This is a genomic window from Christiangramia lutea (assembly GCF_022489035.1).
GTDB lineage: Bacteria > Bacteroidota > Bacteroidia > Flavobacteriales > Flavobacteriaceae > Christiangramia > Christiangramia lutea.
On sequence record NZ_JAKVTV010000002.1, the window covers coordinates 576,715 to 634,385 of the forward strand.

53 protein-coding genes and 1 other RNA gene (2 of these 54 only partly in view) are annotated in these 57,671 nt (G+C 38.7%); 27 read left to right on the plus strand and 27 right to left on the minus strand.

Features of this window, described 5'->3' with window-relative positions; all coding sequences use genetic code 11:
- Positions 1 to 371: the 5' portion of a pyridoxamine 5'-phosphate oxidase gene (gene pdxH, locus ML462_RS08990; RefSeq protein WP_240713471.1), read on the minus strand. Its footprint begins 274 nt before the window's first position; 371 of the gene's 645 nt are visible here — the first part of the coding sequence; it begins with the start codon at positions 369 to 371; its stop codon lies beyond the left edge, outside the window.
- A 611-nt stretch (positions 372 to 982) separates the two neighbouring features.
- Between pdxH and ML462_RS08995 the strand changes: the two genes are divergently transcribed.
- From ML462_RS08995 to ML462_RS09010, 4 genes are all read left to right on the plus strand, one after another.
- Complete coding sequence (locus ML462_RS08995) at positions 983 to 9,607, plus strand: HYR domain-containing protein (RefSeq protein WP_240713472.1); 8,625 nt, start codon at positions 983 to 985, stop codon at positions 9,605 to 9,607.
- A 12-nt stretch (positions 9,608 to 9,619) separates the two neighbouring features.
- Complete coding sequence (locus tag ML462_RS09000; protein WP_240713473.1) at positions 9,620 to 10,531, plus strand: PorP/SprF family type IX secretion system membrane protein; 912 nt, start codon at positions 9,620 to 9,622, stop codon at positions 10,529 to 10,531.
- Positions 10,532 to 10,549: 18 nt separating this feature from the next.
- Positions 10,550 to 12,409, plus strand: a complete 1,860-nt coding sequence (locus ML462_RS09005; RefSeq protein WP_240713474.1) for an OmpA family protein — start codon at positions 10,550 to 10,552, stop codon at positions 12,407 to 12,409.
- Between the two features lie 319 nt (positions 12,410 to 12,728).
- Positions 12,729 to 14,180 (plus strand): S41 family peptidase, encoded by a 1,452-nt coding sequence (locus ML462_RS09010; protein ID WP_240713475.1) that lies wholly within the window; start codon positions 12,729 to 12,731, stop codon positions 14,178 to 14,180.
- A 127-nt stretch (positions 14,181 to 14,307) separates the two neighbouring features.
- On the opposite strand, the gene ML462_RS09015 is transcribed toward ML462_RS09010, so the two are convergent.
- The 5 genes from ML462_RS09015 to pyrR form a co-directional block, all read right to left on the minus strand.
- Positions 14,308 to 14,814, minus strand: coding sequence for a CAP domain-containing protein (locus ML462_RS09015; protein WP_240713476.1), 507 nt, complete (start codon positions 14,812 to 14,814; stop codon positions 14,308 to 14,310).
- Between the two features lie 176 nt (positions 14,815 to 14,990).
- Positions 14,991 to 15,899, minus strand: a complete 909-nt coding sequence (locus ML462_RS09020) for a ribonuclease Z (protein WP_240713477.1) — start codon at positions 15,897 to 15,899, stop codon at positions 14,991 to 14,993.
- A gap of 39 nt (positions 15,900 to 15,938) precedes the next feature.
- Complete coding sequence (locus ML462_RS09025) at positions 15,939 to 16,268, minus strand: ribonuclease Z (protein ID WP_240713478.1); 330 nt, start codon at positions 16,266 to 16,268, stop codon at positions 15,939 to 15,941.
- 56 nt (positions 16,269 to 16,324) lie between these two features.
- Entirely contained in the window at positions 16,325 to 17,257 is a 933-nt protein-coding gene (locus ML462_RS09030) for an aspartate carbamoyltransferase catalytic subunit (RefSeq protein ID WP_240713479.1), read from the minus strand.
- 7 nt (positions 17,258 to 17,264) lie between these two features.
- A complete protein-coding gene (gene pyrR, locus ML462_RS09035; RefSeq protein WP_240713480.1) occupies positions 17,265 to 17,804 on the minus strand; it encodes a bifunctional pyr operon transcriptional regulator/uracil phosphoribosyltransferase PyrR in 540 nt (179 codons plus the stop codon).
- A 159-nt stretch (positions 17,805 to 17,963) separates the two neighbouring features.
- Here pyrR and ML462_RS09040 point away from each other — a divergent pair, with 159 nt between their 5' ends.
- Positions 17,964 to 18,566, plus strand: a complete 603-nt coding sequence (locus ML462_RS09040; RefSeq protein ID WP_240713481.1) for a hypothetical protein — start codon at positions 17,964 to 17,966, stop codon at positions 18,564 to 18,566.
- A 10-nt stretch (positions 18,567 to 18,576) separates the two neighbouring features.
- On the opposite strand, the gene ML462_RS09045 is transcribed toward ML462_RS09040, so the two are convergent.
- On the minus strand, positions 18,577 to 19,572 hold the full coding sequence (locus ML462_RS09045) for an alpha/beta hydrolase (protein ID WP_240713482.1): 996 nt from the start codon (positions 19,570 to 19,572) through the stop codon (positions 18,577 to 18,579).
- 167 nt (positions 19,573 to 19,739) lie between these two features.
- Here ML462_RS09045 and ML462_RS09050 point away from each other — a divergent pair, with 167 nt between their 5' ends.
- Positions 19,740 to 20,633 carry a hypothetical protein gene (locus ML462_RS09050; RefSeq protein ID WP_240713483.1) on the plus strand — a complete coding sequence of 298 codons (894 nt, stop codon included), beginning with the start codon at positions 19,740 to 19,742 and terminating at the stop codon, positions 20,631 to 20,633.
- Between the two features lie 105 nt (positions 20,634 to 20,738).
- Here the strand turns inward: ML462_RS09050 and rpsA are convergent, their stop codons facing one another.
- From rpsA to lon, 3 genes are all read right to left on the minus strand, one after another.
- A complete protein-coding gene (rpsA, locus tag ML462_RS09055; protein WP_240713484.1) occupies positions 20,739 to 22,589 on the minus strand; it encodes a 30S ribosomal protein S1 in 1,851 nt (616 codons plus the stop codon).
- 204 nt (positions 22,590 to 22,793) lie between these two features.
- Positions 22,794 to 23,495 carry a (d)CMP kinase gene (cmk, locus tag ML462_RS09060; protein WP_240713485.1) on the minus strand — a complete coding sequence of 234 codons (702 nt, stop codon included), beginning with the start codon at positions 23,493 to 23,495 and terminating at the stop codon, positions 22,794 to 22,796.
- Positions 23,496 to 23,586: 91 nt separating this feature from the next.
- Positions 23,587 to 26,037, minus strand: coding sequence for an endopeptidase La (gene lon, locus ML462_RS09065; RefSeq protein WP_240713486.1), 2,451 nt, complete (start codon positions 26,035 to 26,037; stop codon positions 23,587 to 23,589).
- A gap of 209 nt (positions 26,038 to 26,246) precedes the next feature.
- On the opposite strand from lon, the gene ML462_RS09070 reads away from it, so the two are divergent.
- The 4 genes from ML462_RS09070 to ML462_RS09085 are packed head-to-tail and all read left to right on the plus strand — an operon-like array spanning position 26,247 to position 29,199.
- Positions 26,247 to 26,807 (plus strand): RNA polymerase sigma factor, encoded by a 561-nt coding sequence (locus ML462_RS09070; RefSeq protein WP_240713487.1) that lies wholly within the window; start codon positions 26,247 to 26,249, stop codon positions 26,805 to 26,807.
- Positions 26,797 to 27,357, plus strand: coding sequence for a DUF4179 domain-containing protein (locus ML462_RS09075; protein WP_240713488.1), 561 nt, complete (start codon positions 26,797 to 26,799; stop codon positions 27,355 to 27,357). Before ML462_RS09070 ends, ML462_RS09075 begins: the two co-directional genes overlap by 11 nt.
- Positions 27,338 to 28,456, plus strand: a complete 1,119-nt coding sequence (locus tag ML462_RS09080; RefSeq protein ID WP_240713489.1) for a DUF4097 family beta strand repeat-containing protein — start codon at positions 27,338 to 27,340, stop codon at positions 28,454 to 28,456. The genes ML462_RS09075 and ML462_RS09080 overlap by 20 nt, the downstream gene beginning before the upstream one ends.
- Before the next feature lie 20 nt (positions 28,457 to 28,476).
- Positions 28,477 to 29,199, plus strand: a complete 723-nt coding sequence (locus ML462_RS09085; RefSeq protein ID WP_240713490.1) for a head GIN domain-containing protein — start codon at positions 28,477 to 28,479, stop codon at positions 29,197 to 29,199.
- A gap of 42 nt (positions 29,200 to 29,241) precedes the next feature.
- Here the strand turns inward: ML462_RS09085 and ML462_RS09090 are convergent, their stop codons facing one another.
- Together ML462_RS09090 and ML462_RS09095 are read right to left on the minus strand one after the other, a co-directional pair.
- A complete protein-coding gene (locus ML462_RS09090) occupies positions 29,242 to 30,567 on the minus strand; it encodes an MFS transporter (RefSeq protein WP_240713491.1) in 1,326 nt (441 codons plus the stop codon).
- A gap of 61 nt (positions 30,568 to 30,628) precedes the next feature.
- Positions 30,629 to 31,450, minus strand: coding sequence for a M48 family metallopeptidase (locus tag ML462_RS09095; RefSeq protein WP_240713492.1), 822 nt, complete (start codon positions 31,448 to 31,450; stop codon positions 30,629 to 30,631).
- 190 nt (positions 31,451 to 31,640) lie between these two features.
- Between ML462_RS09095 and ML462_RS09100 the strand changes: the two genes are divergently transcribed.
- The 5 genes from ML462_RS09100 to lpdA all read left to right on the plus strand — a co-directional run bounded on the left by ML462_RS09100 (position 31,641) and on the right by lpdA (position 35,512).
- Entirely contained in the window at positions 31,641 to 32,519 is an 879-nt protein-coding gene (locus tag ML462_RS09100) for an alpha/beta fold hydrolase (RefSeq protein WP_240713493.1), read from the plus strand.
- A 19-nt stretch (positions 32,520 to 32,538) separates the two neighbouring features.
- Positions 32,539 to 33,030 carry a peptide-methionine (R)-S-oxide reductase MsrB gene (gene msrB, locus ML462_RS09105; RefSeq protein ID WP_240713494.1) on the plus strand — a complete coding sequence of 164 codons (492 nt, stop codon included), beginning with the start codon at positions 32,539 to 32,541 and terminating at the stop codon, positions 33,028 to 33,030.
- Between the two features lie 2 nt (positions 33,031 to 33,032).
- The gene (msrB, locus tag ML462_RS09110; RefSeq protein ID WP_240713495.1) at positions 33,033 to 33,425 is read left to right on the plus strand and encodes a peptide-methionine (R)-S-oxide reductase MsrB; all 393 of its coding nucleotides are present in this window, start codon (positions 33,033 to 33,035) and stop codon (positions 33,423 to 33,425) included.
- Positions 33,426 to 33,441: 16 nt separating this feature from the next.
- A complete protein-coding gene (locus tag ML462_RS09115; protein WP_240713496.1) occupies positions 33,442 to 33,978 on the plus strand; it encodes a hypothetical protein in 537 nt (178 codons plus the stop codon).
- Between the two features lie 142 nt (positions 33,979 to 34,120).
- Entirely contained in the window at positions 34,121 to 35,512 is a 1,392-nt protein-coding gene (gene lpdA / locus ML462_RS09120) for a dihydrolipoyl dehydrogenase (RefSeq protein WP_240713497.1), read from the plus strand.
- A gap of 90 nt (positions 35,513 to 35,602) precedes the next feature.
- Here the strand turns inward: lpdA and ML462_RS09125 are convergent, their stop codons facing one another.
- The 6 genes from ML462_RS09125 to ML462_RS09150 form a co-directional block, all read right to left on the minus strand.
- On the minus strand, positions 35,603 to 36,067 hold the full coding sequence (locus ML462_RS09125; protein WP_240713498.1) for a hypothetical protein: 465 nt from the start codon (positions 36,065 to 36,067) through the stop codon (positions 35,603 to 35,605).
- Positions 36,068 to 36,153: 86 nt separating this feature from the next.
- Positions 36,154 to 36,897, minus strand: a complete 744-nt coding sequence (locus ML462_RS09130; protein WP_240713546.1) for a Dph6-related ATP pyrophosphatase — start codon at positions 36,895 to 36,897, stop codon at positions 36,154 to 36,156.
- Entirely contained in the window at positions 36,890 to 37,327 is a 438-nt protein-coding gene (gene aroQ / locus ML462_RS09135) for a type II 3-dehydroquinate dehydratase (RefSeq protein ID WP_240713499.1), read from the minus strand. The genes ML462_RS09130 and aroQ overlap by 8 nt, the downstream gene beginning before the upstream one ends.
- A 116-nt stretch (positions 37,328 to 37,443) precedes the next feature.
- The gene (locus ML462_RS09140) at positions 37,444 to 37,851 is read right to left on the minus strand and encodes a hypothetical protein (protein ID WP_240713500.1); all 408 of its coding nucleotides are present in this window, start codon (positions 37,849 to 37,851) and stop codon (positions 37,444 to 37,446) included.
- Between the two features lie 130 nt (positions 37,852 to 37,981).
- Positions 37,982 to 38,476: a hypothetical protein gene (locus ML462_RS09145; protein WP_240713501.1), complete on the minus strand. Its 495-nt coding sequence runs from the start codon at positions 38,474 to 38,476 to the stop codon at positions 37,982 to 37,984.
- A 118-nt stretch (positions 38,477 to 38,594) separates the two neighbouring features.
- Entirely contained in the window at positions 38,595 to 39,203 is a 609-nt protein-coding gene (locus tag ML462_RS09150; protein ID WP_240713502.1) for a porin family protein, read from the minus strand.
- 107 nt (positions 39,204 to 39,310) lie between these two features.
- Between ML462_RS09150 and xerD the strand changes: the two genes are divergently transcribed.
- Both xerD and ML462_RS09160 read left to right on the plus strand, forming a co-directional pair.
- Positions 39,311 to 40,207, plus strand: coding sequence for a site-specific tyrosine recombinase XerD (gene xerD / locus ML462_RS09155; protein WP_240713503.1), 897 nt, complete (start codon positions 39,311 to 39,313; stop codon positions 40,205 to 40,207).
- Between the two features lie 78 nt (positions 40,208 to 40,285).
- Positions 40,286 to 41,233, plus strand: a complete 948-nt coding sequence (locus ML462_RS09160) for an aldo/keto reductase (RefSeq protein WP_240713504.1) — start codon at positions 40,286 to 40,288, stop codon at positions 41,231 to 41,233.
- Between the two features lie 130 nt (positions 41,234 to 41,363).
- Here ML462_RS09160 and rny read toward each other — a convergent pair whose 3' ends face one another.
- The 4 genes from rny to ML462_RS09180 form a co-directional block, all read right to left on the minus strand.
- Entirely contained in the window at positions 41,364 to 42,926 is a 1,563-nt protein-coding gene (rny, locus tag ML462_RS09165; RefSeq protein WP_240713505.1) for a ribonuclease Y, read from the minus strand.
- A gap of 55 nt (positions 42,927 to 42,981) precedes the next feature.
- Positions 42,982 to 43,112: non-coding RNA, 6S RNA (gene ssrS, locus ML462_RS09170), on the minus strand.
- A gap of 49 nt (positions 43,113 to 43,161) precedes the next feature.
- The gene (locus tag ML462_RS09175) at positions 43,162 to 43,455 is read right to left on the minus strand and encodes a cell division protein ZapA (RefSeq protein ID WP_240713506.1); all 294 of its coding nucleotides are present in this window, start codon (positions 43,453 to 43,455) and stop codon (positions 43,162 to 43,164) included.
- Positions 43,456 to 43,465: 10 nt separating this feature from the next.
- Positions 43,466 to 43,756 carry a hypothetical protein gene (locus ML462_RS09180; protein ID WP_240713507.1) on the minus strand — a complete coding sequence of 97 codons (291 nt, stop codon included), beginning with the start codon at positions 43,754 to 43,756 and terminating at the stop codon, positions 43,466 to 43,468.
- Between the two features lie 183 nt (positions 43,757 to 43,939).
- Between ML462_RS09180 and ML462_RS09185 the strand changes: the two genes are divergently transcribed.
- Positions 43,940 to 45,628: a M23 family metallopeptidase gene (locus ML462_RS09185; protein WP_240713508.1), complete on the plus strand. Its 1,689-nt coding sequence runs from the start codon at positions 43,940 to 43,942 to the stop codon at positions 45,626 to 45,628.
- A gap of 180 nt (positions 45,629 to 45,808) precedes the next feature.
- On the opposite strand, the gene ML462_RS09190 is transcribed toward ML462_RS09185, so the two are convergent.
- Positions 45,809 to 46,957 (minus strand): cysteine desulfurase family protein, encoded by a 1,149-nt coding sequence (locus ML462_RS09190; RefSeq protein WP_240713509.1) that lies wholly within the window; start codon positions 46,955 to 46,957, stop codon positions 45,809 to 45,811.
- Between the two features lie 89 nt (positions 46,958 to 47,046).
- On the opposite strand from ML462_RS09190, the gene ML462_RS09195 reads away from it, so the two are divergent.
- Positions 47,047 to 48,066 (plus strand): hypothetical protein, encoded by a 1,020-nt coding sequence (locus ML462_RS09195; RefSeq protein WP_240713510.1) that lies wholly within the window; start codon positions 47,047 to 47,049, stop codon positions 48,064 to 48,066.
- Here the strand turns inward: ML462_RS09195 and ML462_RS09200 are convergent.
- Positions 48,063 to 48,611 (minus strand): Smr/MutS family protein, encoded by a 549-nt coding sequence (locus ML462_RS09200; RefSeq protein WP_240713511.1) that lies wholly within the window; start codon positions 48,609 to 48,611, stop codon positions 48,063 to 48,065. The two genes, ML462_RS09195 and ML462_RS09200, sit on opposite strands and share 4 nt — an antisense overlap.
- A gap of 2 nt (positions 48,612 to 48,613) precedes the next feature.
- The gene (locus ML462_RS09205) at positions 48,614 to 48,814 is read right to left on the minus strand and encodes a hypothetical protein (RefSeq protein ID WP_240713512.1); all 201 of its coding nucleotides are present in this window, start codon (positions 48,812 to 48,814) and stop codon (positions 48,614 to 48,616) included.
- A 76-nt stretch (positions 48,815 to 48,890) separates the two neighbouring features.
- Between ML462_RS09205 and ML462_RS09210 the strand changes: the two genes are divergently transcribed.
- The 3 genes from ML462_RS09210 to ML462_RS09220 are packed head-to-tail and all read left to right on the plus strand — an operon-like array spanning position 48,891 to position 51,267.
- Positions 48,891 to 50,636, plus strand: a complete 1,746-nt coding sequence (locus ML462_RS09210) for a T9SS type A sorting domain-containing protein (protein WP_240713513.1) — start codon at positions 48,891 to 48,893, stop codon at positions 50,634 to 50,636.
- On the plus strand, positions 50,633 to 50,926 hold the full coding sequence (locus ML462_RS09215; RefSeq protein WP_240713514.1) for a DUF2752 domain-containing protein: 294 nt from the start codon (positions 50,633 to 50,635) through the stop codon (positions 50,924 to 50,926). The genes ML462_RS09210 and ML462_RS09215 overlap by 4 nt, the downstream gene beginning before the upstream one ends.
- Before the next feature lie 14 nt (positions 50,927 to 50,940).
- Positions 50,941 to 51,267, plus strand: a complete 327-nt coding sequence (locus ML462_RS09220; protein WP_240713515.1) for a CCC motif membrane protein — start codon at positions 50,941 to 50,943, stop codon at positions 51,265 to 51,267.
- A 66-nt stretch (positions 51,268 to 51,333) separates the two neighbouring features.
- Here ML462_RS09220 and rocD read toward each other — a convergent pair whose 3' ends face one another.
- Complete coding sequence (rocD, locus tag ML462_RS09225) at positions 51,334 to 52,617, minus strand: ornithine--oxo-acid transaminase (RefSeq protein WP_240713516.1); 1,284 nt, start codon at positions 52,615 to 52,617, stop codon at positions 51,334 to 51,336.
- A gap of 174 nt (positions 52,618 to 52,791) precedes the next feature.
- Here rocD and rlmD point away from each other — a divergent pair, with 174 nt between their 5' ends.
- The 3 genes from rlmD to ML462_RS09240 are packed head-to-tail and all read left to right on the plus strand — an operon-like array spanning position 52,792 to position 55,438.
- Entirely contained in the window at positions 52,792 to 54,201 is a 1,410-nt protein-coding gene (gene rlmD / locus ML462_RS09230; RefSeq protein ID WP_240713517.1) for a 23S rRNA (uracil(1939)-C(5))-methyltransferase RlmD, read from the plus strand.
- Between the two features lie 6 nt (positions 54,202 to 54,207).
- Positions 54,208 to 54,753, plus strand: coding sequence for a DUF6452 family protein (locus tag ML462_RS09235; protein ID WP_240713518.1), 546 nt, complete (start codon positions 54,208 to 54,210; stop codon positions 54,751 to 54,753).
- The gene (locus ML462_RS09240; RefSeq protein ID WP_240713519.1) at positions 54,734 to 55,438 is read left to right on the plus strand and encodes a DUF6048 family protein; all 705 of its coding nucleotides are present in this window, start codon (positions 54,734 to 54,736) and stop codon (positions 55,436 to 55,438) included. Before ML462_RS09235 ends, ML462_RS09240 begins: the two co-directional genes overlap by 20 nt.
- Here ML462_RS09240 and ML462_RS09245 read toward each other — a convergent pair.
- Positions 55,435 to 56,598 (minus strand): THUMP domain-containing class I SAM-dependent RNA methyltransferase, encoded by a 1,164-nt coding sequence (locus ML462_RS09245; protein WP_240713520.1) that lies wholly within the window; start codon positions 56,596 to 56,598, stop codon positions 55,435 to 55,437. The two genes, ML462_RS09240 and ML462_RS09245, sit on opposite strands and share 4 nt — an antisense overlap.
- A 114-nt stretch (positions 56,599 to 56,712) precedes the next feature.
- Here ML462_RS09245 and ML462_RS09250 point away from each other — a divergent pair, with 114 nt between their 5' ends.
- Both ML462_RS09250 and ML462_RS09255 read left to right on the plus strand, forming a co-directional pair.
- On the plus strand, positions 56,713 to 57,396 hold the full coding sequence (locus ML462_RS09250) for a ZIP family metal transporter (protein WP_240713521.1): 684 nt from the start codon (positions 56,713 to 56,715) through the stop codon (positions 57,394 to 57,396).
- A gap of 1 nt (position 57,397) precedes the next feature.
- Positions 57,398 to 57,671, plus strand: partial view of a DUF4268 domain-containing protein gene (locus ML462_RS09255; RefSeq protein WP_240713522.1) — the 5' portion only. It continues 155 nt past the right edge of the window; only the first 274 of its 429 coding nucleotides appear in the window; its start codon is at positions 57,398 to 57,400; its stop codon lies beyond the right edge, outside the window.

The following is a 57,671-nucleotide window of genomic DNA, read 5'->3' on the forward strand; positions in this document are numbered from 1 at the left end:
TCTATGGAGTCTGTCTCAGGTAATTTTGTAGCTTCCCCCTGAATTATAATTTGCTTTTCCAGGGATGGCCAGAAAAAAGAGATACAACATTTCGGATTTTCATCCAAATCCTTACCCTTCTGAGAATCATAATTAGTAAAAAAGGTAAACCCTTCTCTGCTGTAGCTTTTAAGAAGAACTATTCTTGATTTGGGTGCCAGGTCGTTACCAACCGTAGAAATACTCATCGCATTGGCCTCCTCCACGCTTGCTGCTTCATCGGCAAGATGGAACCAGGATTGAAATAATTCCATTGGATCATTGGGAATTTCATTCTCCAGTAATTCCCCTTTCTCATAAGATTTTCTGTAATCCTTAAGGTCTTTTTGCATTGTTGACGGATAGTTTCATGCAATTTACGAGAATAATATACAAGGTTGAAATGTTTTTAACCTAATTCCGTTCTTGGTTTGAATTCCTGATAATTACTAATATAATTAGACAGTATATTAGGGTTTCCACCTAAAGAATTAACTTCCAATAAGCTAAGGAATTCTTGTAAAACTTGGTTAAAACAATTTCATCGCTTTTAATTACTTCTACAATTTATTTCTTGACTATTTATAGGGGATTTCCCTAGGCAGAAATCTAAAATTCCTACAAAATTCCTACAAATTTGTAGGTAATTTAACATCCGTTTAGAGTTTGGGTTCCAAATTTTTATGTCTTTAAACGAGAATAAATCACGTTATATCTAATAATTCCAATATCCTATTAATTAGCCAATTGTAAATTCTAATTTTACCTCAGAATAACACCAAATAGAGTCACCCCCACATTACTTCTATTGGTAATTCCTCAAGATTACCCGGTGTTTTACCCTTTGATTATTTACTGAGTTCCCCAAATCAGACTAAGCTGACTTTCTCTGAAGGTCAAATTTATTGAAATGATATTACCCGGAAGGGAGATAAAAAATTTGTTATATCTAAACATAACTGATATGATTTGGAAAACTACTAATTCTGAAATGTTTCATCATAAGCCGGTTACCTATAAAAGAAAAGGTGGCTTATTGTATGATATTACCTCCAGAAACATACTCTCATTTGTATGTTTTTTAGGTCTTCTGCTTACCTCTTTCAATTCCAAAGGTCAGGAAGCAAGTGTAATAGAAGGTGATGATTGTATCACTTTCGATAGCTGTCCTGTAGATCAAAGTGTTTGTGCAGATGCTATAGAAGATGGGGTTTCCGGAGCTTATATAAACTGGGAAAGGCCACTTATCTCGCAAACCTGTGTAGGTGATGGAAGTACTGGAAATTTCCAGATGCTTTTTGAATTGAACGAAACTTTACTAGGTAGAGACTGTTGGGATTTTAACTACGTTCAACGTGTAGGTACAGATGGAGGATACGTAAAATTATTTAGTAGTAATGATGCTGCAGGCACAAAAGAATCTACGATCACTACTCCTTATTTGATACTTGATGATAACGCTGAAACTTCTATTCAGGTTAAATATGATAACGGCACCTATTTCGTTAGTCTTATTCTTATTGATGAAAATGACGTTGAGATTCCTAGTGGCGGACCTATTCAGGTTACTGCTTCTCAGGACACCTATACATTCAACACGAATAACCTGAATGACGAAACCGGAATTTACAGGTTGAAATATGTATTTAACTATATCGGTGGAAAACCTTCCAATGCCAATACTGGTGATACCGTGATCGCGGTAGACGGTATCCTGAATGAAAACGATAATTGCGCAGCAGGTGTAGATTTTACTGTAACCGGCCCTACTACCGGGTTTTATCCCGTTGGATCTCATGACCTGCAATATGTTGCTACTTATACAGCACCAGATGGAACTATTAAAAGAAAGACCTGTAGCTTCAATATCACCATTGGTGACACCCCTGCGGCACCCACACCTACCACTAATCCAATAGTAGAGTGCGCTGCTGAATCGATTCAGACCTTAGATGCAAATGATGCCTTCGCAAATTCTTCAGACCTTGTTTGGTATGATGCAGCAAGTGGAGGAAATGCAGTCGCCTCTCCAACCATTAATAGCGTTGGAACTGCCACTTATTACGCAGAAAGAGTTTCAGGTACTTGTCCAAGTAACGGTAGAACAGCTATAACCCTGACCATAAATCCAACTCCGGCAGCGCCAGTTGTAAATTCAACTACCAATACTACCTGTGGTCTGGATAATGGAGCCATTAATTTCCAAACCGTATCTGGATTAACTTATACCCTAACCGACGAATTTAATAACTCATATTCTCATAATTCGGGAGTTTATTCAAATTTAACTGCGGGTAATTATAGTTTGACTGCCAGCAATCCAGATTGTGATTCTGAAGTTACTCCAGTTACGATTACAGCTACTGACGATACCACAAATCCAACACTTTCGATTTCCGGAAATATATCTGAAAATTCAGATTCAGGATCATGTTCTGCAAATATCAATATTCCAGATGTAAGCTTCAGTGACAACTGTTCTGGTGCGACCCTTTCCTGGACGATGAACGGAGCAGTTACTGCGAATGGAAACGGGCAAATAGGATCATATACTTTTAACGTTGGAGAAACAACTATTCAATACACAGTTTCTGATGCTTCCAGTAATTCGATTTCAAATTCTTTAACTGTAACTGTAACCGATAATGAAATCCCGGTTATAGCTTCAGTTTCAGCAATAAACGAAAATGCTCATGCTAATTCTTGCGGAGCGCTCCTTAACATCGTGGCTCCAACAGCAACAGATAATTGCTCAATTGGTGCTGTTACTGGTACAAGAGATGACGGAGCAGCCCTTAACGAACTATTTCCAGTAGGAACAACTACCATTACATGGAATGTAGATGACGTGAATGGAAACTCAGCTACACCAGTTGTCCAAACTGTAAAAATTACCGATACTCAATTACCTGTGATCACCTGTCCAGGTGGAATTACTGAAAATACCGCCGACGGAGAGAATTTTGCAGTAGTTAATTATAACGAACCATCTTTTAGTGATAACTGCGATGTATCTATTACCAGGATCGCAGGACCTGCTTCAGGATCTAATTTCCCTAAAGGCGTTACAACGATTACCTATGAAGCTGAGGATGCTTCAGGAAATAAAGCTACCTGTAGTTTTACAGTTACTGTTAACGATTCAGAGAATCCTACCATAAACTGTCCTGCCAGTATAACCCAGGGAGTAGATGTAGACAATTGTAGCGCAGTGGTAACTTATGAACTACCAACCGCTGACGATAACTCTGGAAATGTAACCATGTCTAGGATCTCCGGACCTGCTTCAGGTTCCACATTCCCGGTTGGGGTTACTCCAATTACCTATAGAGCTACAGACGAGGATAATAATTTCGTGGAATGTACTTTTACTGTAACAGTTCTGGACGATCAGCTTCCAACAATAGATTCAAAAGATAAGATTACAGTAAATAATGATCCTGGAATTTGTGGGGCCGTAGTAATGTTCTCTACACCTGCTGCAGATGATAATTGTCCTTCTCTAACTATTGAACGTACAGCTGGGCCTTCCTCAGGATCTGTATTCCAGGTAGGAACCACTACGGTTACTTTCAGAGCTACAGATGGAGCTGGAAATACCGTTTCAACGAGTTTTGAAGTTGAAGTGATCGATAATGAAGATCCGGTAATCACTCAATATTCCAATATAATAAGTAGTAACGATACCGATGCCTGCGGGGCAATTGTAACTTTCGACGCTCCAACGGTTAATGATAATTGCGGAATTTCAAGTCTAACTCAAACCCAAGGTCTAAGCTCAGGTTCTGAATTCCCAATTGGCACCACTCCCGTAAGTTTTACAGCCATAGACATTTATGGAAATTCATCCACCATGACCTTTGATGTTATTGTTAGTGATGACCAGGATCCTGTTATCAGCTGTCCGAATACGATCAACATAAATACTGAGGATGGAGAGGAATATGCTGTGGTTAATTACAATAATGCGACAGCTACAGATAACTGTTCAGTTACAGTACAGAAGATCTCAGGTCCAGATTCAGGATCTCAATTCCCAATAGGAACCACTACGATTACCTTTGAGGCTACAGATGCTTCAGGAAATACAGCTGAGTGTAGTTTTGATATTGTTGTAAGTGACAACGAAGCACCGGAAATTGATTGTCCTGATAATATAGTTCAAACTAACGATATCGCTAGCTGTGACGCCATAGTAACTTTTACTACACCAACCTTTAGCGACAATTCAGGCGACGTCAATATCTCTCAAACTGCGGGCCCTGCTTCTGGAGAAGAATTTCCGGTGGGAACTACTACCGTGAGCTTTAGAGTTACAGATGCGGCAGGCAACCAGGCTAGTTGTAGTTTCAACGTAACTATAGAAGATGACCAGGCACCTGAAATTGCAGATATGCCAGATATCATTGAGAATAATGATAATGGAATCTGCGGAGCTTTTATAAACTTCAATCCACCTGTTGTTGATGATAATTGTGGAATTGAAAGCCTTGAAATAACCAAAGGTTTTACTTCCGGCTCAAGGTTCCCTGTTGGTGAAACCACTGTGGAATATACGGTTACCGACGTAAATGGCAACATTGCTACAACAGAGTTCACAGTAACTATCGTAGATGTTGAAAATCCAATGATTACCTGTAGAGGAGACCTCTCGGTAAACGCTTCAGAAAATGAAGATTTTGCCGTAGTAACTTTTGATGACCCGATCTTTGATGATAACTGTGGTGCTGATTTAACCCAGACGGCAGGTCCTGCTTCAGGCTCAAACTTTCCTCTTGGAACCACTACGGTGACTTTCCAGGCTCAGGATGAAGCCGGAAATATGGTAGAATGTAGTTTCGATGTAACCGTAAATGATGCTCAAGCTCCTACCATCGATTGTCCTTCAGACATAAGCCAGAATGTTGATGGGGATCTTTGTACTTCGATTGTAAATTATAGTATTCCAACCGCTACAGATAATTCCGGTGACGTAACAGTTACCCTTGAATCAGGTTTGGCTCCAGGTTCAGCTTTTCCAAAAGGAACTACCACGGTAACTTATAGAGCTACAGATAATGAAGGAAACTTTGTTGAATGTTCTTTCGATGTGGTAATTGGAGATGACCAGGATCCTACAATCGATGATATGAACGATATCACCGTTAATAATGACGAGGGGATTTGTGGAGCAATTGTAAGTTTTGCTGGGCCAGGTGGTGATGACAATTGTACTCTGGTTAGTATAGAACGTACAGCGGGATTAGACTCAGGTTCAGAGTTCCCTGTAGGAACAACCACAGTTACCTTTACCGCTACTGACGATTCTAACAATACCACTTCTACAAGTTTTGATGTGATCGTTATAGACAATGAGGCTCCAGGTATAGTTCAGGCAGAACCTATTATGGTAGACAGTGATTCTGGAACTTGTGGTGCAATTGTGAATTATTCCACTCCGGTAGCTTCAGATAATTGCTCAGTAGAAAGTCTAATTCTAACTGATGGATTAGCTTCTGGATCTGAATTCCCAATCGGAACATCAACCGTAACTTATACTGCTACCGACGTCGCAGGAAATTCATTTGAAATGTCCTTTGATGTAATGGTTTCAGATAATGAAATGCCAGAAATATCCTGTCCTTCAGATATTAATGTAGATACGACTGATGGAGAAAGCTTCGCTGTAGTTACTTTCAGCGATGCAGCTGCTACCGATAATTGCGATGTAACAGTAGCAAAAATTGAAGGTCTAGACTCTGGGTCTCAATTCCCAATAGGAACTACTACTATAACCTATGAAGCAACAGATGCTTCAGGTAATACTACTCAGTGTAGTTTCGATATTGTAGTTTCAGACAATGAAGATCCTGAAATCAAATGTCCGGATAATATCTCTCAATCTGTAGATACAGATAGTTGTGATGCTCTTGTAACTTTTGATGATCCGGTTTATTCCGATAATTCAGGAATCGTAACACTTACTCAAACCGCCGGACCGGCGTCCGGAGAAGTATTCCCTATTGGTCATACTACGGTAAGTTTTACAGCAACCGACGAAAATGGAAACTCTGTGAGCTGCAGCTTTACTGTTACGGTTCTGGATGATCAGGATCCGGAAATTGCAGACATGGATGATATAACAGTAGATAACGATCCAGATGTTTGTGGAGCTATCGTAAACTTTTTTCCACCGGCAGCAAGTGATAACTGCAGCCTGGCAAGTTTAAGTGTTACTGAAGGCTTTGGCCCTGGATCACAATTCCCGATAGGAACAACCCTGGTAACTTATACCGCAATCGATAATGCCGGAAATTCAGCCACTTCAAGCTTCAATGTTACAGTGGTAGATGCTGAAGCTCCTACCCTTTCCTGTATTGGCGACCTTGCAGTAAGCGCGGCTGAGAATGTAGACTATGCAGTAGTTAATTTTGCAGATCCGAGCCTCAGCGATAATTGCGGAGCAACCTTAACACAAACTGAAGGACCAGTTTCGGGCTCTCAGTTCCCATTAGGCACAACCACTATTACCTTTGAAGCTATAGATAATGCGGGCAACACGTCTACCTGTAGTTTTTCAATTACTGTAAATGATTCCGAAGCACCAACAATTAACTGTCCTACAGATATTAATCAGAGCGTAGACACAGGAAGTTGTGACGCTGTAGTAAACTATACTTTACCAACTGCTTCTGATAATTCAGGAGTTGTAAATCTAAGCCTGGTTTCAGGACCAGCATCTGGTGAAAGTTTCCCATTAGGAACAACTACGGTAACCTATAGAGCTACAGATGATGAAGGAAACTTTGTAGAGTGTTCATTCGATGTGACAATTTCAGATGACCAGGCCCCTACTATAGCTGACATGAACGATATAACCATGAATAACGATCCGGGAGTTTGTGGTGCGGTAGTTAGTTTTGATGCTCCAATGGCTTCAGATAACTGCGAGATCGATAGCGTTACATTAACAGCCGGTCTGGATTCGGGAGCTGAATTCCCAGTTGGGACTACCGAAGTTACGTACACTGCTACAGATAATGCTGGAAACTCTTTTTCTTCAAGCTTTACTGTAACTGTAATTGATGCTGAAGCTCCTACTCTAACTTGTATTGATGACGTTTCTGTGAGCGCTGCTGAAAATGCAGATTATGCGATGGTGATTTTCGATGAGCCTATGCTAAGCGATAATTGCGATGCGACTTTAGCTCAAACAGAAGGACCTGCTTCAGGATCTCAATTCCCACTTGGAACTACTACGGTAACATTTGAAGCTACAGACGATGCTGGAAATACCAGTACCTGCAGCTTTACAGTTACGGTAAGTGATTCCGAAGCACCAACCATCAACTGTCCAGTTGATATTGACCAAAATATGGATTCAGACAGCTGTATTGCAGTTGTAGACTATCAATTACCAACAGCTTCAGATAATTCTGGAAATGTAAACATCACTCTTGTTTCAGGACCTGCTCCAGGGGAAAGTTTCCCGATAGGAACAACTACGGTAACCTATAGAGCTACAGATGATGAAGGAAACTTTGTAGAGTGTTCATTCGATGTGACTATTTCAGATGACCAGGCCCCTACTATAGCTGACATGAACGATATAACCATGAATAACGATCCGGGGGTTTGTGGTGCGGTAGTTAGTTTTGATGCTCCAATGGCTTCAGATAACTGCGAGATCGATAGCGTTACATTAACAGCCGGTCTGGATTCGGGAGCTGAATTCCCTGTAGGGACTACCGAAGTTACGTACACTGCTACAGATAATGCTGGAAACTCTGTTTCTTCAAGCTTTACTGTAACTGTAATTGATGCTGAAGCTCCTACTCTAACTTGTATTGATGACGTTTCTGTGAGCGCTGCTGAAAATGCAGATTATGCGATGGTGATTTTCGATGAGCCTATGCTAAGCGATAATTGCGATGCGACTTTAGCTCAAACAGAAGGACCTGCTTCAGGATCTCAATTCCCACTTGGAACTACTACAGTAATATTTGAAGCTACAGATGATGCTGGAAATACCAGTACCTGCAGCTTTACAGTTACGGTAAGTGATTCCGAAGCACCAACCATCAACTGTCCAGTTGATATTGACCAAAATATGGATTCAGACAGCTGTAGTGCAGTTGTAGACTATCAATTACCAACAGCTTCAGATAATTCTGGAAATGTAAACATCACTCTTGTTTCAGGACCTGCTCCAGGGGAAACTTTCCCGATAGGAACAACTACGGTAACCTATAGAGCAACAGATGATGAAGGAAACTTTGTAGAGTGTTCATTTGATGTGAAAATTTCAGATGACCAGGCCCCTACTATAGCTGACATGAACGATATAACCATGAATAACGATCCGGGAGTTTGTGGTGCGGTAGTTAGCTTTGATGCTCCCGATGCTGAAGACAATTGTGAACTTGATGTGATTGAACTTACAGAAGGACTTCAACCAGGATCTGAGTTCCCGGTTGGTACTACAACTGTAACCTATACGGCTACAGATAATTCAGGTAATTCTGTAACCTCAAGTTTTGATGTAATTGTAATCGATACTGAATCGCCTTCGATCGACTGTCCATCAGATATCACGATGAACGCAGAATTTGGAAAAGAATCTATGATCGTGAACTACGACGAGATCATAACTTCAGATAACTGCGGAGTATCAAAAGTGGAGCTTTCAGCTGGATTCGCTTCGGGAGAAGAATTCCCTGTAGGTGAAACCACCACGGTAAGCTATTCGGTAACAGATGCATCAGGTAATACCACTGAATGTTCATTTACGGTTACCATAAATCAGGATAACCCAGAACCGCCTTCAGCACCAACAGGATCTGTAAGTGCAGAAGCGACATGTGCTAACCCGACTGGAACTATAACAGTAGACACTCGGGAAGGCTTGACCTATAGTGTAGATGGAGAAAACTATCAGGAAAGCGGGGTGTTCGAGAATCTGGATCCTGGTACTTACCAGGTAACCGCAAGAGATGAATTCGGACAGATTTCAGGAGTAACCAGTATAATTATTGAAGATCCTGTTGCTGAACAGGTCGAAACGGAAGATAATCTAGAAGTTTGTAATGATAGCGGTATTTATGATCTAAACAATGTTTTCCTAGGTGAATTTGAGGAAAATGGAAGCTGGATAGATACAGATAATTCAGGAGGACTTGATAATGGATTTATTGATCCTTCTATAATAGAACCAGGATTCTACAACTTTGAATATTTGGTTGAAGGAACTTGTCCTTCCTCTACAATAATTACTATAGAAATTGTGGATTGTATCGTTCTGGATTGTGATCTGGAAGATTTAAAAGACAGCATCTCCAAAGCTGTTACCCCAAATGGAGATAACCGCAATGACTTCTTTGAAGTTGACCTGGATACTGAATGTGGCTTCACCTATAATCTGAAGATTTTTAACAGGTGGGGGTCAGAAGTATTCTCGGCCCAAAACTATCAGAATAACTGGGATGGATATTCAGAAAGCTCATTCACCAATTCGAACCAACTCCCATCAGGTACTTACTACTATATTCTAGAGATAAGAAATAGCGAGTTCAGACCTATACAGGGATATATCTACTTAGGAACTAAATAAAAAAGGGAAACCATGAAAAAAATAGCTTTAATCATAGTGATCTTGTTTGTGACTGCCTCAGGCTTTTCGCAACAGCTCCCTCAATTTACTCAATATATGTATAATACCATCTCCATAAACCCTGCCTATGCAGGGAGCAGGGACGGATTCTCTACGGTGGGATTACACCGTAGCCAGTGGGCAGACCTGGAAGGGGCGCCTACTACTCAAACCCTATCTCTACATTCACCATTGAGCAATGATAAGGTAGGATTAGGCCTTTCGATCATTAACGATAATGCCGGTTATGAGAATTACACCTATGCCTATGGCGATTTCTCTTACCGCCTTGACCTTAGTAGTGAGGTGACTCTTCGACTGGGTTTGAAAGCAGGTATGAGCTATTATAATCTTGATGATGAACTGTTCACAGAGCCGGATGTGATGAATGACCCATTTTTTCAGGATCAGTTTAACCGGTGGACGCCAAACTTCGGACTAGGTTTTTATTTGTCGTCCCAAAACTGGTATATTGGAGGTTCTGCTCCTAAACTAATCAATAATGATAATAATGAGTTTAATGAGTATCTGGCTCTTGAACAAGTTCATTACTATCTAACAGGTGGATACGTTTTCGACCTTAGCGATAACGTGAAATTAAGACCTACTACTCTTTTTAAAGCAACCAAGGGAGCACCACTATCTGTAGATATTTCAGCGACTACCATCTTTAATGAGAAATTCTATCTTGGTGCAAACTACCGTATAGATGATGCTATAGGAGGATTTCTTGATGTTCAGTTGTTCGATGGATTCCGTGCAGGGTACGCTTACGAATATCCAATATCAGATATAAGTCCTTACACCTCAGGATCACACGAGGTACTTCTTATTTACGAACTTCGATTTAAAAATACCAGGTATAAATCACCCCGTTTCTTTTAACCTTAAGACCTGTTGATTATGAAAAACTTTTACTCTCTATTCCTAGTACTAATCTTCTGCACAATAGGCGTTAATGCTCAAAGCGGAAAACAGAAAAAGGCAGACAGGCTTTACGATGATTTTGCCTACCTGGAAGCCACAGAACTTTATAAAGAGCTTATAGAAAAAGAATATAATGTCACCTATAATTCCAAAAAACTAGGTGACACCTATATGATGCTAAGAAGCCCGGAAAATGCGGTACATTATTATGGTGATATTATTGAAGATACAACAGTGTCTCCAGAGTATTATTACAAATATGCCCAGGCACTTCGAGGCACAAAAAGGTATGATGAATCACGACAGTGGCTTAGAAAATATCTGGAGAGCGGCAGAGGCTCTGAGGAGATCCAAGCTATGTTAGAGAAGAATGAATATAAAACCAAGGCCACCTATAAATTACAGGCTTCTGAATTCAATACCGAAGTAAGCGATTTTGGTGTTTTTGTAAAAGATGACAAGCTATACTTCGTCTCAGCCAGAGCACAGGATGAAAATGTAAAAGAAAAAACCTATAGCTGGAATGGAGAACCATTTCTAGACATCTATGTGATGGATATGGCATCTGGGACGGTAAATCCAATTAAAGGAGACATTAATACCAAGCTACATGATGGCCCGGCAGTTATAAGCCCAGATGGTAACACTATTTATTTTACAAGAAATAATTACCTGGGTAAAAAGGAAGGAAAACGAGATAAGGACAAGGTAAACCATCTTAAACTCTATTCTGCGACAAACACAGATAAAGGATGGACTGAGGTAAAAGAATTAGCCTTTAACAGCAACGAATATTCAGTGGGCCACCCCTCCCTATCTCCAAATGGAAAAACCCTTTACTTCACCTCAGACATGAAGGGAGGAATTGGAGGAACCGATATTTATAAAGTTGCGATTGACGAAAATGGTAATTTAGGTACACCTGAAAATCTTGGTGAACCCGTAAATACCGAATTTGATGAAAGTTTCCCATTCATGGATTCTAACGGTACTTTATACTTCTCTTCCAATGGTCATGCAGGTTTAGGCCTTTTCGACATTTTCAAACATGAAGATGGAAGTGTGGAAAACCTGGGTGAACCTGTAAACTCCAGCATGGATGATTTCGCCTATTTTCAGGTCACTGATTCTAAAGAAGGTTTTATTTCAACTAACCGCGGTGGCAGGAGCGATAATATCTATGTTTTCAACAAACTGAATCCACTAATCCTGAAAGGTCAGGTGACCGACGCCGTGAATGGAAAACCAATTCCAGCTGCAACGGTAAGGCTTATGGATGAGAAAGGCGAACAAATTGCTTTCCTTGAAACCGATTCTGAAGGTAACTACCAGACTGGAATAGACCGTGACAAAAACTTTCCGGTTGAAGCTAAAGAGATAGAATATGAGGCCTTTGAAGGACAGGTAACTACCATGAATACTGATGATAAGGACGAGATCATTTACGATATTCAGTTGAACCCGGTGAAGGATGTAGAATATCTTGCTGAAATTGAAAATATATATTTCGATTTCGACAAATCAGATATAAGACCAGATGCTGCCGATGAATTATATAAACTCATCGCACTTATGAAAAATGAATATCCTGAACTGGTAATCGAGATAAGTTCGCATACAGATCGTCGTGGAAGTAATGCTTATAACGAAAAACTAGCAGTAAGAAGAGCCCAGGCTACCAGAGACTACATGGTTGAAAATGGTATTGCTCCGGAAAGGATCGTTGAATTTAAGGGATACGGCGAAACAAAACCTGCTATCGACTGTGATCGTTGCAGCGAGCAGGACCACCAGCTTAATAGAAGATCAATGTTTCAGGTCGTAAAAATGGAATAACAGGCTAACTAACCTGACGGAAAGAGGTTGAATTATGGTGTACATCCCCCATCATTGAAATTCAATGAATTGAAGTGATTATACCTAATAATTTGATCTCTTTTCACGAAATATTAAATCGACCCCAACAAATAGTCGATTGAAGAGAAAAAGGTTCAGCCTCTAGCCTGAACCTTTTTCGATTTCAATAAAATCCCAATTTCAGTTTAAATTTTATTTAAAGAAAAGCCTGTATTCTAAATTGGCATAATTGATGCTCCTTTAGGTTAAAAATTGCAAGAAATCAGGCAGTTCCATAACTTGCCAATAAAAGAGATTGATGAAATTGAGAAATATATTATACCTGGGAATCATCGTTGCAGGACTCGCCTCTTGTGAAGAAGAGGAAACCTTCACGGATAATCCGGAAACCAATTCTGAAATAACCGACGATCCGGAAATAGAAATTGAAGATTTTGTTTATAACGGACTTAACGAATTTTATCTTTATAAAGATGATGTTCCGGAGTTAGAGGACAATTATTTTCAAAACCAGACAGAAAAAGTGGCTTTCCTGAAGGAAGCTGACTCACCTGAAGATCTTTTTGATCAACTTCTAGCACCCGTAGACCGTTTCAGTTTTATAACAGATGATTATAACAGCCTTGAAGACAGATTCGATGGTATTACTGGTGCAACTGGAATAAAATATGGAATTGGCAGGATCTCTGGAACCAATAACGTTTTCGGGATTATTAGATACATCTTACCGGGAACTTCTGCGGAGGAAGCCGGACTCCAAAGAGGTAATGTCTTTACTGAAATTGATGGGCAGAAACTTACGCTAAATAATTTTTCCTCCCTCATCGATAAATCTAGTTTTACCATCAACGTTGGAATCGTTGAAAATGGGCAGATTATTTTAAGTGATGAGGAAGTTAATCTTAATGATGAAAATTATACTGAAAACCCGATCTATATTTCAAAGGTAATTGAAACAGGGGGCAAAAAGATCGCTTACCTGATGTATAATAGTTTTATTGCCAATTTCGATAACGATTTGAATAAAGCTTTCGGAGAATTTAAATCTAAAGGCGTTACAGATCTAATACTTGATCTTAGATATAATGGCGGAGGTTCTGTAGAATCTGCCAAGGATCTAGCAAGTATGATCACCGGTCAGTTCGAAGGCAAGGTATTTATCAAGGAGGAATGGAATGAGAAATATCAGAATTTATATGAAACCCAGAATCCTGAAGCCCTGATCAACCGATTTGATGTTGAATTAAGAACCGGAGAAAAGATCAATAGTTTAAATCTAAATGAAGTTTACATTTTAACCTCAGCGTCAAGTGCCTCGGCAAGTGAGCTTATGATCAATGGATTGGATCCATACATAAATGTTGTACAGGTAGGAGACCGGACAGTTGGAAAATTTCAGGCATCGGTAACTTTATATGATAGTGACGATTTTAATAAAGAAGGAGCCAATCCAAACCATACCTATGCAATGCAGCCATTGGTTTTTAAAACACTTAATGTTGAAGACCGTTCAGATTATTTTACAGGCCTGGAACCAGATATTGTTTATATCGAAAATCTAAGCAATTATGGCGTTCTGGGAGAACAGAATGAACCTTTGTTAGAAATCACCCTGAACAGAATCTTAGGCAGGTCACCTGTAAATCGAGAATCAATACAAAGAATAGAGTTTGAACAATTAGGAGAAAGTGGAATGAATAATATGGATTATCAAAAAATGTATATAAGCGAATTGCCTAAGCTGGACTAAAAAATTTTTTAAGGCTTGATTAAATCATTCCATAATCAGTATAACTTAAAGACATTCAAAAAAAAAAGGGCCAGCCTCTAGCCTGAACCCTTTTCTCGATTTGGGGGGAAAAACAAACCTTACTTTTCTATTTCTTAATAAATATATTCGTGAAATAATTCTTTCCTTCTTCATCCTGTCTAACCGAAATACCAAAGTGAGTATATCCACCTTCAATATTTTCCCGGTGACCTTTACTTTTCAACCAGGCGTTCACCACTGCATTTGATGTTCGATAACCATATCCAACATTCTCGGCTACAGCTTTAGCACCAGCTCCATTCATTAATTTTGAAGCCCTTAAAGGAAAATTATCATGACTTACAGTTCCTTCATCGATCATATATTCAGTGTGACCTTCAGACTCTATAGATAATTTGGCCATAGGTTTTAATTCCCTTAAACCAATTGCCTCTCTGTATAGGTTGATCTCATCAAGGATCTCTACCTCAATGGTGTTGTAAGAATAATCAGTTCTTTCAGCTACAACCTGGTCATACGCAGTTACATCATCCTGAATATTATCCTTCGAACAAGATGTAAGAAAAACCGCGCAAAATAATAAGGTAAAACCTGTTGATGTAATTTTCTTCATAAATTCCTACATTAGAATCAGGGAAGATAAATGTACATTATTAATCGACTAAATGCATACCTTCTTAAAAATATTACAAATTTTTAGTAATATTTAACATTTTTTGTAGGAATTTACGGCCGAAATACAGCTAAGCTTTCGAGATATTAGGTGATAACCGTTTTACTATGAGGGTGTTATTCAACGACTATTTCCATGCCATCATCGGCAAGAACAATATTTGGAAAGATTTCAGATGCCTCTTGACGAAAAAGCTCAATTTTCCCATATCTCGTGGAGTAATGCCCAAGAATCAGTTTTTGAACTTCCGCCATTCTGGCGATACTCGCAGCTTGTTTCGCTGTAGAGTGTTTGGTGGGAAATGCCAGCTCGGCCTGATCTTCTAAAAATGTAGATTCATGATAAAGCGCTGTGACCTTCTTTATTAAAGGAACGATTTCCGGATCAAAAACCGTATCGCTACAAAATGCATAGGATTTAGGAGGTACAGGATCATCAGTCACCAAATGATTAGGAATTAGTTCACCGTCTTCAGATACTACATCCTTCCCTTTTTTAAGGCTTTTGAATAAAGCGAAATCTATATTATACTCTTCTGCCTTATCAATAAGCAACTTCCTGTCCCCTTCTTTCTCCCTGAACAAAAAACCATTTGTATATACCCGATGCTTTAAGGGAATTGTTGTAACACTTACTTTGGAATTCTCAAAGATAAGCTGTGGATCTTTCGAGGTGAGTTCATGAAAAATTAAAGGGAAATTGGTCCAGGAGTTTGCCAGTTTCAATTGAAGAGTTATGATCTCCTTTATTCCCTTAGGACCATAAATGTGAAGTTCACTTTCGCGGTTTAAAAGCCTGAAGGTACTCACAAGACCTACTAACCCATAAAAGTGATCTCCATGAAGATGCGAAATAAAAATGTGCTTTATTTTCGAAAATTTGATCTTGTTCCTTCTTAGTTGAACCTGTGTGCCTTCCCCACAATCAATTAAAAAATGATTGTTCTTGATCTCCAGAACCTGTGAGGTTGGATTGGTAAAACTTCTAGGAGTAGCCGCATAACAGCCCAGGATCGTGATCTTCATCTGAAGGTGATTTTCAATTCAGTAGGAAACAGATAGATTTTAAAACCCAAGATCTCTCTGTATCTCATCCATTTGTATCATGTCTTCTGCTTCCTGAAGTGTAGGAACTACTATAAGTTCCTCTGGAAGTTCATCTATTCCAACAGCATCATTTACCAGTACAAAACTTTTATTCTCATTCCTGTGGATATTGGAAAGCTCCAGAAATGCCAGTAGCTGATCTGATTCTACATTCTGGGATTTAAGATCTATCACCACATTCTCTTCCTTGAAATCTGAATGATGTTTGGTGAGTTCAGAAGCAAAATCAGTGATAGGGTCACCTTCGTTTAATATCAATAAAAAATTTTCTTTCTTGGAAGTTTTCATATTCAAAATCTAATTTCAATTTAAATTAAAAAATCAGCTACCGATAAATACAGTAATTATTGCTTGATCTTTGAAGCCAGAAGATAAATTACTGCCATCCTTACGGCAACACCATTTTGAACCTGGTCCAGGATTATGGCATGCTCAGAATCTGCAATATCACTAGTAATTTCCACTCCGCGATTAATTGGCCCCGGGTGCATAATCACTATTTCTTTATTAAGACTATCCAGTAGTTTTTTATTCAGACCGAATTGTTTCACGTATTCCCGGGTACTCGGGAAATAACTAATATCCATTCGTTCATTCTGAACCCTTAACATATTTGCCACATCACACCATTCTAAAGCTGCTCTCAGGTTGGTTTCCACCTCTACTCCCAGAGATTCTATATGTTTTGGTAATAAGGTTTTTGGTCCGCAAACTTTTACCTGCGCGCCCTGTAATTTCAGAGCGAAAATATTTGATAAGGCCACCCTGCTATGCAAAATATCACCAACAATCACTACTTTTTTACCCTTAACATCGCCCAATCTTTCTCTTATTGAATAGGAGTCCAGTAAGGCCTGGGTAGGATGCTCATGAGCCCCGTCTCCCGCATTAATAATACTGGCGTTTACATGTTTGGAAAGAAAGATCCCGGCACCTGGATTTGGATGACGCATCACCACCATATCCACTTTCATGGAAAGTATATTATTAACTGTATCAATTAAGGTTTCCCCTTTCTTTACAGAAGATGATGCTGCAGAAAAGTTGATCACATCTGCACTTAGACGCTTTTCAGCCAGCTCAAAAGAAAGTCTTGTTCGAGTACTGTTCTCAAAAAATAGATTGGCAATGGTAATATCCCTTAAAGAAGGAACCTTTTTTATAGGCCGGTTAATTACCTCTTTAAAATGATCGGCTGTTTTGAAGATAAGATCTATATCTTCAGGTTTTAGATATTTTATACCTAGTAAGTGGTCTACACTTAATTCGCTGCTCATTTCCTATCTATTTTGAAATTAGATAAACTGCATCCTCACCATCATTTTCTTTCCAGCTTACCTTCACTTTTTCCTCGTTTATTGCATCTACCTGCCTGCCATTATAGTCTGGCTGAACGGGTAAATGTCTGCTGAACCTTCTGTCTATAAGACTTAACAACTCTATTTCCTTAGGCCTTCCAAAAGACTGAATCGCGGTTAACGCCGCCCGAATGCTGCGTCCGGTGTATAGAACATCATCAATGAAAACCACACATTTATCTTCTACAATAAAATCTATCCTGGTTTTGTTGGCCTTTAGAGGTTTATCTCCTCTTCTGAAATCGTCCCGGTAAAAAGTGATATCCAATTGCCCGATTTTAATGGAATTAAGCCCATATTCTTCTTTAAGAATTTTCTCAATTCTATTGGCTACGTAGATTCCACGGGGTTGGATTCCAACAAGAACCGTTTCTTTAAAATTTGTATGCTTTTCTACTAACTGACAAGCCAAACGATGTAGAATGATATTTAGTTCGTTAGAGTCTAGTAGTACTTTCCGGCTCATAAGACTATTTGTGGATTGCAACAAAAGTAATGTTTTTTTTGGATTGAATAATATAGACCGGCTTATCTTCTAATTTCAAAATTGATATCTTAAAATCAGATTTTCGTAAATTTAATATTTCAGAATTTTAAAGTAGGGAAATAAGCCAAAACATAAAGAATGTTCAAAAGCAGGGAAATTAGATGGTTTTACTCCACTGAGCTTAAAGCGGTGGAAAAATGGTTTATGGATAACGGCCACACCTTCGAAAATGCCATTCCCAGAACCGATTATTATCTTCCTTTGAAAAATCAGGATGATATTGGAATTAAACTTAGGGAAGGTAATGTGGAGATCAAACAACGTATTTCACGTTCTAAGACTGAAAACATTACCAGAATGTCCGAGGGTAATTTTGAAAATTATATAAAATGGAGTTTTAGTTCGGCTGAAAAAGATGGGCTTTTCCAGGAGATTATCGAAGGTGAAAAGTACAACTGGCTCGGGGTAAGAAAAGAGAGAATTGGTTATAAACTGAAAGAAAATCAGAATGGAAGTATCATAAGGGTAAAGCTGGATGATTATCCTGAATTCGGTTGCCAGGTAGAATATACGCGTATTAAAATTATGAATGAAATCTGGTACACCCTATGCCTGGAGTGGTTTGGAGAAAAAGAAATAGAATTCGATCTTTCGGTACTTGATAATATGCTGGGTGATTTCAAGTTACAAGCCGCTAATTCTATGGGATATGCAGAATTCCTGAAAAAGTTCTTCAGGTAAAGTTGCTAATTTAACCAACTGGTTTAGTTTCAATTTCATTTAAGAATTTCAGGATTTCCTCTTCTACACTTTTGGTATCCTTAGATTTTATTTCGCTTCCTATAAAATGAGTATCCTGAGTTTCCAGAGCTTTCAGTTTTTTTAATGAGTCGGGTGTAGCAAAAAGTTTATAAGCATCTTCATAAACGCTAACTTCAACATGCTGGTCTTCTTCAATGAAATTCTTATGGTAATAGAGTGTTAGTACAGGCACCTCTATTTTTCTGAAGGTTTCAGGTAACATGGTAGTTTCAACAAGCACCTGCAGATCTACCAGGGCACGTGAAGGATAAACTGTATCCCAGTATTGTCTCGCTACTTCCTGTTCATGTTCGATCTTTTTATTTTTACCGAAAGATATTAAACTGGCAATTTCATATCCCCAGGGAGAATTCAATACAAAAGTACCCGGCTGATCATCTTCCAGGTTTGGAGAAAGATTCACCAGTGCGTAAATCTTTTCAGGATAGGTTGCGGCCAGTTTTAGAGCCAGGGTTCCCCCGGTAGAAGTACTCATTATAATAACCTTCTTCCCTATTCTGTTCCCAATCTGCAAAGCTTCCCTGGCAGATTTCCACGCATTCTCTCCATTGAAATTATTAAGTGAAGCAGGTGGCTTCAGGCCATGACCAGCCCATCTGGCCATGAAAATATTTGCCTCAAGAGCATCTGCGATATTCTGATTTACCGGAAATCCATCACGGTAACTACCGGCAAACCCATGTAAATAAATTATACTGAATTCAGTCTTTTGGGGCTGGTCATACCAGACGATCCTCGCCTGATTATCCTTTCTTACAGGCATGGAATCTTCCTTTTGCGCTATATATTCTTCCAATTGGCTAAATTCTTTTGGGAATTCAGGTAATTCTGTAGAATAAACCGGTGTTGAAGGTACTGGCCCTGAAAAGTATGTAATTACTAAGGCTAATATTAAAATCAGGATGATCCAATATCGTTTCTTCATTTTCAATTATATGAATTTATCGCGGCAAATATTCACAAACTATTGTGAAATGGTGTCTTTGGGTATTCTTTCATTTCAGAATCCCGTTAATAAAAAAGGATCTATGACCTATTATAATATTTTCTAAATTTAATCAGTTATATATCCAGTTAAACAACCTACCTAATATGAAAAATAAATTGAAAAGAACATTACAGATATCTACGATTCTAAGTTTTGCATTTTTAGCAATTGCTTGTAATGATAATGATGAACAACCAGAGCCTTCACAAACAGAAGCCAATTTGATTATAAAATTAGATGTCGACCCTAACCAGTTAAGATTAGGAAACACTGGAAATCCTTCACAGGTACCAGAAGGTAATGCGGCGCAGGACCCAAATTTCAACAGCATCTCTGCACATTATCTAGAATTTGCTCCAGATGCTTTTACTCCATTGGGAGAGGGGGAAATCCTCTATCATGCGCCAGAAACTACTGCTGGCGGTGATAATGCCATTGATTTTGACGAAAGTATTACTATTGAACCCGGAGAAATTTTTCTAAGTATTCCTTTGAAGAATATTAATCCGGGGAATTATGAGTGGGTACGCCTATCCCTTTCCTACCAAAATCTAGACGCAAAGGTTCACTACGAAGGGAATCCTTACGAGGTTACCATTGCTGGATTTGTAGGTTTTAACACCTATATTTCTAGTTTCAGGGTAAAAAATGAGAACGTAGAAGTGAACGACGATAAACTTCAGGGCTTCTTTGCCTTTGAAAGCCTTGCCGGCGTAAGCACAGGTCAGGTACCTCCAGGTGGAATTACCGTACCAAATCCTATTTTTGAAACTTCTCCTATTCCTCAGGGCTCCTGTGTGGTTACCGGTGAGTTCAGTAATCCGTTAATTATAAGCGGTAACGAAAATGAAGATATTACCGTAGTCATGTCTTTATCAACTAATAAAAGCTTTGAATGGGAAGATCTAAATAGTAACGGAAAATGGGATATTGGTGGAGAGAATAGCGAACCGGTGGTAGACATGGGACTTCGCGGCCTTATACCAAAGGTGGAATAAAGAAAAATGAGGGTCAGTAAAAAGATTAAATTAAAATTCCTGATCAAATAAAAAAACCTCCTTAGTTGCCTAAGGAGGTTTTTACTTTATAAATATCAGGAAGAATTACTTCTTACCTTCCATTTTATCTTTCAACGCTTGAAGATCAGCATTTACATCACCAATTGTTGTGGTGTTGTCCTTGTTTTGCGCAGCCGATTTCTTAGCAGCCTGCTTAACAATTTTCTGCTCTTCTTCTTTGTGAATTACCATGTGAGAAGCTACCACTCTCTTGAATTCTTTGTTGAATTCAATGATCTGGAATTCTGCCTCTTCACCTTTTTTCAATTTGCTTCCGTCTTCTTTTTCAAGGTGTCTCTGCGGAATGAATGCAGTGATATCCTCGTTAAAGTCGATAGTAGCACCTTTGTCTACGATCTCAGTGATCTCAGCAGTATGCTTGGTTCCAACTCCAAAGTCTTTTTCATACTTATCCCAAGGATTATCCTCGATCTGCTTATGTCCAAGAGAAAGTTTTCTACCTTCAACATCAAGTTCAAGAACTACAACCTCAAGCTCATCACCTACGTTAGTAAACTCAGATGGATGCTTGATCTTCTTAGTCCAGGAAAGGTCAGAGATATAGATAAGTCCGTCGATACCTTCTTCTAACTCTACGAATACACCGAAGTTAGTGAAGTTACGAACAATACCTTTATGCTTAGAACCTACAGGATATTTAGAAGTGATATCAGTCCATGGATCCTGGGTCAACTGCTTGATACCAAGAGACATTTTTCTGTCTTCTCTATCTAAAGTAAGGATTTGCGCTTCAACCTCATCACCAACATTTACGAAATCCTGGGCTGAACGCAAGTGCGTGCTCCAAGACATTTCTGAAACATGGATAAGACCTTCAACACCTTCAGCAACTTCGATAAATGCACCGTAATCTGCGATTACAACTACTTTACCTTTTACATTGTCACCAACTTTCAGGTTCTCGTCAAGAGCATCCCATGGGTGCTGAGAAAGTTGCTTAAGACCTAACTGAATTCTAGACTTAGACTCATCAAAGTCAAGGATTACTACGTTAAGTTTCTGGTCAAGCTCAACGATCTCATTTGGATGGTTGATCCTAGACCAGCTAAGATCTGTAATGTGAACAAGTCCGTCAACACCTCCAAGGTCAACGAATACACCGTAAGAAGTAATGTTCTTAACAGTACCTTCAAGTACCTGACCTTTTTCAAGCTGACCGATGATCTCTTTCTTCTGCTCTTCGATATCTGCTTCGATAAGCGCTTTGTGAGATACAACAACGTTTTTGAATTCATGGTTAATTTTAACCACTTTGAATTCCATGTTCTTACCAACGTAAGCATCGTAATCTCTAATAGGCTTCACATCGATTTGAGAACCTGGTAAGAAAGCTTCAATACCAAATACATCTACGATCATACCACCTTTAGTACGACACTTAATGAATCCGTTTACTACAAGGCTCTCATCGTGAGCTTTGTTTACTCTTTCCCAAGCCTTGATAACTCTCGCCTTACGGTGAGAAAGGATCAATTGTCCGGTAGCATCTTCGCGAACGTCGATTAGTACCTCAACATCATCACCTTCTTTAAGGTCTGGGTTGTAACGGAATTCGTTAAGAGAAATAACTCCTTCACTTTTTGCGTTGATATCGATAATTGCATCACGATCTGTAATATTGATTACTTTTCCTGTTACAACTTCGTCATCTAAAGTGTCAACGAAATTTTCTTCAACTAGCTTTTCAAATTCTTCCAGTTTCTCATCGTCGATAGGATCGATTCCTTCTTCGTAATTATGCCAGTTAAATTCTTTAAGGAATTTCTCAGGATTTTCCTGTTGCTTTTCTGCTTCAGGTTGAGAGGCTGTCTCCATTCCGGCTACATCCTGTACTTCAATTTCCTGAGTTTCTTTGTTTTTGTTTTCTTCAGCCATTACTGACTTTAAATTTGTATTCTGAGTTTCTTCGGAAATCTTTCAGCAAAACAGAAACTACAGAAGTTGTTTATAGTTTTGATTTTCAACCCTTTTTGGATTTCCGGTCTTCTGCCAAAAAGGAGTGCAAAAATACGTAACTAAAAAAAAATCCGCAACTAATTATTCAATTAATTGCGGATAGTAATTATGCCGAGATAAATTTTATGAATTAACCTCTTTGATTTTATCTTTAGTGATCTTCACAATTTTATCAAATTGCTCATCCAACCCCATTTCGGAATTATCAAATTCAATAGCATCATCTGCCATCACCAAGGGAGAATCGTCCCTGGTAGAATCCATATAATCCCTGTCTTTTACGTTTTGTAGGACCTGTTCAAAATTAACTTCATCTCCCCTACCTTTTAATTCATCATATCTTCTTTGAGCTCTCTTTTCAGTAGAAGCGGTCATAAACAATTTCAATTCGGCATCAGGAAAAACGACGGTTCCAATATCGCGGCCATCCATTACAACTCCCCTGTTCTTTCCCATTTCCTGCTGCTGTTTCACCAGCATTTTTCGAACTTCCGGAACTGCAGAAACCTTACTGACATGTTGGGAAACTTCCATATAGCGAATTTCCTTTTCAACATTTTCATTATTTAGGAACATATGGCCATATCCTAACTCTTCATCAAATTCAAAGTGAAGACTGATAAATGGCAAATGGCGCACAATTGCTTCTTTATCAAAATTTCCATCTGATACAAACAACTTACGCATCATATAAAGGGTAACCGCCCGGTACATGGCGCCCGTATCAACATATATATATTCCAGTTCTTTTGCCAGTCGTCTGGCTACCGTACTCTTTCCTGTAGAAGAAAATCCATCAATGGCTATAGTAATCTTTTTATCCATGTAATCTAATGTCTGTCTTTTGCAAAGGTAAATTTTTAAAGAACCTATCAGGTACAATCATTAAAAAAGCCCCTTTATCGGGGCTTTATTTTTAAAGAGCTTTAGCATTCTTTACTTTTTGATTGGTAATAGCAATATCTATTACCTCACTCATTTCTTTTACGTAATGAAATTTAAGACCTTTAAGATATTCATCCTTGATCTCTTCAATATCACGTTTATTGTCTTCACACAAGATTATCTCTTTAATTCTTGCTCTCTTGGCAGCTAGAATCTTTTCCTTAATTCCACCCACAGGAAGCACTTTACCGCGCAGGGTAATCTCACCGGTCATAGCAATGCTTTTTTTAACTTTCTTCTGTGAAAATAGAGAGACGAGAGAAGTAAGCATTGTAATACCTGCACTTGGACCATCTTTAGGTGTTGCTCCTTCAGGAACGTGAATATGTACATTATATTGATCGAATATCGAAGGTATTATTCCTAGCCGCTCTGCATTTGCTTTAATATACTCCATTGCAATGGTAGCCGACTCCTTCATCACCTTACCCAGGTTACCGGTAATGCTGAGATTACCTTTTCCTTTGGAAAGAATTGATTCGATAAACAAAATATCGCCACCAACGCTGGTCCAGGCAAGCCCGGTAACTACTCCAGCTACGTCATTATTCTCATACTTATCACGCTCCATTTTGGGACTACCAAGAATTTCTATAATATCTTCATCTGTGATCTTGATATTATATTCCTCCTCCATGGCAATATTCTTAGCAGCATATCGCACAACTTTAGCTATTTGCTTTTCAAGCGCACGAACTCCAGACTCACGAGTATAACCTTCAACGACCTTTTCTAATTGTTTCTTACCAATCTTCAGATTATCTGAATTAAGACCATGCTCCTCTAACTGTTTTGGAAGTAAATGCCTTTTTGCAATCTGCACTTTCTCTTCAATGGTATAACCAGTTACATTAATAATCTCCATACGGTCTCTTAGCGCAGGCTGAATGGTGCTTAGAGAATTACAGGTTGCGATGAACATTACCTTAGACAAGTCAAACCCCATCTCCAGGAAGTTATCATGAAATTCTGAATTCTGCTCTGGATCTAAAACTTCCAGTAATGCTGAAGAAGGATCTCCCGCATTACCCATCGCCAGTTTATCGATCTCATCAAGAACAAAAACAGGATTACTGGTTCCGGCTTTCTTTAAACTCTGAATGATCCTACCTGGCATGGCACCTATATAAGTCTTTCTATGACCTCTTATTTCTGCCTCATCCCGAAGACCACCAAGCGAGATCCTAACGTATTCACGCCCTAAAGCCTCTGCTACAGATTTCCCTAGGGAAGTTTTACCAACTCCCGGAGGTCCGTAAAGACAAAGAATAGGAGATTTCATATCATTTCTCAGCTTAAGCACTGCCAGATATTCAATAATCCTTCTTTTCACATCATCTAAACCATAATGATCACGATCTAGAATTTTCTTTGCCCTTTTAAGGTCGAATTTATCTTTACTGAATTCATTCCATGGAAGATCAAGGAACAGATCCAGGTAATTTCTTTGAATTGAATATTCAGCTACCTGGGGATTCATTCGCTGCATTTTGGAAAGTTCTTTCTCAAAATGATTCTGAACATCTTCTCCCCATTGCTTGTCTTTAGCTCTTTCGCGCATTTCCACGATCTCACCTTCATGAGAAACCCCACCCAGTTCTTCCTGAATGGTTTTCATTTGCTGATGAAGAAAATATTCCCGTTGCTGCTGGCTCATATCGCTTTGAACCTTACTCTGGATATCATTTTTCAGTTCCAGTTTCTGGTTCTCGGTATTCATATGTTTAAGCGTAGCCAGAGCCCTTTCTTTCAGATCGTTCATCTCTAAAAGCTTTTGCTTCTCCTCAACATTCAAACTCATGTTGGAAGACACGAAATTGATAAGAAAGGAATTACTCTCTATGTTCTTAATAGCGAACGAAGCTTCAGAAGGAATATTCGGGCTGCTCTTAATAATTTGAAGAGCAAGATCCTTTATTGAGTCTATGATCGCAGAAAATTCGGCGTTTCCTTTTTCAGGACGGTTATCAGCGATCTCAGCAACTGTGGCATTCATATATGGCTCCTCCGTTACCACCTGAGTGATCTGGAATCTCTTTTTACCCTGAATGATGACGGTAGTATTGCCATCAGGCATTTTTAATACCCTTAGGATCCTTGCCACTACCCCAACTTTATTTATGTCCTTGGAAGTTGGATTTTCAACCCCTTCATCCTTTTGAGATACAACCCCTATGATCTTACTTCCGTTGTTCGCCTCGTTAATTAGCTTGATCGAAGCGTCACGACCAGCGGTAATTGGAATTACAACTCCGGGAAATAACACGGTATTTCTAAGTGGAAGTATAGGAAGCGTTTCGGGCAGACTCTCGCGATTTATTTCCTCTTCATCTTCAGGCGTCATTAAAGGGATTAACTCTGCATCTTCATCGATTCCCTGCAATGACAAACTGTCAATATTACCAAACTTTGTTTTAGCCATAATTATATTTAAGTCAAACTGTCATCAAAATTAAGAATCCTTAATTTTGATGAGTTATTTAAAAGCCCTGATAAATAAGACTTTCAGATTAATTTCAGATTTTCATATTCAAATATTCAATTCCTGTGCCACGCTTGACCCAAATTATTTTTTAAAAAGTGTAACAAATAGAAAATAAACCCATCTTTATTACAGAAACCAAGTTTTAATTGACACCAACCATCACACATATTAAAGACCTGGTAGAACGTTGCCGTCTTGGCGATCAACGTGCTCAAATGGAAATCTATGACCGTTATTATAAGGCTATGTATAACACTGCCTACCGCATAACAGGTCATTCAGCCGAGGCTGAAGATATCATGCAGGAAGCTTTTTTAAGTGCTTTTACCAAAATTGAAAGTTTTAAAGAGAATTCCACCTTTGGAGCCTGGTTGAAAAGAATTGTAGTGAATGAAAGTATTACGGCATATAAAAAGATCGCAAAACTTGGTGAAGTAAGCTATAATGACGAATTAAAGAATGAAGCAGATAACGAGGGTTTCATACTGGACTATAAGGATAATAACAGTAAAAAAGTCCGGTTGATCCTGAAACAGATCAAGTCCCTGAAAGAGAATTACAGGCTGAGTTTAACCCTGCATCTCATTGAAGGATATGATTATGAGGAAATTTGCGAAATAATGAATATCTCTTACGCCAATTGCCGGACGATGATCTCCAGAGCAAAAGAAAGCCTAAGAAAAAAATTAGAGCATCATGAAAAATAATGACGTTGACAATCTATTTAAAGAGTTAGATTTCGATATCGAAGAGCCACATTCCGGCCATAAAGAGCGTTTTTTCAAAAAGCTGGAAAATGAAACTCAAGGGCCTGAGAATAAAGGAAATGTTCGCAGACTTTGGGCGCCTGTCATGGGAATTGCAGCAAGTTTCCTTCTGGCATTTTTCCTATTAGGTGAAGTAATTGCGCCAACTGCTTCAGCAAAAAATACCGATCTGGCCAGCATTTCTCCTGAAATGAAACAAACCCAGGAATTCTATACTGGTTTAATCCAGAAAGAACTGAATGCTCTTGATGCTGAAAAATCTCCGGAAACAGAAATCATTATCAATGATGCCTTAAAGCAAATGGAAAAACTGGAGCAAAATTATGAGGGTCTTAGAAAAGACCTTTTAGACAGCGGAAAAGACAATCGTGTAATCCACGCAATGATCCAGAATTTCCAGCAGCGAATTGACCTTTTAAATAATGTTTTAACCCAAATAGAAAATATTAAAACACTAAAGAACCAGAATCATGAAGACAATATTATCTAGTATACTAATCTTTGCAGCGCTAGCCCCTGGCCTCCCTAACTTCGATCTTTCGGAAACTAACCGCTGTGTGAAAAGAACTGAATTTACAGGAAAACACACCAAGGAAAAGAAGATCAGAAAAGAATTCAGTGTAAGCGCAGATTCACAACTGAACATCGATAACAGTTATGGGAATGTAGATATTACCACCTGGGACCAAAACCGGGTACAAATAGAGGTTATTATCAAGACCAACGGGAACGATGAGGAAGAAGTTGAAAAAAAACTAGAAGATATCAATGTAGAATTCAATCAGAATAACTCTGGTGTTAGCGCTAAGACCAGATTCTCAAAGAAAGAGAAATCCTGGTGGAAAGACCTGTTTGATGGTTTTGACAATGTGAACATGGAAGTGAATTACATAGTTAGAGCTCCCATAAGCAATCATCTGGGCATTAGCAATGACTATGGTGGAATTTATATAGATAAAACCACAGGAAATACCAGTATCAATTGCGATTACGGAAAACTGGACCTGGGAGAACTTAGAGGAAGATCCAATGCACTTACTTTCGACTATACCCGTAGTAGTAAAATAGACTATGTGACCAATGCGACCATCAATGCAGATTACTCAGATTTTGAAGTCATAGAAGCAGAACAATTGGTTATCACGGCAGATTATTCTAAATCTAAAATCGGAAAGGTTTCTAAACTGGAGTATAATTGTGACTACGGAAGTGTGGAGATAGATAAGGTAAAAGTACTTATTGGAAATAGCGATTACCTTACTTCGAAGATCAACCGAATATTCACTTCCGCAGACCTCAACATGGACTATGGATCACTTTCTATAGACAAAGTTGTTAAAGGTGCAAAAAGCATCAATATCGACACTGATTACGCCGGGATAAAATTAGGATTCGACCGTGAAATGAGCATGGATTTCGATGTCAAGACATCCTACGGAGGAATTAACGGATTAGATGAATTGAATGTTCAGAGAAACGAAAGCAGGAATAGCAGTAATTCTGCATCTGGATATTATGGTTCTGCTAACGCAGGTGCCCGAATAAACATTACTACCAGCTACGGAAGCGTAAAATTTTATAAAAATTAATCGACCAAATAACTAACATCATGAAAAAAGTCATTTTATTATTTAGCATTTGCATGTTATCCCTATCCTGTGTTAACGCACAATGGAATACAGAAAAAGTAAAAGGTAACGGTGATCTTACAAGCACAAACAGAAATACAGGCCCGTATGATGAAATTCAGCTTGTAGGTTCAATGAACGTTGAACTGATTTCTGGAAAGGAAGGAACCGTAAAAGTTGAAGCCGAGAGTAACCTGCAGGAATTTATAGTCACAGAGGTGAAGAACGGAACTTTAAAGATTTCTACTGAAGACGGATACAGCCTTTATCCAAAGGAGAAACTTCTAATTACTGTGCCCGTAGAAGCCGTAAATGCGGTTTCTGTAACAGGTTCAGGGGATCTATGGACAAAAGATGTACTCAAAGCAACTAATATGAAAGTCCAGGTAACCGGTTCTGGAGATATGAAACTGGAACTGGAAGTACAGGACCTTGAAGGAGCAGTAACTGGATCTGGTGATGTAAAACTGAAAGGAAGAAGTCAGAATTTCGAATGCACGGTTACCGGAAGTGGAGATTTTGAAGCTTATGATCTAGAGGCCGAGAACGTAGAAGCCAGGGTTTCAGGCTCTGGGGATATTATGGTTTACGCCAGTAAATCTTTAAAAGCAAAAGTTTCAGGTTCTGGAGATATTGTTTATAAAGGAAATCCTGAAAAACAGGATTTTAGCACACATGGCTCCGGCGGTGTAACTTCCTTTTAAAATTTCAGTAATCCTTGAAAAACCTGCTTAACGCAGGTTTTTTTATGCTTTTACACTTCGTTTTGGGACCCGCATTAATAATATCACTCCGGCTATAAAGAAAATAACTAAAAACAAGATTGCATTCCTCACACTTCCGGTTTCTTGGGCGACATACCCATACAACGACATTCCTATAACAATTCCTATTTTTTCCGAAACATCATAAAAACTGAAATAACTGGCCGTATCTACTGCATTCTTGGGCAGCATCTTCGAGTAAGTAGACCTTGATAAAGACTGAATCCCTCCCATAACCAGACCTACTGAAGCCGCTGCGGCATAGAACTGTACCGGGGTTGTGATAAAATAGGCATATCCGCAAATGGCAATCCAGAAGAGATTAATTAGGATAAGGATTTTTATATCTCCATACCTAATGGCTAACCTGGAAGTTAAAGTAGCTCCGGCTACCGCAACCAATTGAATTAAAAGAATGCTTACAATCAATCCGGTAGTTGGGTCCTGATCACCCCACTGCAGCTCTTCGATCCCAAAATAGGTGGCGATAAGCATTATAGTTTGTACCGCCATACTATACACAAAGAAAGCAATGAGATAGCGCTTAAGCGACTTATCTCGTTTCAAGGAATTCCAGATTCCTTTAAGCTCCCTGAACCCGTTAAACAGAACTCCCATTGTTAACTTAGCCTTTTTATTTCCTGCAGGTAGGTAATAGTAGGTGTACTGGCTAAAACCAATCCACCATATGCCAGTAAGAACGAAAGATAACCTGGTAGGTAGTCCCTCATCCTCGAACCCAAACCAGTCGTGTTTCAGAATCATTAATAAACAAAGAATAAGTAAGATCACACTTCCTATATATCCCAGAGAAAAACCTTTTGCACTAGCCTTATCCTGCTGTTCCGGGTAGGCAATATCAGGAAGGTAAGAATTATAGAAAACAAGGCTGGACCAGAACCCGATAAGGGCTAGAAAATAACAGAGCAAACCGAACCATAAAAATTCCAGATTAAACCAGAACAATCCAATGCAGGAAACTGCACCAAGGTAGCAGAAGAATTTCAGGAAGTTCTTCTTATTCCCAACATAATCGGCAATTCCAGATAAAAACGGACTTAAAAAACTAACCACCAGAAATGCACTGGCGGTAACATAACTAATTAGAGTATCGTTGTTAAGTTCAAAACCCAGGAAATTAACAGTATCACTTACCTTATTTCCTTCACTATCCTTGATGATGGTTAGGGCACCATAAAAAATAGGAAATATGGCTGAGGAGATAACAAGACTATAAACCGAATTGGCCCAATCGTAAAAAGCCCAGGCGTGCAATAGCTTTTTACTTCCTTTTGGTAGTTGCTTCATGCTCTAAAAATAGAAAAAGCCACCGAATCTGGTGGCTTTTCAATTTTATTTTTAAGTTTTCTTATTTGAAACTTGTTACTCCGTACTTTCTGGCCTCAGCGATTGCATCAGGAGCCCATTTAGTAAGATTATTAATCCTGGTCTGATTAGACGGGTGGGTACTTAAGAATTCTGGTGGAGCCTGCCCGCTGCTGTTAGCCTGCATTCTCTTCCAAAGCTCAGGTGCTTCCCGAGGATCATACCCGGCAATTGCCATCATAGTTAAACCAATTCTATCAGCCTCAGCCTCGTGACTTCTGCTAAATGGCAACATTACACCTACAGTAGTTCCTAAACCATAAGCCTGAGCGAAAATCTGCTGCGTAGACTCGCTTCTTCCACTTACCGCTACAGAACCCGCCACTGCTCCTAGTTGTTGAAGCTGGGCGGCGCTCATTCTTTGTGCACCGTGATCTGCCAAGGCGTGGGCGATCTCGTGAGCCATGATGGTTGCTAAGCCATTTACATTTTGAGCTTCATCAAGAATTCCAGTATAAACAACAACTTTACCTCCAGGCATAGCAAAAGCATTCGCCTGGTCATTCTTTACAAGGTTGAACTCCCAGCGAAAATCATTCATGAAGCCCTGGTAACCGTTAGCATTAAGGTAACGCTCTGCGGCATTAACAATATTTTCTCCAAGATTTTTAACCCTTCTAGATTCTTCGGTATTTCTAACCACATCTGCCTCCTTCAAAAACTGATTGTATTGTTCGAATGATGCAGGAAAAAGTTGATCGTTAGAGACGAAATTGAGATTACTTTCCCCGGTAAACGGGTTGGTCTTGCAAGACACTACCAACAGTAGCGCACTTAACCATAAAAAGGTATTTTTGAAATTCATGAAATTTGGTTTTTAGATTGTTAAAAGTACAAAAGCGGCAATATCACTACAGATTGTTTAAGTATGATTTAACAGTAATCATAGAACCAAAAACAATACCATTTTTGATATTTGCAGCGTTTACGGGCTACTACAGGCCTTTTAACGATTTTGTTATTCTTTTTATAATAAAATGTAGAATTCTTAAAATATGACTAAAAAAACTAAGGACAACACCCCTGTACAAAGACTTTTGGTTCCCTCCTATATACTTGTCCTTTCAAAAATACTTACCTCTATTTCACCATTCCTGGCAAGTAGATTTGCGGCCAAATTATTTTTGACTCCCTTCAAGTACAAGTTACCAGAACGAGAAAAGGAAATGGATGAAAATTCTATTCAAAAAAAGGTTTTGGTTCCTAAAATGAACAGGGAAATAATTACTTACGAATATGGAAATGGTGTAAAGAAAGTACTTCTGGTTCACGGGTGGAGTGGCCGTGGAACCCAGCTGGCAAAAATTGCTGAGGCTTTAAATGAAGAAGGTTTCAAATGCTATAGTTTTGATGCTCCCGCTCATGGCAAACTTGAAGGGAAGATGAGCATGATGCCCTTCTTTATAGAATCTATTCATCATATGGACGAGCTTTACGGACCCTTTGATGTTGTGATTGGTCATTCTCTTGGAGGAATGTCCTCTCTTAGAGCAATAAGAAATGGGCTTGATGTCAAGAAACTGGTAATAATAGGTACGGCGAATAATATTTCGGAGATCACCAGGCATTTCGCTCAGAACATGAAAATGAACGACAAGGTTGCTAAAAAGATGAAGAATTACCTTGATAAAAAGTTTAATGAAGATATGGATATTTTATCTGGAGGGGAATCTGCAAAATATGTATCTACTCCTACCCTGGTAATCCATGATGAGGAGGATGTAGATGTAAAGGTGAATTCAGCTCATGAAATCCATAGCGAATTAGAAAACAGCGAGTTAATGATCACCAAAGGTTTGGGACATCGGCGTATTTTAGGGAATAAGGAGGTAATTAACAAAATAACAACTTTTATCGCGGCACAATCTTTGTAATTTTATCAAAAAGATTGCTATGAAAAAGATACTGATATTTACCGTTTTGGCTACATTTCTTGTTAGCTGTAACGGAAATGCCCAAAAAAATTCAGATAAAGAAACTTCAAAAAATTATGAAGTTTCTAAGTCTGAAGAAGAATGGAAAAATGAACTTACCTCACAGGAATTCGCCGTATTAAGAAAAGCTGCTACCGAAACTCCGTTTACAAGTGACCTTTTGGACATAAAGGAACCTGGAACTTTTATTTGCGCAGCCTGTGGAAATGAATTATACAAAACCAAGCATAAATTTGAAAGCGGTACCGGCTGGCCTAGCTTCGACAGAGCTGTTGAAGGTGGAGTGGCTTTTGGAAGTGATTCCAAATTAGGATACCAAAGAGATGAAGTTCATTGTGCCAGATGTGGTGGGCACCTTGGTCATGTCTTTAATGATGGTCCGAAGGAAACCACTGGAAAAAGACATTGTATCAATGGCGTTGCCATGGACTTTAAACCAGATTCAGAATAATTATGAAAAAGTATAATATAGAAAAGAGCGAGGACGAGTGGAAAAAAGAACTTTCTCCTGAACAGTACAGAGTTCTAAGGGAGAAAGGTACTGAAGCACCTCATACCGGGAAGTACAATCTGCATTTCGACGAAGGAGAATATAAATGCGCTGCTTGTGGAGAAAAACTTTTTGAAAGCGATTCAAAATTCGATAGCGGCTGTGGATGGCCCAGTTTTGATGAAGCGATCGAAGGAAAAGTAGAATATATCCAGGACAGAACCTTCGGAATGATTCGTACAGAAATACTTTGTTCTAACTGCGGAAGTCATCTTGGCCACGTTTTTGATGATGGTCCTACAGATACCGGTCAGCGCTACTGTGTGAACTCGGCCAGTATTGAATTTAATAAATAACTAAAACCGATAAATCATGAAAAAATTTTTATCTCTAATTGTATTATTCGCCCTACTCATTGTTTCCTGTGATGGAGAACGAGGGCCACAGGGACCTCCCGGAGAAGATGGTCTTGACGGCCTCGACGGTCTTGGATACACTTATGAAAGAACGATAGATTTCGATTACTTTTCAGATGTGAATTACTATTCTCAATTAATAGATATCCCTGCGGAAGTAGATACTTTTGAACCTGAATCTGATGCCGTTCTGGTTTATAGATTAGAATTACTTGATGCTGAAGGCGGAGGAACTATTGATTCCTGGAGCCTTATTCCTCAGAATTTCTTTTTGAATGAAGGAACTATACAGTATGTTTACAACCATACTGTTAGCGATGTTGAGATCATTATCGATGGTGATTTTGACCTTAGCGGATTAAGCAGTCAGTTTACAGATAACCAGACCTTCAGGATTGTTGTTCTTCCATCGGCTACTTTTAATGCCAATGCCGATGTTGATTTCTCTAATTTCAATGAGGTAAAGAACAGATTCAATTTATCTTTCGATTAGAAAATTGAAATAACGAAAAATTTAAGCCCGACTTATTTAAGTTGGGCTTTTTTAATGCCTTTATCCCTTGCTTCTTACTTTCAGTTTAAGGTTTAATTCCTTAAATTCGCAAACTCTATAACAGATTCAAAATATTCCGAATATGAGTAAATATGATATTATTGTTTTAGGTAGTGGCCCGGGTGGTTATGTAACCGCGATCCGCGCTTCTCAATTAGGATTTAAAACCGCAATAGTGGAGAAAGAAAGCCTTGGTGGCGTTTGCCTTAACTGGGGTTGTATTCCTACAAAAGCTCTTCTTAAAAGTGCAGAGGTATTCGATTATCTTAAACATGCCGAAGATTATGGTCTTAAGCTTGAAAAAGCCGATAAAGATTTTGGAGCGGTGGTTAAACGAAGCCGGGATGTAGCCAACGGAATGAGCAAAGGTGTTCAATTCCTAATGAAAAAGAATAAGATCGATGTTCTTGAAGGATTTGGAAAATTGAAATCTGGGAAGAAAGTAGAGGTTACAGATAAAAAAGATAAGAAAACCGAATATCAGGCAGATCATATTATCGTTGCTACCGGTGCTCGTTCAAGAGAACTTCCAAATTTAAAGCAAAATGGTAAAACGGTTATTGGTTACCGCGAAGCAATGACCCTTGAAAAGCAGCCAAAGAAGATGATCGTGGTTGGTTCTGGTGCCATTGGAGTTGAGTTCGCTCATTTCTATAATGCTATGGGAACTGAAGTAACTGTAGTAGAATTTCTTCCGAATGTGGTGCCATTAGAAGATGAAGAGGTTTCAAAACAATTCGAAAGATCCATCAAAAAAGCCGGAATTAAGGTAATGACGAATTCTTCCGTTGAAAGCGTTGAGAAGAAGAATGGAAAAGTGGTCGCTACGGTTAAGACAAAGAAAGGTGAAGAGAAGCTTGAAGCAGATGTTGTACTCTCTGCCGTAGGTATTAAAACAAATATTGAAAATATAGGCCTTGAAGATCTTAAGATCAAGACCGAAAAAGATAAGATCGTTGTAAACGATTTTTATAAGACCAATGTTGACGGAGTATATGCCATTGGAGATGTTGTTCACGGTCCAGCTCTTGCTCACGTTGCTTCAGCTGAAGGTATTCTTTGTGTTGAAAAGATCAAAGGTATGGATGTTCAGCCGCTTGACTACGGGAACATTCCTGGGTGTACCTATGCAACTCCAGAAATTGCTTCTGTTGGTATGACTGAAAAACAGGCTAAAGAAGCCGGTTATGAACTGAAAGTTGGAAAATTCCCATTTTCTGCCTCAGGAAAAGCGAAAGCTGCAGGAAAATCTGATGGATTCGTAAAAGTGATTTTCGACGCTAAGTACGGTGAATGGTTAGGTTGCCATATGATTGGTGCCGGAGTTACCGATATGATCGCCGAGGCAGTTCTGGGTAGAAAACTTGAAACTACAGGACATGAAGTATTAAAAGCAGTTCATCCTCACCCAACCATGAGTGAGGCCGTAATGGAAGCTGTAGCAGCTGCTTATGATGAAGTAATTCATTTGTAAAACATAGAAGATTCTATAAAGTTGAAATCCCGCATTTTTTAGAATGCGGGATTTTTTTATCTCAATTTCGGTGTATTTATGATTTTACAATTATCCTTTAGTTTCGATCATTTCCATCTCACCTAAGATCCCAGCTCTTATTTCACTTAAGATATAATGCTCTATCTGGTAAAATTGAGCCGCTGGTACCGATCCGGTTTCGCTCTTGATCTTTTTATAATACTTATTGATAAGCTTATCGGTCTTCGCTGAAAGGTCCATAGACTGCTTTATTAACCCATCTATATCCTCATTACTCATGCTGTCATAATTGTCGGCATATTTCTCTAAAAGATTTATCCTGTCTTTACCCAGGTCTTTTCGTTCAACCTCATATTCATCATATAATTTCCAGAAAGCATCGCTATTTGCATTAAGACTGAGCATTTCTTTCACCGCAGCCCTTTTTTCCATTCCGAAGATAGATTGGATATATTCCACCTCTTCAGGTGAAACCTGAGAAAAACCATTATAAACGAACAGGAAAAGGATTGGAAGTATTAGTAATTTTTTCATGGTGTTCTATTTTTTGATTATTAGTTATTCTAATTTATTAATAATCAGAAATATAAAACGCTATAAATAAAATAATTATAGTTAATTTAACCTTGACCTCCAGAAGAAACCGGAATAAGATCGCAGAAACAGAATTCGGTATCCCAACTTTCATGCTCATCCTGAAAGCAATTATCATCATCTTTCTCTGCGGGCTTATAGGATCTGTTTACCTTCTCTCCTATTTCAAAATTCACCCGGTCACGAAAAATTGGCCCATCAAAAACAAACGTATGAAATTCACCATTTTCACCACAAGGGTCAACATTATCAGGTAATTCATTTAAAAAATCACGGTCTATGATCCTTCCGCAAAAAGAGTCGTCCAGGTATTTAGAATTTGTGCAAACCACGATCGCTCTAAAGCCAAGATCAATAAAATCCTGAATAAGTTTAGAGGTATCTTTTTTCCACAAAGGAAAAACGGCTTCTAAGCCAACCGAGTCCAGTTGATCTTCCCGATATTTTTTCAGGTCTTCAAGAAAAATATCTCCAAAAACGCTTTGGGTAAAGCCTTCAGATATCAACTCATTTGTCGCTTGTTTCATTTTCTGATTGTATTCTTCCATGCTGGTTTCCGCACTTATTTCAGAAATAACTAAGGGAATACCTATTTTTTCAGCCTGCTGCAACAGAAGTTCCTTCTTAACCCCATGCATAGTAACTCTTCCAACATCTTTATTTATGGTAGTTAAAAGTTTTTCAACCTTATAATCGTTTTGATTTCTACCATAATAAAGGGCGAGTGCAGAATCCTTTCCACTGCTCCAGTTCAAATATGCTTTATTCATTTTCATCTTGTCCTTCGTTCAAAAAGCTCTGGATGGCGAGGTCATAACTCTGAAGTCCGAAACCAAGTACCACTCCTTTAGCATTTGGAGAAATATAGGATTTATGCCTGAACTCTTCCCTGGAAAAAGTATTGGAAATATGAACTTCCACTACCGGTATATTTATGGCAGCAACCGCATCTCCAACTCCAACTGAAGTATGTGTATAGGCAGCTGCATTAAGAATAATACCATCGAAATCTTTTCTAGCTTCCTGTATCATATCGATCAATTCTCCCTCAATGTTGGTCTGGTCATAAGACAGTTCAATATTCCTGAATTTGAATTGTAATTCAGAAAAATAATCTTCAAAACTCTTATTACCATATTTCTCAGGTTCTCGGATACCTAGTAGGTTTAGATTAGGCCCGTTAAGTATTAGTAGCTTCATGTTGTAAAAATATAAAAAATGCTCCGTTTACTTCAGAAATTCAATTTTGAAAATCAGGCAGGTCAAAAACTTGTTTTTATCTTCAGGCTAAGCGGATTCATAACCGGTGGTTGAACTTAATCATATCCAGAGGAATAAGATCTAGGATTTAAATTCTGAAAATATCTTGCTTCAAGACTAAGATTATCGTTGATCTCATGTCCCACTCCCGCTCTTACACCAAAATTATAGATCCTTTCCCCGTTCACATTAATAAGCTGAGTAAACTGAGGGCCCGCAACCATATAAGTTTTGGATTGTTTTTTCTGATATTTAAAAATGTATCCACCACCCTTAACATTGGTTCCCAGGGTTTCAAAATAATAATTTTCACTATTTAGATATAATCCGCGTAGGATCTTTTCAAGATCGTACTTACCATTTTCCAGTCCATAATTATAATTAAGACCTCGATTCAGATCAAAATCTGAAGGTAAATATTCGATAAAGGAATTTTTTCGACAGTCTTGATTTGTTGTTCTCATTTGATAGGTAACTAAGTGGTTGAATTTTTAGTAAACCTATTTCAGGAAATGACGTATAAGAATATTATTGCTAACGCTTATAAATAAAAAAAGCGGACCATAGTCCACTCATATATAAATGAATATATTATTAAAACTTGATCTCCACTCCACCGTTGATGGATGCAACATTATCACCGTCTGCAGAAATATTGGTATAGGAAACAAGTACATTGGCAATTCCTAGGTTTACTCCAAGATGTGGGCGCAGAAATAACCCACCATCAGAATCACTACCCAGGCCTATAGCATAACCAAGATCGGTTCCTGCGAAAAGGATGGCCAGTATCCTCAATCTCGCCGTACCGGCAGCAGTAATAAACTGCAGGTCATCATGGTCGAAAGCATCAAAGATCTGTAGATCATTATCCTTAAAAAAATGAGAATATCCAATGGCGCCGCCAATATCAAGTAATTTAATGATGTCCACTCTATATGCAATATCTGCACTTCCGTAAAAATTGTGGGTGTCCTCTACATCAGACAAAGGTATACCTGCATTAAGACCGAAAGTAAAATGTTTTTGTGCCTTTACAGAAGTAAGCCCCAGGCCAAGAATGGCCATAAGAAGAAATAACTTTTTCATAATGTTCGATTTAATAGTTCAAGTTAAATATACAATTTTAAGCTATTGATTTACAGATGCATATAAAAAAAGCGAAGATTCACATCTTCGCTTTTCCATTTTCATAGGTGTTAGATATCTAGAACTGGAAACCTACGCCCAGTTGAAATCCGTTATTTTTGATAGCGTCATCATCAAAATTGTCACTATCGAATGCATCTGTAAATCCTAGAACATATCTTCCGTTCAGGAAAAACCCATTATTGAATTTATAAGAAGCACCCACAGCACCTCCAAATTCAAAAGTACTGGCGAACTCAGAATCTGTTTCAAAATTCAAAGTATTGCTTTCAAAATCGTATTCCTCCTCTACCAGGAAATTAAAAGATGGACCTGCCTCAAGTGCGAGACCTTCTATAATGTAAAATTTAGCAATTAAAGGCACCTGTATATAATCTAACTGGTATTCTCCTGTAATACGATCTCCGGCAAATATTCTGGAAGCCTCAGTTCCCTGGGATGAATAAAGCACCTCTGGCTGAACAGAAAAACGTTCGCCTACCGGAATCTCAGCCAAAACTCCAAGGTGAAAACCTGTCCTGCTGTTATTATCTTCAAAACCATCTGAGGTCATGTTGGTGAAATTCACACCACCTTTAACTCCAAAATTCCAGTATTCCTGTGCATCTACAGAACTACCGAACCCAATAATTGCAATTGCTACTAATAAAAATGTCCTTTTCATCATTTTCTGTTTTTATTTCGGCCAAAAGTAGGACTCAACTCGTTAAAGAAAAGTTAGCTAAGCCTAAAGTATTACTAAGACTGGTATAGCTTATTTATTATCTTTAACACATGAAATGGGACAATGCGCTACAGGATTACCGGCACTATTTAAAGCTTGAACGCGGACTTTCAGCTAATTCCATCGAGAATTACAGTCTCGATCTAATAAAACTGATGAATTACCTTAACGTTAATGAAATTGAGGTGAGCCCGGTTAAGATTAGTGATAAAACCATCCAGGAGTTCATCTATAATTCCTCAAAAAGTTTGAATCCGAGGTCCCAGTCAAGACTCATTTCGGGATTAAGGAGTTTTTTCAGCTACCTGGTTTTTGAAGATTACCGAAACGACAATCCTTTAGATCTTTTAGAATCTCCAAAGATAGGGAGAAAACTACCAGACACGATTTCTATAGATGAAGTGGATAAGATTATAGCGGCAGTAGACCTCAGTAAAAATGAAGGAGAGCGAAATCGTGCTATAATAGAAACTTTATACGGTTGCGGTCTACGTGTTTCAGAATTGATAGACCTAAAGTTATCTGACCTGTTTTTTAATGAAGGTTTCATAAAAGTTACCGGTAAAGGAGACAAACAAAGGTTTGTTCCGATTTCAGAATACACTATAAAATTCATCAATATCTATAAAGACCAGGTGAGGATTCACCAGGACATTAAACCTGAAGCGACCGATACACTTTTTCTGAACCGCAGAGGGAATAAGCTTACCAGGGCGATGATCTTTACTATTGTAAGGCGATTAACCGAAGCGGCAGGTCTTAAAAAGAAAGTGAGTCCGCACACATTCAGGCACTCTTTTGCGACACATCTTCTGGAAAATGGAGCCGATCTAAGAGCCATACAACAGATGTTGGGACATGAGAGTATTACAACCACAGAAGTTTATGTGCATGTAGACAGATCTCATCTTAGACAAGTCATGGAAACATTCCATCCAAGAAAGTAGATTATTAAAGTTCTGCTAAACCTGCAAAACAGCTTTCTTCCGCATTGCTTAATTAGTAACTTCATAAAAAATCAAATTATGAAGAAATTGAAATTCAGGAATGGCGACACGATGGACGCCATTGGCCTGGGAACCTGGAAATCGGAAAAAGGAAAAGTTACCGAAGCAGTAAAGATCGCACTGAACAACGGATACAAGCATATAGATTGTGCAGCGACCTATGGAAATGAGGCCGAAGTAGGTGAAGCTTTTTCCGAAGTATTTGGAAAAGGAGATGTAAAAAGAGAAGATATTTGGGTAACCTCAAAGTTATGGAATAATGCTCATAAAAAAGAAGACGTGATTCCAGCATTAAAGCAAACGCTGAAAGACCTTAAACTGGACTACCTGGACCTTTATCTTATACACTGGCCGGTAGCATTTAAACCAGATGTTGGTTTCCCCGAAAAAGCAGAAGATTTTCTCTCTCTGGAAGAAGTTCCTCTTATTGAAACCTGGAATGAAATGGTAAAAGCAAAAGAACAGGGATTAGTGAAACATATAGGAGTATCAAATTTCAGCATCCCAACCCTGGAATCATTAATGAACGATACCGATGAGATCCCTGAAATGAATCAGGTTGAACTGCATCCATATCTGCAACAGAATAAATTACTGGAATTCTGCAGTAAAAACGGAATTAATGTAACTGCATATTCACCTCTGGGAAGCGGCGACAGGCCCGATGAAATGAAGGCGGCAGATGAACCATCATTGTTAGAAAACCCGGTAATCAACAAGGTCGCGAAAAAACATGGTGCATCTCCAGGACAGATCCTGATCAAATGGAGCGAACAAAGAGGAACCGCGGTGATCCCGAAATCCACCAATGAGAAAAGGATCAAGGACAATCTTATGAGTGCAGGATACCAGCTTGATGAAGATGACATGAAAGAAATCGCAGACCTGGATTATCATTTCAGGTATGTGAATGGAAAGTTTTTTGAAATGGAAGGAAATTCCTATGAAAATATCTATGATGATTAGTCCAATTTAAGTCATCCTGAATTTATTTCAGGATCTCCAGTATGGAGAGAAGCTGAAACAAGTTCAGCTTGACAGAAAAAAAGGCCGTTCAACTGAACGGCCTTTTTAATGAATCAAAGTAAAGCATTTTTTATTTCGCGACATTCACTGCCCTGGTCTCACGAATTACCGTGATCTTCACCTGCCCAGGATATGTCATATCTGTCTGTATCTTCTGTGAGATCTCAAATGAAAGGTTAGATGCCTTTTCATCTGAAACCTTTTCGCTTTCAACTATAACTCTTAATTCTCTACCTGCCTGGATGGCGTAAGCTTTCTTAACACCTCCAAACCCGAAAGCGATATCTTCAAGGTCTTTTAATCTCTGTATGTATGAATCCAACACCTGTCTTCTTGCTCCTGGTCTAGCTCCGCTAATGGCATCACAAACCTGTACTATAGGAGATAATAATGAATTCATTTCTATTTCATCGTGGTGAGCTCCAATGGCATTACATACTTCAGGTTTTTCACCATGTTTTTCTGCCCACTGCATTCCAAGGATCGCGTGAGGAACTTCAGTTTCTGTTTCCGGCACTTTACCAATATCGTGAAGTAATCCTGCACGTTTTGCCAGTTTAGGGTTCAATCCTAGTTCGGCAGCCATCACACCGCAAAGTTTAGCAACTTCACGAGAGTGTTGTAACAGGTTCTGACCATAGGAAGAACGGTATTTCATTCTACCTACCATTTTGATCAATTCAGGCTGTAATCCATGAATTCCAAGATCTATAACAGTCCTCTTACCAATATCGATAATTTCTTCTTCGATCTGTTTTCTGGTCTTTTTCACCACTTCCTCGATTCGGGCAGGGTGAATCCTACCATCTGTCACTAGTTTATGCAGAGACAACCTCGCTACTTCTCTCCTTACCGAATCGAAACAGCTAAGGATAATTGCTTCAGGAGTATCATCAACGATGATCTCTACTCCGGTTGCAGCTTCAAGAGCGCGAATGTTTCTACCTTCACGTCCAATGATCCTACCTTTTACATCATCACTTTCAAGGTTGAATACAGAAACGCAGTTCTCGATAGCCTCTTCTGTTCCAATTCTCTGAATGGTATTGATAATGATCTTTTTAGCCTCCTGTTGTGCTGTTAGCTTGGCTTCCTCTACCGTATCCTGGATCAGGGACATAGCATCGGCTTTAGCAGTATCTTTCAAGGATTCTACCAACTGGGCCTTTGCTTCCTCTGCTGAAAGTCCTGAAATCACTTCTAATTGCTGTACTTTAGAGTTGTGCAATTTGTCGATCTCTTCCTGTTTCTTCTCCAGGTATTCTACACGATGATTATAATCGGCAATTTTAGCCTCTAGATCTTTGTTTAGTTTCTTATTCTTTCCAAGCTCATTGGAAACATGTGACTCCTTATCCTTGATCCTTTTTTCAGCATCGTTGATCTTCTTATCCCTGGAAAGGATCACTTTTTCGTGTTCAGATTTTAGTTCAATGAACTTCTCTTTCGCCTGAAGGATCTTGTCTTTCTTAATACTTTCACCTTCCGCTTTTGCTTCCTTAAGTATACTGGCCGCTTCTTTCTTCGCGCTGGCAATGGTATTGGAGGCCTGCTTCTTCTCAAGTGTTTTTGCAATCGCAAAGCCCAGTGCCAGACCTATGACTGCGGCTATGCTTATAATTAGTATGTCCATTCGCTTCTATTTAGATATATACATAAAAAAAGCCTGTATTAGCTGTGATTGTATTAAACTCCTTAAATCAAGTTTAGGGCTAACAAGCTGATCAAGAATCCGCTCTCCTGGTCCGGAAAAACCGAAGCAGGACACGGCACGCTTTTACAACCTAGACTCACCCTTTTTAAAGAATTCGTGTTGAGTTTACCAATAATGCACTAATACAGGCAGTAACCTTATTTATTTAAAGAACTTATGAGCTTAAATGCTGCTGCAACAAGTCGTTAAGTGACTTTAACTTCTCCTCTGCTTCAATCATTTCGCTCGATTTATCGATATTTTTCTGCTCGGTCTGGGCAGCGAACTGCAATGCACACATTGCAAGAACATCCTGTTTATCCCTTACGGCATAGCTTTGCTCAAATTGCTTGATCGTCGCCTCGATCTTTTTAGCCGCTTTACGCAAACCTTCTTCCTGATTTGGATGAATGGTTAGCGGATATACGCGGTCTGCGATCGATATTTTGATCTTCAGCTTATCTTCCATTATTTCAAAATTATTCAGATAACTGAACAATGCACTGATCGATCTCTCTGATCAGGCTGTTTATCTTGAGCTTTGTTTCTCTTTTATGGTCGGTACTGCCAAGCATCGCGTTCGCAGCTTTTAAGGACTGAATTTGATCTTTAGAAGCATTAAAATCTTCTTCCAGTTTTCCGTATTCAGATCTAACAGTCGTCAATTCCTTTTGTAAAGACTCGTTCGCCTGTTTCATAACATCGTATTTATGAAGCAGTTTACTTATCCTATTCTCAAGGTTATCAACTATTTCTGTTATTTCACTCATAAGCGCTTAAACCGATGTGAACCCTTACAAAGTTAACATACGCTTTGAAATATCCCAATACTTTTTTAGCAGTTTTAAATTAATAATTAACAATGAGGATAATTCTCTGTTATCAAGCTGTTTAATTTTGACATAACTTTGATTAACTTTACCACCAGGTTTAAATTGAATTTATCCAGATCTATGAAGAAAGCTACGAGCCTACTATTTTTAGTATTATTTTCTACTTTACAAGCACAAAACGAACTTCCTCAAGACTATTTTCAGAATCCGCTGAATGTTCCAATCGTTCTGGCAGGAACTTTTGGAGAACTAAGGTCTAATCATTTCCATAGTGGTCTTGATATAAAAACTCAGCAGCGAGAAGGCCTGGAGGTCAATGCCTCAGCTGAGGGATATATAAGCAGAATAAAGATCCAGCACTATGGTTATGGGAAAGCACTTTATGTACAACATCCTAACGGATATACCACTGTTTACGGGCATCTACAAAAATTAGCTCCTAAGCTAAAAGAATACCTCAGGAAAAATCAATATCAGAAGGAGTCTTATGAAATTGAACTGTTTCCGGAACCCGGAGAATTGAAGGTTGAAAAAGGTGAATTAATAGCCTATAGCGGAAATACCGGTGGTAGCGGTGGCCCTCACCTGCATTTTGAGATCAGGGATGCTGCCCAGAGACCTATGAACGCCCAGATGTTTGGCCTTGACGTTGCAGATTCACGTAAACCGATCATCGAAGGTTTATATGCCTACCCTATTGGTGACGATGCTCATATTAACAATTCACAGGAGCGACAGAAACTGAGATTGATTCCTCAAAACGATGGTAGTTACACTACCCCGGAAGTTGAAGCTTGTGGTGAAATAGGCTTTGGTATATCTACTGTAGATCAGCAGGATATGGCGTATAATCATAATGGCGTATACAGGATCGAAGCAGACATGAATGGTGACCAGGTATTTGAAATAGATTTCGACAAATTTTCATTTTCAGAAACAAGGCATCTAAATCAACTTATAGATTATGAGTATTATGCCAATAATCGAAACCGCGTCCAGAAACTATTCAGAGATCCCGGTAATCCACTTAGTATTTATGGGAACCTTGAATCTGAAGGAAAATTACATATTAAGGATAGCCTCGACTATCAATACACAATTAGAGTAACCGATTTTAAAGGAAACGAAAAACTGGTTCGAATTCCTATCAAAGGCCAGGTTAGCGACAATATTAAAAAGAGAGAGACTCTGGAAACAGATTTCCTTGCCAGTGCAGATAACGGACTTTCAGCCAAAGGGAATATCATGGATGTTTATATTCCCGGAGGAAGTCTATACAAAGATGCCTACCTGGATATCAATTTCACTGAGGATATGGTAGAGGTTCATAAAGATGATATTCCACTGCATAAAAGCTTTACCATTGGTTTTGATGTCAGCGAATATCCTGCAGAGGAAAGAGAACAGCTATTTATCGCGAGGCTTTCAGATAATGGGAAACCAATTTATAATTCTACAAGAAAAAAGGGTAATCGTTTTACCACTGGAACCAGAACCTTCGGAAAATATTTCATCGCGAAAGATACAGTAGCTCCGAAGGTTGCGCCGATAAACTTCTACGATGGTCAATGGATCTCAAATATTGAAACCTTAAAAGTGAGGATCTCAGATGACCTATCGGGTATTGATGCCTACAGAGCAACTGTAAACGGAAAGTTCATTTTAATGGAATATGAATACAAGAACAACACTCTCACACATTATTTTTCAGACAATGTAGTTTCGGAAACCGAAAGCGATCTTAAAGTGATCGTTACAGATAATGTAGGAAACACCACCACGTATACAGCAAAATTTTATAGAAAATAGAAGAGGTGACTTAAATCTTTTCTATGATCGTCACCCTGAACTTGTTTCAGGGTCTATCAGAATAAATTCTCCTGAATGGAATTCTGAAATAAATTCAGAATGACGTTTGCACTATTTTTCAAACTAAAAAAGCTGAACCGTTTGGTTCAGCTTTTTCTTTATAATCGGATTTGATAATATCTAATTCTCGATAAATTCTTTCAGGGTTTTCACCACGTAATCTATCTCCTCTTTGGTATTGTATCTCGAAAATGAGAATCTGAGAGAGGGTTTCTTTTTGTCCTCTTCAGAAAGAAAGGCATTAAGAACATGTGAGCCCTGCTCACTTCCACTCTGGCAGGCACTGCCTTTAGAACAGGCAATACCTTTAAGGTCTAATTGAAACAACAACATCAAGGCCTTTTCCTGGCTAAGAGGAAGACAAACATTAATAAGAGTATAGGTGCTTTTCTCCAGGTTTTCACATTCACCATTGAATTTCACCCCGGGAACTTCCTTTTTCAGCTCGTTGATAAAATGCTTTTTCAGTTCCAGCGTATATTCCTTTTCTTCCTCAAGGTTTTCATAAGCCAGTTTAATAGATTCTTCCAAACCAACAATATTGTGAACTCCTTCAGTTCCTGCACGATGACCCCTCTCCTGCTCTCCACCAAAAATCAAAGGTTTTAAACCAGAATGGCTTCGAACAAAAGCAAATCCTACTCCTTTTGGGCCATGGAATTTGTGTGCACTTACAGCAGTGAAATCTACTGGTATCTCACCTAAATCAAGGTTAAAATGACCAATGGATTGTACCGTATCTGAATGAAACAGCGCACCATAAGATTTAATAAGATTAGCTGTCTTCTTAAGGTTTATCATATTCCCAATCTCATTATTCACATGCATCAGGCTCACTAATGTTTTCTTGTCTGAACCTTGAAGCCTTTCCTCAAGATCTTTTAGGTCAACATTTCCTTTTGCATCAAGGGCAACGTATTCAACCTCTACATTAAAACATTCCTTGAGCTGGTCTACAGTATAGAGCACCGCGTGATGTTCTATTCTGGAGGTAATAATACGTTCTACTTTAAGATCGCGAACAGCAGAATTTAAAGCAAGATTATCTGCCTCAGTTCCTCCGGAAGTAAAAACAATTTCCGAAGCTTTTACGTTCAGAATCTTGGCAACGGTTTTCCTGGCTTGTTCGATCAGCGATTTTGAAGACCTCCCAAAACTATGGGTGGATGAAGGGTTTCCATAATTTTCTTTTAAAACGCTGGTCATTTTTTCGACCACTTCCTCCCTTATCTGGGTAGTAGCTGCTGAATCAAAATACACATTTTCCATAGGCCGCAAAATTAACCGAAATAAAATAATTTCCTACTTCTCTTCCATATAAGTTTGATTCCTTTATTTTTGTTGAAAAAGCTGAATTTATGAAACGTTTATTTTTTGTTGCAACGCTTATGATGCTTATGACTGCTTGTGATGATGGTGATATTACAGTTACAAGTTTCGATTTTGAGGACAGCAACCTGAGTTTCTGTGATGGGGCCAGTAAGAACGTTTTTTATGCTATAAACAGCCAGGATGTTTTTGAAAGTTTTTCTATTGAATTTGATAGTAACGACCTAATTATAGAAAACGGGAATCCAGTTCCGCCTGAAGAAGGTGATACTATTGAATTTACTTTAAATAATAACAACAGAGCTTTATACAGGATCTACAATTCAGAGTTGCCTAGTGGAAATGACGAATATTTTTGCAGTGTTACTCCTCCAAGTTCTCCCTTGGTAACTGAAGAATGGGTGAGTACAGGTGGGAATGTTCTTATTTTCACCGATTTTGGGGACCTTGGAGGCGATATGGACGCAGATGGTGATGGATTGTCCAACATAGACGAAAATTACCTGGAAGAGCAGGATACCGATGGAGACGGAATTCCGGATTACCTGGATATTGATGATGATGGGGATAATGTAACAACCAGAACGGAAAGAGCCACAGATAACGATGATCCATTAAATGATGACGGAGAAAGGGATCACGACGAAGACGGTATACCTAATTATCTGGACGATGATGACGATAATGATGGAGTATTAACAAGACTGGAAGTAAGCGAAGAAACAGGGCTTGATGCTCCGGAACAATTCACTACCGCCGAAGGAATTTCAAATTATTTAAATCGTCTACAAGATGATGAATTAGAACATGATGAGTATATTCCGCATAACATTACCAGGAGATACAGGTATGCCGTTAGGATCAATGATCTAAGCATGGGAAATCCTGAGACCGGGGAAACTATTCGTTTTCAAAATTACAGGTTTGGAAACTATGGACAATCAAGTATTCCTTTTCCTCTGTGCCCGGAACAGGATCCCAATAATTGCGGAGAAGAAGATGAAGATGACGAAGAAGAAACGGAGGAGCCTGCAGAAGAAACTAACTAAGGATTCTGCAAAATATAGACTTCGGTAGCTCCTAGGCCATATTTCTGATAATCTGCATCATAATATTTAACATTGGAATAGCGTCCAAGAAGATATTCTAATTCCATTTTCAGAACCCCTTCACCTACTCCGTGAATGAGTACCACTTTCTGAATTCTCTTCCTTATCGCAAATTCAAGTTTATGCCTTGCCGTATCCAGCTGAAGATTCAGCATTTCATGATTGGATAGTCCCCGCGAAGATTTCACAAGCTGGTTAATATGCAGATCAACTTCCATAGGCGGTGCACCTTTATCTTTAGGTTTGGATCTGGGAAATTGCTTCTTTTTTGCCGGAGTCTTTTCCTTTAATATTTCATTAAAATCAAATTCCTGAACATCAATCTCATTAATGTCTTCTTTGATCTTCACAAGTTGATCTGAAGGAAAATCCATCTCAAATCCATCTTCTGTTTTGATTTTCACTTCTCCACCTTCAATTTTCTGAACAATTCCGCTGAGATCATCGTCCAGCAACTCAACCCTGTCTCCTACTTTTAATTCCATGTTCAGCCTTCGGTTTCATTATCTTCATTGTGATCATCTTTAGTGGCAACCCAGAAATTTGTAGCCCTGTAAAGTCCCAGCATAATAATCACCAGTCCAATGATCTTAAAATACGGACTAACATCATCTGCCGAAATACTATAAAGAAGCAATACGCCTCCTACAAGAATAAGAATCGTGTTTATCACTTGTGAGTTATTCATTTTCAGTAAGTTAAATTTAAAAGATTGGTGATTTCAAATGAATTATTAATTACATTTATGCAAATTTATGGCTTTCATGAAGCTTCCACTCCTTTTTTCAATGATTTTTAGCATTAGCGGACTTTATGCTCAATTATATATTGCACCTTCTGAAAAGTCTGATAGCTATGTTTATGTAAAAGACCGGGTTTTATTTGTACAGGACGAGGTCCATTTGATTGAAAATAAAAAGGATAAATTAACTCCTAACATCTATCTCCGTAAAGGCAGTCAACTTTTGCAAGGAGATAAAGATTCTTCGGAAAATAAGGGATCCGGGAAGCTTTCCGTTTATCAAACCGGAACATCCAATGCCTATGATTATAATTACTGGTCTATCCCTGTATTTGTAAATGGCGGAAGACTGGACGATTATATTTACGAACCACAAAGTAATTTGATAAGCAAAAGATCAAACTTGATTTCAGGCCTTGATGGTCAAAGCACACCTCTTAATATATCAAACCGTTGGATCTATACTTTCTCTGGAAACAATTATTCAAACTGGTTATTTGCTGGTGATAATTTTGACCTTTTACCGGGAGAAGGTTTTAGTATGAAAGGCGTAAATGGAAATAATCCAAATCTTATTGACGATAAACCAATAAATAGCGGGAGTTCACAAACATACGATTTCAGGGGTATCCCGGGGAATGGATTAATTGAGCTTCCTATAAAAAAAGAGCAGGTTTTGCTGGTAGGTAATCCCTATCCCTCAGCGCTTGATCTAAATAAATTTTTAATTGAAAATACTGCAACTACAGGTATTGCCTATTTTTGGGATTCACGGGAAAATGGAAACTCTCACTACCTGGCAGATTACGAAGGAGGTTACGGCACTTATTCCCCCGGAACCGGAGTATACGTCCCACCTGTTTTTAAAAAATATTCTGATGGAAGCGAAACGGGAACAACCGGGAAATATTATGAAAGAAAGATAAGTCCCATTGCCCAGGGTTTTATGATCATGGGTAGAACCGAGGGAATGATCAGCTTTAAGAATTCTCATCGCCTATACCAGAAACAAGAGACTGATATTTCTGTTTTTAAATCTTCAGAAAATAACATGTCCTTAAATTTAATTATCGAGATCGACTCTACCTATATTCAAAAACTGGCATTGGTATTCAGACCAGACGCTAGCACAGAGGAAGACCACGCCATGGACGCCAGGAAAATGAATATCAATCCTAAAGATATTAGCTGGGGAATTGGCAACCAGCCTTTTGTTGTGAACGTACGACCTAAGATCAGTGAAGAATTAATTCCATTAAAAGTTTCAATAGACCAAGCTTCAGAACTTAAATTTTCGATTAGTGATCTTCAGAATTTTGATCCCGCCAGGGTTTTCATTTATGATTCCAGAGATGATCTTTACTTCAATATTAAAACTGGTTACTTAAAAATGCATCTCGAAATGGGAGAATATACAGACAGGTTTTTCTTTAGCTTCATTGAAAACCAACCAGAGGAAACTACTAAGCCTGTTATCGGAAGCCCTTCAGAAAGCATTGATAAACCTGAAAACATACTCCTAAATTCTATCGAGATCTTTCAAAATAATTTCCATCAGCAATTGGAAGTAAAAATGTTGTATGATTCAGAGATCAGCTCATTAAGACTGTATGATTTGAATGGCAAAATTATATATGCTGAAAATTTCAGGTTAAAGAATAAAGAATTTAATCTTCCTACAGCAAATTTGAGCAACGCTGTTTATATTGTAAAGGTAAACACAACTGATAACAAAGAACTAACGAAAAAAATAGGCGTCAAAAATTGAACGGAATAGAAGAATATATGCTTCCCTGTGTTAATAAAACCTTTTTCGGGGTGGATTGCACAGGATGCGGAGCTCAACGTGCTGCATTTTTACTTTTCCAGGGAGAATACAGCAAGGCATTTTTTATGTATCCGGCCATATACAGTATCGGATTTTTGTTGCTATTCCTGGTATTCAATCTTTTTTATAAATTTAAGTTTGACTATAACATTAAAATTGGCCTTATAATTTTCAATGCTATTATAATTGCTGGTTCATACATTTTTAAAATGATTCATATTTTCAACTAACCAACCACAACATTATGGAAAAAAGAGAATTACCTAATTCAACATTGATCTTAGTTTTCGGGATTTTATCTATCCTTGGCTGTTGCTGTTATGGAGTTGCCGGGATTATCTTCGGAATTATTGCCCTGGTTATGGCGAAAAGGGCCGTTGAAATCTATAACGCCGATCCAGAAATTTATACAGGCTATCAAAATGTTAAAACAGGGCGAATCCTTGCCATCATTGGCCTGGTCTTAAGCGGTCTTAGCATGATAAGCACCATCATTGCTATTATTTCCTACGGCGGCCTGGAAGGCATTCAGGAAATGCAGGAGGAGATCTTACGTGAATATGGAGGTTGATAAATTCTCCTGGAAATAAAAAATCCCGCAATTTGCGGGATTTTTTATTCAATAATATAGACCAAATTATTTTTCGAACTGTTTCAGGGTCGAGGTTATAATATCTACACAATCTCTTAATTGCTCTTCATTCATTACCAACGGTGGTGCAAACCTAATGATGTTTCCGTGCGTTGGTTTCGCCAGAAGACCATTTTCTTTAAGAGCCATACAAATATCCCATGCCGTAGAGCTTTCTTCAGAATCGTTTATTACGATCGCGTTAAGCAGTCCTCTACCTCTAACCAGGTTTACGATATTGGATTCTTTAATATAATCATCCATCAACCTGCGGAAAAGTTTCCCCAGCTTTCTTGCATTCTGAATAAGGTGTTCATCCTTAACCACATCTAAAGCGGCTACTGCAACTGCAGCAGCTACAGGATTTCCTCCAAAAGTAGAACCGTGTTGTCCCGGCTGAATTACATCCATCACCTCATTATCTGCTAAGACAGCTGAAACTGGATAATTACCTCCAGATAATGCTTTTCCAAGAATTAGAATATCAGGTTTACTATAGGTTTCTTCCTGCCTTTCGCAATGTCCTTCACAGGTACAATGTCCGCATACGGCAAGTAAACCTCCAGTTCTTGCGATCCCGGTTTGTATCTCATCTGCCATGAAAAGAACATTATATTTATTACAGATCTCCTTGGCTTTACTCATGTAATCGTCGGCAGGCGTAAAAACACCAGCTTCACCCTGAATTGGTTCAACCAGGAATCCGGCAACATTAGGATTAGCTTCAAGAGCCGCCTCCAAAGCATCAGGATCATTATATGGTATCTTAGTAAATCCTGGGGTATATGGCCCAAAGTTCTTTCTGGCTCCCTCATCATTTGAAAAAGAGATCACCGTAGTTGTCCGACCATGGAAATTATTGGTACAAACTATTATTTCAGCTTCAGTTTCCTTAACACCCTTTCTTTCATAAGCCCATTTACGAGCGATCTTTATGGCAGTTTCCACAGCTTCTGCCCCGGTGTTCATAGGCAGTAACTTATCAAAACCAAAATATTCGGTGGCGTATTTTTCGTAAGCTCCAAGCACGTCATTATGGAATGCTCTTGAAGTAAGAGCAAGTTTTGAAGCCTGCTCATGCATGGCTCCAACGATCTTTGGATGACAATGACCCTGGTTCACTGCTGAATAGGCAGATAGAAAGTCATAATATTTTTTACCTTCCACATCCCAAACATGAACACCTTCTCCTCTGCTTAGTACAGCAGGTAAAGGATGGTAGTTGTGTGCTCCATGTTGGTCTTCAAGTGCAATCGCTTCTTCTGAAGAATTAATTTTAGGTAATGGCATGTTAGTTTTTCGTTTTTGAATTAGTGTAATGCTATTCCTTCTTTTCCGGTTGAAAATCGGCAATACGGGAGAGAAATCATCCCTGAAATTTGAATTGTTGCAAATTACTAAATGTTTGCTGAAAATTTCAACTGCCTCCTATTTAAATCTTGTTAATTATCCTATTTTTGCGCTATGGCAAGAAGAAAGAAAAATAAGCTTTTTACTGAAATTGAAGTCACTGATGCCGGAGCCAAAGGGAAGGCAGTCGCTAAATCTCCAGATGGAAGGGTCATTTTTATAGATAATGCTGTTCCGGGTGATGTTGCAGATGTACAAACAACCAGGAAGAGAAGATCGTACTACCAGGGAACTGCCGTAGAATTTCATAAGCTTTCCGATAAAAGAACTGAACCTGTATGCCAGCATTTTGGAACCTGTGGAGGATGTAAATGGCAAAACATGGATTATAAGTTCCAACTAGAATACAAACAACAGGAAGTAAAGAACAACCTGCGCAGGCTAGGAAAAATTGAACTTCCAGAGATCACCCCTATATTAGGAAGTGAGGAGATCTATTTCTACCGAAATAAAATGGAGTTCTCTTTTAGCGACAGCCGTTGGCTTACCCAGAATGAAATACAAAGCGGGGAGAATATAGAAAATAGAAATGCTCTTGGTTTCCATATTCCAGGTATGTGGGACAAGATCCTCGATATCAAAAAGTGTCATTTACAGGCAGATCCAAGCAATGCCATCAGGAATTTCGTAAAGGAGTTCGCTACTGAAAATAGTCTTGAATTCTTCAATACAAGAAACCAGGAAGGTCTTTTGAGAACACTGATGATTAGAACGACCTCTACCGGTGAGATCATGGTATTGGTTCAGTTCTTCGAAGATGATAAGGAAAAGAGAGAATTACTTCTGAATGCCGTAGCAGAAAGATTTCCTGAGATCACCTCGCTTCAATACGTAGTGAACAATAAGGCGAATGATACCATCTACGACCAGGAAGTGATTTGCTTTAAGGGCCGTGATCATATTTTTGAAGAAATGGAAGGTCTCAAATTTAAGATCAACGCCAAGTCGTTTTATCAGACAAATTCAGACCAGGCCTATAATCTTTATAAGATCGCCAGGGAATATGCCGATCTTAAAGGTGATGAACTGGTCTATGACCTTTATACCGGAACGGGTACCATCGCTCAGTTCGTAGCAAAAAACGCCAAAAAAGTGATTGGGGTTGAAGCTGTACCGGAAGCAATAAAAGATGCAAAAGAAAATGCTGAGCGCAACAATATCGATAATACCGAGTTCTATGTTGGAGACATGCGAAAGGTATTCACCGAGAGTTTTATAGCGCAGCACGGTCACCCAGATGTGATCATTACAGATCCGCCAAGGGATGGAATGCACAAGGACGTTGTAGCCCAAATTATTGGTATATTGCCACAGCGAATTGTATATGTTAGCTGTAATTCTGCGACCCAGGCAAGAGATCTTGCCCTCCTGGACGAGCATTATAAAGTTACCAAAGTACAGGCAGTAGATATGTTTCCGCAGACGCACCATGTTGAAAATGTAGTTTGCCTGGAAAAACGATAGATTTTTATGAAATTAAGGACATATTCTCTTCTCCTACTTATCGGAATTTTGATCAGCCTGGGCTGCCAGCGTGATGATATTTGCCCGGAAACTACCGATACAACTCCATTATTAATTATTCGATTCTACGAGAATGAGGAACCAAATGATCTTCAGGCTCCTCAGAACTTAGGAATTAGAGAAGAGGGAAATGAAGATTATGTTTTTATAAGAAATGAAGATAACCGGGACGAGACCATAACTTATCAGCGGTTCACTGGAGACAGTTTGGCCATTCCATTACGCACAGACAGTGATCAAACTATTTTCGAGTTTATCGTAAACAATACTGATGCTGCAGAGGAAGAAGGTATAAAGAATACAGATGTAATTAGTTTCACCTATGGAAGAAATGAAAATTATATCAACAGGGCCTGTGCCTATAAGATAAACTACGTAGGCCTTAAGGTAAATCTGGAAGAAGGGGATGATGGCAGCTGGATTGAAGAAGTACAGATTGAAGAAGTTAATATTGAAGACCAAAATCAAGCCCATGTATCGATATTTTTCTAGTCTTCTTATAATTTTATTACTGGGAATTTCAGTAAAAGCTCAACAAAACTTAGCTGTCAACGATACGGTTGAATACACTGAAAAATACGGGATAAGAGTTGGTGTAGATCTTAGCAAACCCATTAGATCCTTTATTGATAATACTTATAAGGGTATTGAATTCGTGGGTGATTACCGGATCTACAAAAATTATTATATAGCCGCTGAACTGGGAAATGAAGAAATAATCTTTGAGGGCGATAATATCGAAACAATCACCAACGGAAGTTATATAAAGGTTGGTGGAGATTACAACGCCTATGAAAACTGGCTGGATATGCAAAACGCAATAGTTGTAGGATTACGGTATGGTTTTGCAACTTTCTCTCAAACCCTGGATAACTATAGAATTTATACCTCTTCAGACTATTTTGGCCCCGATATTAGAGAAGATGATTCAGAAACTACTGGATTAACCGCCAGCTGGGCCGAGGTGATCTTAGGAATTAAAGTAGAAGTGCTAAATAATCTTTACCTGGCAGCTAATGTTCAGCTAAAAAGAAGAATTGGTCAGAACAGCCCTGGAAATTTTGACAATCTCGCCATTCCAGGTTTTGGAAGAACTTATGATGGAAGTGAATTTGGTGCTGGCTTTGGTTACACCATCTCCTACATGATCCCATTCTACAAAAAAGCCAGGAATTAAGAATTCTGCTGCTTACTTCTTTTCTTAGATCCTTCGTATAGGACATATTTTAGAAGTCTGCCTTCTAATGGCCCATTATAAATTTTGATCTTTCTGGAAGCTCTTAAGCCCACACTTTTGATAGCTTCGAAATTTGTAGCGATGAACCAGGCATGTGTTCCCGGGTAATTCTGCTTCAGGGTGTCTCCTATCCTACCGTAAAACTCCTCTACATCAATTTCCAGTCGCTCGCCGTATGGTGGATTGAAGAGCATATGCAGATATCCGTCATTCTCTTTTTCACTTTCGAAAAAGCTTTTTTGCTGTATCTCTATAAATTCAGAAAGATTGGCGTTTTTCACATTATCCTTTGCTTTCATAACCGCTGATGGTGCCTTGTCGTATCCTTTGATCTTAAAATGAAAATCCTTGATCTTTTTCATTGATGATTCCTCAATTTTCTCAAACAGGTCCTCATCCCAATCGTTCCATTTTTCGAAGGCGAATTCCTTTCTATTCAGGTTCGGCGGAATATTACAGGCGATCATGGCCGCTTCAATAGGAATTGTCCCGCTTCCACACATCGGGTCCAGAAAATCGCATTGCCCATTCCAACCAGACATCAATAACATCCCGGCCGCAAGAACCTCATTAATAGGTGCAATATTGGTAGCAGATCGATATCCTCTTTTATGAAGTGAATCTCCTGAACTATCGAATGAAACATTACAGAAATTCTTTTCAATATGAATATTAATTCGCAGGTCTGGGAATTCGAGATCTACATCTGGTCTTTCCCCAAATTTCTCACGGAAACGATCTACGATCGCATCTTTAGCTTTTAAAGCAACGTACTGGGAATGAGTGAAAATATCAGAATGTACCGCAGAATCTATAGCCAGGCTTCCTCTTACATCAAGGAACTTTTCCCAGGGCAACTTCTTGATATTATTATAAAGTTCCTCCTCTGAGTTAACTCGAAAACTTTCATAGGGTTTCAGGATCTTAATAGCTGTTCTCAAACAGAGATTTGCCTTGTACATGAAGCCTTTGTCTCCCACGAAGCTAACCATACGGTTCCCTTCTTTTATATCCATTGCTCCAAGTTCCAGTAATTCTTTTGCCAGGATCGATTCAAAACCAAATAAGGTCTTGGCGATCATTCTGTAGTTATTAGCCATAATCCTTCTTTATAGAACGACAAAAATAAGTTAATTTTGTCCGAAAGTATAATTATTGCAGGATTGTTCAGCGATTTGTTTTGGACTGTCCACGACCAATCAACCATAAATAATTTGCCAACAGATCTATATATTTATCTACTGCCCATACTGGCCGTAATCATCGGTTACGTAATTTCACTTTTTCTCAAACCGGGAAGCTCTTCAGGCTTCAAGTTATTGCTGGCTTTTAGTGGTGCTTACCTACTGGCCGTCACAGTACTTGAACTGTTACCTGAAGTATATCGTGAACCCGATACCGGAATTGGTGTATTTATCATGCTGGGTTTATTATTGCAGATCGTTCTCGAATTTCTTTCAAAAGGTGTTGAACACGGGCATCTTCATTTTAATGAAAATTCCTCGGCCTTGCCGGTTATGTTGCTTTTCAGTTTAAGTTTACACTCTTTACTCGAGGGGTTTCCACTAGACAAGGATAATCATCTTCTTCATGGCGTGGTAGTTCATAAGATTCCAGTTGCAGCAATCCTTTCGGTATTCTTGTTGCATAGCAAGCTGGGTAAACTGAAAGTGTTTCTATTCCTGGCATTTTTTGCACTTATGACTCCTCTGGGAAGCTGGCTCAAAAATAATATAGCCATAATCTCGGAATATTCAGAATATGTAAATGCCATGGTGATTGGTATATTTTTACATGTTTCTACGACCATACTTTTTGAGTCTTCGAAAAATCACTCCTTCAATGCATCCAAGCTGGGAGTGATCATTTTAGGAATTTTACTGGCTTACTTTATTTAAAATGTTCAGCAGGGAAGAATCTAAAAAATTACGACAGGAGTTCTGGACAAGTTTTGGAAAGGAATTTCCGCATAAGTGGTTGTTGTATAACACTAAAATGAAAGAAATTCAGCTCAAATTCAGTTTTACGAGGAAATTTGCCATGGTATCTCTGGATATAGACGATGACGACGAACTAATACGAGCATATTATTTTGAAAAGATGAAGTCTCTGGAAAAGATTCTGAAATCTGAACACCTACCGGAAGCGATCCTGGATGAATTTCATGAATTGC

What these genes read in the sequence shown, in the direction of transcription:
- ML462_RS09175 (WP_240713506.1), bottom strand. Translation starts at nt 43,455, where the DNA reads ATGGAAGATAAGCTGAAGATCAAAATATCGATCGCAGACCGCGTATAT.
- ML462_RS09245 (WP_240713520.1), bottom strand. Translation starts at nt 56,598, where the DNA reads ATGGCTAATAACTACAGAATGATCGCCAAGACCTTATTTGGTTTTGAA.
- ML462_RS09010 (WP_240713475.1), top strand. Translation starts at nt 12,729, where the DNA reads ATGAAATTGAGAAATATATTATACCTGGGAATCATCGTTGCAGGACTC.
- ML462_RS09235 (WP_240713518.1), top strand. Translation starts at nt 54,208, where the DNA reads ATGAAATTAAGGACATATTCTCTTCTCCTACTTATCGGAATTTTGATC.
- ML462_RS09040 (WP_240713481.1), top strand. Translation starts at nt 17,964, where the DNA reads ATGTTCAAAAGCAGGGAAATTAGATGGTTTTACTCCACTGAGCTTAAA.
- ML462_RS09195 (WP_240713510.1), top strand. Translation starts at nt 47,047, where the DNA reads ATGAAACGTTTATTTTTTGTTGCAACGCTTATGATGCTTATGACTGCT.
- ML462_RS09190 (WP_240713509.1), bottom strand. Translation starts at nt 46,957, where the DNA reads ATGGAAAATGTGTATTTTGATTCAGCAGCTACTACCCAGATAAGGGAG.
- pyrR (WP_240713480.1), bottom strand. Translation starts at nt 17,804, where the DNA reads ATGAGCCGGAAAGTACTACTAGACTCTAACGAACTAAATATCATTCTA.
- ML462_RS09140 (WP_240713500.1), bottom strand. Translation starts at nt 37,851, where the DNA reads ATGAGAACAACAAATCAAGACTGTCGAAAAAATTCCTTTATCGAATAT.
- aroQ (WP_240713499.1), bottom strand. Translation starts at nt 37,327, where the DNA reads ATGAAGCTACTAATACTTAACGGGCCTAATCTAAACCTACTAGGTATC.
- lon (WP_240713486.1), bottom strand. Translation starts at nt 26,037, where the DNA reads ATGGCTAAAACAAAGTTTGGTAATATTGACAGTTTGTCATTGCAGGGA.
- rny (WP_240713505.1), bottom strand. Translation starts at nt 42,926, where the DNA reads ATGGACATACTAATTATAAGCATAGCCGCAGTCATAGGTCTGGCACTG.
- ML462_RS09115 (WP_240713496.1), top strand. Translation starts at nt 33,442, where the DNA reads ATGAAAAAATTTTTATCTCTAATTGTATTATTCGCCCTACTCATTGTT.
- ML462_RS09100 (WP_240713493.1), top strand. Translation starts at nt 31,641, where the DNA reads ATGACTAAAAAAACTAAGGACAACACCCCTGTACAAAGACTTTTGGTT.
- ML462_RS09205 (WP_240713512.1), bottom strand. Translation starts at nt 48,814, where the DNA reads ATGAATAACTCACAAGTGATAAACACGATTCTTATTCTTGTAGGAGGC.
- ML462_RS09085 (WP_240713490.1), top strand. Translation starts at nt 28,477, where the DNA reads ATGAAAAAAGTCATTTTATTATTTAGCATTTGCATGTTATCCCTATCC.
- ML462_RS09240 (WP_240713519.1), top strand. Translation starts at nt 54,734, where the DNA reads ATGTATCGATATTTTTCTAGTCTTCTTATAATTTTATTACTGGGAATT.
- ML462_RS09030 (WP_240713479.1), bottom strand. Translation starts at nt 17,257, where the DNA reads ATGAGCAGCGAATTAAGTGTAGACCACTTACTAGGTATAAAATATCTA.
- ML462_RS09160 (WP_240713504.1), top strand. Translation starts at nt 40,286, where the DNA reads ATGAAGAAATTGAAATTCAGGAATGGCGACACGATGGACGCCATTGGC.
- ML462_RS09045 (WP_240713482.1), bottom strand. Translation starts at nt 19,572, where the DNA reads ATGAAGAAACGATATTGGATCATCCTGATTTTAATATTAGCCTTAGTA.
- ML462_RS09210 (WP_240713513.1), top strand. Translation starts at nt 48,891, where the DNA reads ATGAAGCTTCCACTCCTTTTTTCAATGATTTTTAGCATTAGCGGACTT.
- ML462_RS09180 (WP_240713507.1), bottom strand. Translation starts at nt 43,756, where the DNA reads ATGAGTGAAATAACAGAAATAGTTGATAACCTTGAGAATAGGATAAGT.
- ML462_RS09005 (WP_240713474.1), top strand. Translation starts at nt 10,550, where the DNA reads ATGAAAAACTTTTACTCTCTATTCCTAGTACTAATCTTCTGCACAATA.
- ML462_RS09000 (WP_240713473.1), top strand. Translation starts at nt 9,620, where the DNA reads ATGAAAAAAATAGCTTTAATCATAGTGATCTTGTTTGTGACTGCCTCA.
- lpdA (WP_240713497.1), top strand. Translation starts at nt 34,121, where the DNA reads ATGAGTAAATATGATATTATTGTTTTAGGTAGTGGCCCGGGTGGTTAT.
- ML462_RS09130 (WP_240713546.1), bottom strand. Translation starts at nt 36,897, where the DNA reads ATGAATAAAGCATATTTGAACTGGAGCAGTGGAAAGGATTCTGCACTC.
- ML462_RS09090 (WP_240713491.1), bottom strand. Translation starts at nt 30,567, where the DNA reads ATGAAGCAACTACCAAAAGGAAGTAAAAAGCTATTGCACGCCTGGGCT.
- ML462_RS09080 (WP_240713489.1), top strand. Translation starts at nt 27,338, where the DNA reads ATGAAGACAATATTATCTAGTATACTAATCTTTGCAGCGCTAGCCCCT.
- ML462_RS09200 (WP_240713511.1), bottom strand. Translation starts at nt 48,611, where the DNA reads ATGGAATTAAAAGTAGGAGACAGGGTTGAGTTGCTGGACGATGATCTC.
- ML462_RS09025 (WP_240713478.1), bottom strand. Translation starts at nt 16,268, where the DNA reads ATGAAAACTTCCAAGAAAGAAAATTTTTTATTGATATTAAACGAAGGT.
- ML462_RS09015 (WP_240713476.1), bottom strand. Translation starts at nt 14,814, where the DNA reads ATGAAGAAAATTACATCAACAGGTTTTACCTTATTATTTTGCGCGGTT.
- rocD (WP_240713516.1), bottom strand. Translation starts at nt 52,617, where the DNA reads ATGCCATTACCTAAAATTAATTCTTCAGAAGAAGCGATTGCACTTGAA.
- xerD (WP_240713503.1), top strand. Translation starts at nt 39,311, where the DNA reads ATGAAATGGGACAATGCGCTACAGGATTACCGGCACTATTTAAAGCTT.
- msrB (WP_240713495.1), top strand. Translation starts at nt 33,033, where the DNA reads ATGAAAAAGTATAATATAGAAAAGAGCGAGGACGAGTGGAAAAAAGAA.
- rpsA (WP_240713484.1), bottom strand. Translation starts at nt 22,589, where the DNA reads ATGGCTGAAGAAAACAAAAACAAAGAAACTCAGGAAATTGAAGTACAG.
- ML462_RS09075 (WP_240713488.1), top strand. Translation starts at nt 26,797, where the DNA reads ATGAAAAATAATGACGTTGACAATCTATTTAAAGAGTTAGATTTCGAT.
- ML462_RS09125 (WP_240713498.1), bottom strand. Translation starts at nt 36,067, where the DNA reads ATGAAAAAATTACTAATACTTCCAATCCTTTTCCTGTTCGTTTATAAT.
- ML462_RS09150 (WP_240713502.1), bottom strand. Translation starts at nt 39,203, where the DNA reads ATGATGAAAAGGACATTTTTATTAGTAGCAATTGCAATTATTGGGTTC.
- rlmD (WP_240713517.1), top strand. Translation starts at nt 52,792, where the DNA reads ATGGCAAGAAGAAAGAAAAATAAGCTTTTTACTGAAATTGAAGTCACT.
- ML462_RS09145 (WP_240713501.1), bottom strand. Translation starts at nt 38,476, where the DNA reads ATGAAAAAGTTATTTCTTCTTATGGCCATTCTTGGCCTGGGGCTTACT.
- ML462_RS09185 (WP_240713508.1), top strand. Translation starts at nt 43,940, where the DNA reads ATGAAGAAAGCTACGAGCCTACTATTTTTAGTATTATTTTCTACTTTA.
- ML462_RS09095 (WP_240713492.1), bottom strand. Translation starts at nt 31,450, where the DNA reads ATGAATTTCAAAAATACCTTTTTATGGTTAAGTGCGCTACTGTTGGTA.
- ML462_RS08995 (WP_240713472.1), top strand. Translation starts at nt 983, where the DNA reads ATGATTTGGAAAACTACTAATTCTGAAATGTTTCATCATAAGCCGGTT.
- msrB (WP_240713494.1), top strand. Translation starts at nt 32,539, where the DNA reads ATGAAAAAGATACTGATATTTACCGTTTTGGCTACATTTCTTGTTAGC.
- cmk (WP_240713485.1), bottom strand. Translation starts at nt 23,495, where the DNA reads ATGGATAAAAAGATTACTATAGCCATTGATGGATTTTCTTCTACAGGA.
- ML462_RS09220 (WP_240713515.1), top strand. Translation starts at nt 50,941, where the DNA reads ATGGAAAAAAGAGAATTACCTAATTCAACATTGATCTTAGTTTTCGGG.
- ML462_RS09050 (WP_240713483.1), top strand. Translation starts at nt 19,740, where the DNA reads ATGAAAAATAAATTGAAAAGAACATTACAGATATCTACGATTCTAAGT.
- ML462_RS09020 (WP_240713477.1), bottom strand. Translation starts at nt 15,899, where the DNA reads ATGAAGATCACGATCCTGGGCTGTTATGCGGCTACTCCTAGAAGTTTT.